This window comes from Thalassobacillus sp. CUG 92003, assembly GCF_013618635.1.
GTDB lineage: Bacteria > Bacillota > Bacilli > Bacillales > Halobacillaceae > CUG-92003.
Genome location: NZ_JABLSJ010000001.1, coordinates 288,358 through 346,028, shown reverse-complemented (window position 1 = coordinate 346,028; position 57,671 = coordinate 288,358). Strand labels below are relative to the sequence as shown.

The 57,671-nt window shown below is 46.6% G+C and carries 57 protein-coding genes (2 of these 57 only partly in view); 5 read left to right on the top strand and 52 right to left on the bottom strand.

All coding sequences use genetic code 11. From position 1 onward, the window contains the following. Together HOP45_RS01590 and HOP45_RS01585 are read left to right on the top strand one after the other, a co-directional pair. On the top strand, positions 1-437 hold the 3' portion of the coding sequence (locus tag HOP45_RS01590; protein WP_181347136.1) for a ZIP family metal transporter. The gene continues 370 nt to the left of window position 1, outside the view; the window shows 437 of its 807 coding nt (coding positions 371-807); the start codon falls outside the window, past its left edge; its stop codon occupies positions 435-437. A 230-nt stretch (positions 438-667) separates the two neighbouring features. Continuing rightward, entirely contained in the window at positions 668-1,756 is a 1,089-nt protein-coding gene (locus tag HOP45_RS01585; RefSeq protein WP_181347134.1) for a diguanylate cyclase, read from the top strand. Between the two features lie 24 nt (positions 1,757-1,780). Here HOP45_RS01585 and HOP45_RS01580 read toward each other — a convergent pair whose 3' ends face one another. The 16 genes from HOP45_RS01580 to HOP45_RS01505 all read right to left on the bottom strand — a co-directional run bounded on the left by HOP45_RS01580 (position 1,781) and on the right by HOP45_RS01505 (position 18,780). Continuing rightward, positions 1,781-3,430, bottom strand: a complete 1,650-nt coding sequence (locus HOP45_RS01580; RefSeq protein WP_181347133.1) for an amidohydrolase — start codon at positions 3,428-3,430, stop codon at positions 1,781-1,783. Positions 3,431-3,444: 14 nt separating this feature from the next. Then, positions 3,445-4,881, bottom strand: coding sequence for a sodium:solute symporter family protein (locus HOP45_RS01575; protein ID WP_181347131.1), 1,437 nt, complete (start codon positions 4,879-4,881; stop codon positions 3,445-3,447). A 405-nt stretch (positions 4,882-5,286) separates the two neighbouring features. Further along, positions 5,287-6,015, bottom strand: a complete 729-nt coding sequence (locus HOP45_RS01570) for an SIS domain-containing protein (RefSeq protein WP_181347130.1) — start codon at positions 6,013-6,015, stop codon at positions 5,287-5,289. A 15-nt stretch (positions 6,016-6,030) separates the two neighbouring features. After that, the gene (locus HOP45_RS01565) at positions 6,031-6,774 is read right to left on the bottom strand and encodes a creatininase family protein (RefSeq protein ID WP_181347128.1); all 744 of its coding nucleotides are present in this window, start codon (positions 6,772-6,774) and stop codon (positions 6,031-6,033) included. Between the two features lie 5 nt (positions 6,775-6,779). After that, entirely contained in the window at positions 6,780-7,775 is a 996-nt protein-coding gene (locus tag HOP45_RS01560; protein ID WP_181347126.1) for a phosphotriesterase family protein, read from the bottom strand. 49 nt (positions 7,776-7,824) lie between these two features. After that, positions 7,825-9,120, bottom strand: a complete 1,296-nt coding sequence (locus HOP45_RS01555; protein WP_181347125.1) for a PTS ascorbate transporter subunit IIC — start codon at positions 9,118-9,120, stop codon at positions 7,825-7,827. A 31-nt stretch (positions 9,121-9,151) separates the two neighbouring features. Beyond that, positions 9,152-9,424, bottom strand: coding sequence for a PTS sugar transporter subunit IIB (locus HOP45_RS01550; protein WP_181347346.1), 273 nt, complete (start codon positions 9,422-9,424; stop codon positions 9,152-9,154). Beyond that, positions 9,424-9,870, bottom strand: coding sequence for a PTS sugar transporter subunit IIA (locus tag HOP45_RS01545; RefSeq protein ID WP_181347123.1), 447 nt, complete (start codon positions 9,868-9,870; stop codon positions 9,424-9,426). The genes HOP45_RS01550 and HOP45_RS01545 overlap by 1 nt, the downstream gene beginning before the upstream one ends. Positions 9,871-9,881: 11 nt before the next feature. Beyond that, positions 9,882-11,978 (bottom strand): BglG family transcription antiterminator, encoded by a 2,097-nt coding sequence (locus HOP45_RS01540; RefSeq protein WP_181347121.1) that lies wholly within the window; start codon positions 11,976-11,978, stop codon positions 9,882-9,884. Between the two features lie 231 nt (positions 11,979-12,209). Further along, positions 12,210-13,055, bottom strand: a complete 846-nt coding sequence (locus HOP45_RS01535) for a Cof-type HAD-IIB family hydrolase (protein WP_181347120.1) — start codon at positions 13,053-13,055, stop codon at positions 12,210-12,212. Further along, complete coding sequence (locus HOP45_RS01530; protein ID WP_181347118.1) at positions 13,052-14,008, bottom strand: transketolase family protein; 957 nt, start codon at positions 14,006-14,008, stop codon at positions 13,052-13,054. Before HOP45_RS01530 ends, HOP45_RS01535 begins: the two co-directional genes overlap by 4 nt. Positions 14,009-14,011: 3 nt before the next feature. Further along, positions 14,012-14,839: a transketolase gene (locus HOP45_RS01525; RefSeq protein WP_181347116.1), complete on the bottom strand. Its 828-nt coding sequence runs from the start codon at positions 14,837-14,839 to the stop codon at positions 14,012-14,014. A 19-nt stretch (positions 14,840-14,858) separates the two neighbouring features. Beyond that, positions 14,859-16,124 carry a PTS ascorbate transporter subunit IIC gene (locus tag HOP45_RS01520; RefSeq protein WP_181347115.1) on the bottom strand — a complete coding sequence of 422 codons (1,266 nt, stop codon included), beginning with the start codon at positions 16,122-16,124 and terminating at the stop codon, positions 14,859-14,861. Between the two features lie 27 nt (positions 16,125-16,151). Further along, the gene (locus HOP45_RS01515) at positions 16,152-16,424 is read right to left on the bottom strand and encodes a PTS sugar transporter subunit IIB (protein ID WP_181347113.1); all 273 of its coding nucleotides are present in this window, start codon (positions 16,422-16,424) and stop codon (positions 16,152-16,154) included. Beyond that, positions 16,424-16,879, bottom strand: coding sequence for a PTS sugar transporter subunit IIA (locus HOP45_RS01510; RefSeq protein ID WP_181347111.1), 456 nt, complete (start codon positions 16,877-16,879; stop codon positions 16,424-16,426). The genes HOP45_RS01515 and HOP45_RS01510 overlap by 1 nt, the downstream gene beginning before the upstream one ends. Continuing rightward, positions 16,876-18,780, bottom strand: a complete 1,905-nt coding sequence (locus tag HOP45_RS01505) for a BglG family transcription antiterminator (protein WP_181347109.1) — start codon at positions 18,778-18,780, stop codon at positions 16,876-16,878. The genes HOP45_RS01510 and HOP45_RS01505 overlap by 4 nt, the downstream gene beginning before the upstream one ends. Before the next feature lie 243 nt (positions 18,781-19,023). On the opposite strand from HOP45_RS01505, the gene HOP45_RS01500 reads away from it, so the two are divergent. Beyond that, entirely contained in the window at positions 19,024-19,377 is a 354-nt protein-coding gene (locus HOP45_RS01500) for a hypothetical protein (protein ID WP_181347107.1), read from the top strand. Here HOP45_RS01500 and HOP45_RS01495 read toward each other — a convergent pair. From HOP45_RS01495 to HOP45_RS01345, 31 genes are all read right to left on the bottom strand, one after another. Further along, positions 19,363-20,055 (bottom strand): LutC/YkgG family protein, encoded by a 693-nt coding sequence (locus HOP45_RS01495; RefSeq protein ID WP_181347105.1) that lies wholly within the window; start codon positions 20,053-20,055, stop codon positions 19,363-19,365. The genes HOP45_RS01500 and HOP45_RS01495 overlap by 15 nt on opposite strands. Then, on the bottom strand, positions 20,052-21,482 hold the full coding sequence (locus tag HOP45_RS01490) for a LutB/LldF family L-lactate oxidation iron-sulfur protein (RefSeq protein ID WP_181347104.1): 1,431 nt from the start codon (positions 21,480-21,482) through the stop codon (positions 20,052-20,054). Before HOP45_RS01490 ends, HOP45_RS01495 begins: the two co-directional genes overlap by 4 nt. 15 nt (positions 21,483-21,497) lie before the next feature. Further along, positions 21,498-22,220: a (Fe-S)-binding protein gene (locus HOP45_RS01485; RefSeq protein WP_181347102.1), complete on the bottom strand. Its 723-nt coding sequence runs from the start codon at positions 22,218-22,220 to the stop codon at positions 21,498-21,500. A gap of 73 nt (positions 22,221-22,293) precedes the next feature. Further along, positions 22,294-23,769: a rhamnulokinase gene (locus HOP45_RS01480; protein WP_181347100.1), complete on the bottom strand. Its 1,476-nt coding sequence runs from the start codon at positions 23,767-23,769 to the stop codon at positions 22,294-22,296. Next, positions 23,766-24,977, bottom strand: a complete 1,212-nt coding sequence (gene rhaI, locus HOP45_RS01475) for an L-rhamnose isomerase (RefSeq protein ID WP_255437436.1) — start codon at positions 24,975-24,977, stop codon at positions 23,766-23,768. Before rhaI ends, HOP45_RS01480 begins: the two co-directional genes overlap by 4 nt. Positions 24,978-24,989: 12 nt before the next feature. Then, positions 24,990-27,059, bottom strand: coding sequence for a bifunctional aldolase/short-chain dehydrogenase (locus HOP45_RS01470; protein WP_181347098.1), 2,070 nt, complete (start codon positions 27,057-27,059; stop codon positions 24,990-24,992). Positions 27,060-27,149: 90 nt separating this feature from the next. Beyond that, positions 27,150-28,190, bottom strand: a complete 1,041-nt coding sequence (locus HOP45_RS01465; RefSeq protein ID WP_181347096.1) for an autoinducer 2 ABC transporter substrate-binding protein — start codon at positions 28,188-28,190, stop codon at positions 27,150-27,152. A 42-nt stretch (positions 28,191-28,232) separates the two neighbouring features. Beyond that, positions 28,233-29,189, bottom strand: coding sequence for an ABC transporter permease (locus HOP45_RS01460; RefSeq protein WP_181347094.1), 957 nt, complete (start codon positions 29,187-29,189; stop codon positions 28,233-28,235). After that, positions 29,189-30,184 carry an ABC transporter permease gene (locus HOP45_RS01455; RefSeq protein WP_181347092.1) on the bottom strand — a complete coding sequence of 332 codons (996 nt, stop codon included), beginning with the start codon at positions 30,182-30,184 and terminating at the stop codon, positions 29,189-29,191. The genes HOP45_RS01460 and HOP45_RS01455 overlap by 1 nt, the downstream gene beginning before the upstream one ends. A gap of 13 nt (positions 30,185-30,197) precedes the next feature. After that, entirely contained in the window at positions 30,198-31,718 is a 1,521-nt protein-coding gene (locus HOP45_RS01450; protein WP_181347090.1) for a sugar ABC transporter ATP-binding protein, read from the bottom strand. Positions 31,719-31,748: 30 nt separating this feature from the next. After that, a complete protein-coding gene (gene rbsK, locus HOP45_RS01445) occupies positions 31,749-32,684 on the bottom strand; it encodes a ribokinase (RefSeq protein WP_181347089.1) in 936 nt (311 codons plus the stop codon). 21 nt (positions 32,685-32,705) lie between these two features. Then, positions 32,706-33,389, bottom strand: a complete 684-nt coding sequence (gene rpe, locus HOP45_RS01440; protein WP_181347087.1) for a ribulose-phosphate 3-epimerase — start codon at positions 33,387-33,389, stop codon at positions 32,706-32,708. Beyond that, the gene (locus tag HOP45_RS01435; protein WP_181347086.1) at positions 33,386-35,065 is read right to left on the bottom strand and encodes a ribulokinase; all 1,680 of its coding nucleotides are present in this window, start codon (positions 35,063-35,065) and stop codon (positions 33,386-33,388) included. Before HOP45_RS01435 ends, rpe begins: the two co-directional genes overlap by 4 nt. Before the next feature lie 127 nt (positions 35,066-35,192). Further along, positions 35,193-35,975 carry a DeoR/GlpR family DNA-binding transcription regulator gene (locus tag HOP45_RS01430; RefSeq protein WP_181347084.1) on the bottom strand — a complete coding sequence of 261 codons (783 nt, stop codon included), beginning with the start codon at positions 35,973-35,975 and terminating at the stop codon, positions 35,193-35,195. Between the two features lie 491 nt (positions 35,976-36,466). Continuing rightward, positions 36,467-36,736, bottom strand: coding sequence for a hypothetical protein (locus HOP45_RS01425; protein ID WP_181347083.1), 270 nt, complete (start codon positions 36,734-36,736; stop codon positions 36,467-36,469). 91 nt (positions 36,737-36,827) lie between these two features. Beyond that, positions 36,828-38,045 (bottom strand): acyl-CoA dehydrogenase family protein, encoded by a 1,218-nt coding sequence (locus HOP45_RS01420; protein WP_181347344.1) that lies wholly within the window; start codon positions 38,043-38,045, stop codon positions 36,828-36,830. Between the two features lie 92 nt (positions 38,046-38,137). Further along, positions 38,138-39,361: an ABC transporter substrate-binding protein gene (locus HOP45_RS01415; protein WP_181347081.1), complete on the bottom strand. Its 1,224-nt coding sequence runs from the start codon at positions 39,359-39,361 to the stop codon at positions 38,138-38,140. 54 nt (positions 39,362-39,415) lie between these two features. Beyond that, on the bottom strand, positions 39,416-40,129 hold the full coding sequence (locus tag HOP45_RS01410; protein ID WP_219914434.1) for an ABC transporter ATP-binding protein: 714 nt from the start codon (positions 40,127-40,129) through the stop codon (positions 39,416-39,418). Continuing rightward, complete coding sequence (locus tag HOP45_RS01405) at positions 40,116-40,880, bottom strand: ABC transporter ATP-binding protein (RefSeq protein ID WP_181347078.1); 765 nt, start codon at positions 40,878-40,880, stop codon at positions 40,116-40,118. Before HOP45_RS01405 ends, HOP45_RS01410 begins: the two co-directional genes overlap by 14 nt. A gap of 1 nt (position 40,881) precedes the next feature. Beyond that, a complete protein-coding gene (locus tag HOP45_RS01400) occupies positions 40,882-41,922 on the bottom strand; it encodes a branched-chain amino acid ABC transporter permease (RefSeq protein WP_181347076.1) in 1,041 nt (346 codons plus the stop codon). Further along, complete coding sequence (locus HOP45_RS01395; protein WP_181347074.1) at positions 41,922-42,785, bottom strand: branched-chain amino acid ABC transporter permease; 864 nt, start codon at positions 42,783-42,785, stop codon at positions 41,922-41,924. Before HOP45_RS01395 ends, HOP45_RS01400 begins: the two co-directional genes overlap by 1 nt. Positions 42,786-42,841: 56 nt before the next feature. Then, positions 42,842-44,515: a long-chain fatty acid--CoA ligase gene (locus HOP45_RS01390; protein WP_181347073.1), complete on the bottom strand. Its 1,674-nt coding sequence runs from the start codon at positions 44,513-44,515 to the stop codon at positions 42,842-42,844. A 77-nt stretch (positions 44,516-44,592) separates the two neighbouring features. Continuing rightward, positions 44,593-45,378 (bottom strand): SDR family NAD(P)-dependent oxidoreductase, encoded by a 786-nt coding sequence (locus tag HOP45_RS01385; RefSeq protein WP_181347071.1) that lies wholly within the window; start codon positions 45,376-45,378, stop codon positions 44,593-44,595. Between the two features lie 29 nt (positions 45,379-45,407). Beyond that, positions 45,408-45,809, bottom strand: a complete 402-nt coding sequence (locus HOP45_RS01380; protein ID WP_181347069.1) for an acyl-CoA thioesterase — start codon at positions 45,807-45,809, stop codon at positions 45,408-45,410. Between the two features lie 36 nt (positions 45,810-45,845). Then, entirely contained in the window at positions 45,846-46,409 is a 564-nt protein-coding gene (locus HOP45_RS01375; RefSeq protein WP_181347068.1) for a TetR/AcrR family transcriptional regulator, read from the bottom strand. 96 nt (positions 46,410-46,505) lie between these two features. Further along, positions 46,506-47,675 carry a thiolase family protein gene (locus tag HOP45_RS01370; RefSeq protein ID WP_181347066.1) on the bottom strand — a complete coding sequence of 390 codons (1,170 nt, stop codon included), beginning with the start codon at positions 47,673-47,675 and terminating at the stop codon, positions 46,506-46,508. Positions 47,676-47,711: 36 nt separating this feature from the next. Then, entirely contained in the window at positions 47,712-48,485 is a 774-nt protein-coding gene (locus tag HOP45_RS01365) for an SDR family oxidoreductase (protein ID WP_181347064.1), read from the bottom strand. Between the two features lie 12 nt (positions 48,486-48,497). Beyond that, on the bottom strand, positions 48,498-48,896 hold the full coding sequence (locus tag HOP45_RS01360; RefSeq protein WP_181347062.1) for a MaoC/PaaZ C-terminal domain-containing protein: 399 nt from the start codon (positions 48,894-48,896) through the stop codon (positions 48,498-48,500). Further along, entirely contained in the window at positions 48,893-49,342 is a 450-nt protein-coding gene (locus HOP45_RS01355) for a MaoC family dehydratase N-terminal domain-containing protein (RefSeq protein ID WP_181347061.1), read from the bottom strand. Before HOP45_RS01355 ends, HOP45_RS01360 begins: the two co-directional genes overlap by 4 nt. A gap of 15 nt (positions 49,343-49,357) precedes the next feature. Beyond that, entirely contained in the window at positions 49,358-50,122 is a 765-nt protein-coding gene (fabG, locus tag HOP45_RS01350; RefSeq protein WP_181347060.1) for a 3-oxoacyl-ACP reductase FabG, read from the bottom strand. Between the two features lie 32 nt (positions 50,123-50,154). Beyond that, positions 50,155-51,324 (bottom strand): acyl-CoA dehydrogenase family protein, encoded by a 1,170-nt coding sequence (locus HOP45_RS01345; protein WP_181347059.1) that lies wholly within the window; start codon positions 51,322-51,324, stop codon positions 50,155-50,157. Positions 51,325-51,485: 161 nt separating this feature from the next. Between HOP45_RS01345 and HOP45_RS01340 the strand changes: the two genes are divergently transcribed. Then, complete coding sequence (locus HOP45_RS01340; protein ID WP_181347058.1) at positions 51,486-51,926, top strand: hypothetical protein; 441 nt, start codon at positions 51,486-51,488, stop codon at positions 51,924-51,926. 447 nt (positions 51,927-52,373) lie between these two features. Here HOP45_RS01340 and HOP45_RS01335 read toward each other — a convergent pair whose 3' ends face one another. Beyond that, positions 52,374-52,829: a TcaA NTF2-like domain-containing protein gene (locus HOP45_RS01335; RefSeq protein WP_483316420.1), complete on the bottom strand. Its 456-nt coding sequence runs from the start codon at positions 52,827-52,829 to the stop codon at positions 52,374-52,376. A gap of 192 nt (positions 52,830-53,021) precedes the next feature. On the opposite strand from HOP45_RS01335, the gene HOP45_RS01330 reads away from it, so the two are divergent. After that, positions 53,022-54,245 (top strand): MFS transporter, encoded by a 1,224-nt coding sequence (locus HOP45_RS01330; protein ID WP_181347056.1) that lies wholly within the window; start codon positions 53,022-53,024, stop codon positions 54,243-54,245. A gap of 170 nt (positions 54,246-54,415) precedes the next feature. Here HOP45_RS01330 and HOP45_RS01325 read toward each other — a convergent pair whose 3' ends face one another. The 4 genes in view from HOP45_RS01325 to iolD are tightly spaced (at most 59 nt apart) and all read right to left on the bottom strand, a layout consistent with a single transcriptional unit that may run on beyond the window. Then, positions 54,416-55,402 (bottom strand): LacI family DNA-binding transcriptional regulator, encoded by a 987-nt coding sequence (locus HOP45_RS01325; RefSeq protein WP_181347054.1) that lies wholly within the window; start codon positions 55,400-55,402, stop codon positions 54,416-54,418. A 59-nt stretch (positions 55,403-55,461) separates the two neighbouring features. Beyond that, a complete protein-coding gene (locus HOP45_RS01320) occupies positions 55,462-56,502 on the bottom strand; it encodes a Gfo/Idh/MocA family oxidoreductase (RefSeq protein WP_181347052.1) in 1,041 nt (346 codons plus the stop codon). A gap of 3 nt (positions 56,503-56,505) precedes the next feature. Beyond that, positions 56,506-57,399: a myo-inosose-2 dehydratase gene (gene iolE / locus HOP45_RS01315; protein ID WP_181347051.1), complete on the bottom strand. Its 894-nt coding sequence runs from the start codon at positions 57,397-57,399 to the stop codon at positions 56,506-56,508. An 18-nt stretch (positions 57,400-57,417) separates the two neighbouring features. Further along, positions 57,418-57,671 carry the end of a 3D-(3,5/4)-trihydroxycyclohexane-1,2-dione acylhydrolase (decyclizing) gene (gene iolD, locus HOP45_RS01310; RefSeq protein ID WP_181347050.1) on the bottom strand. 1,672 nt of this gene lie beyond the right edge of the window, so 254 of the gene's 1,926 nt are visible here — the last part of the coding sequence; the start codon falls outside the window, past its right edge; it ends in the stop codon at positions 57,418-57,420.

The window sequence follows — 57,671 nt, the reverse complement described above, 5'->3', positions numbered from 1 at the left end:
TTTCGATCACCCTCCACAATATACCGGAAGGCTTAGCAATCGGGGTCGCGTTCGGAGCCTTGGCTGCCGAATTTTCTAATGCATCCTTAGGCGGTGCAGTAGCTCTGGCCCTGGGAATCGGGATTCAGAACTTCCCTGAAGGGATGGCCGTGTCGATGCCCCTCCGACGAGACGGCATGTCAAAAATGAAAAGTTTCATGTACGGCCAGTTTTCTGGGATGGTCGAACCGATTTCAGCCGTTATCGGCGCCCTGGCCATTATCATTATCGATCCAATTCTGCCATACGCGCTTAGTTTTGCTGCCGGCGCCATGATCTTTGTCGTGGTTAAAGAAATCATCCCCGGCTCTCAAGAAAAAGGCCACGTCCAGCTATCCTCGATCTTTTTAATGATCGGATTTGCAGTAATGATGGTCCTTGACGTAGCGCTCGGCTAAAATAAATACTCTCATAAATACCAAAGACGAGTTCGGCGATTACGCCAAACTCGTCTTTTTAATTTCACCCCCGCAGACTTCGACACACCCGGCTCTTTTCAAAAACCCACTTTTGTACCAGGTACGCAACAACTTTAAAAATATTACGATTTATTGCACACAGGGAATAAAATCATGGTATAATGTGCCTATAAAAATGAGTGGCATTGCTGGCCATAGGAGGAGACGTCATGGGGATGATCAGTGATCTAGTCGTCAATATTTCCTTGTTAATTTCGTTTACGTTCGTTTGGCACCAACTGTTCCGCCATAACCGGCTAACGTTTTCGTCTTCTTTAACCATTAAGACATTGGACGGGCTGCTTGCCGGGATTCTGGGTATCATTTTAATGCACTACAGCCTTATCGTAAACGACATCACGATTTTGGACTTAAGACATATCCCCGTCGTCATGGTCGCTTTTTATGGCGGATTTATCCCACCCTTGATCGCAGCTGCCGTCATCACGGTTGGACGCTTTTTAATCGATGTCAATTTTTCCTCATTTGTATCCTTGTTCATGATGCTTGCTATTGCGTTAGGCGCGGGAGTTATTGCCCGCGTCATCAAAAGCGGGAAATGGAAGAAATGGACGTGGCTGCTCATTTACAGCCAGGCCGTCTTTTCTCTTGCCTTATTCATCGTGGTCGATGAGTTCAACCAAGTTTTGGATTTTGCCTTCATTCATATCATCAGTACCATGGTTGGCGGCTATATGATTTTTTATTTTGTGGACTACATCAGAACCAATAGTGAACGTTACTTTCAATATAAAGAAAACGCCGAACTTGATGCTCTAACTGGCCTCTATAATGTCCGGTCGTTTGACCATTTTTACAACACCATGATCGTAGAGAGCATCGAAGCTCATGAATGCTGCGCGGTATGTTTACTGGACGTAGATCATTTCAAACAAATCAATGATACATACGGTCATCCTGCAGGTGATGAAATATTGCAGCAGTTAGCCAGCTTGTTGGCGGGACTCATCCGATATGAAGATAAACTTTCCCGGAATGGCGGTGAGGAATTCTCGATTTTATTACCGGACTGCCAACAGGAGCAGGCCAACCTCATTGCTGAACGCATCCGCGGAGCTGTTGAAACCTATCCGTTTACATTACCAGACGGACAAATTATTCGACTCACTGTTTCCATGGGCGTTTCCGCTTTCAACGGAGAACCAGGCGGGGATCAAGAAAACCTCTACCAGGATGCCGACGCAGCCCTCTATCAAGCCAAACAAAACGGCCGAAACAGCGTTTGCACCCCAAGATGACACACCCGGCTCTTTTCATTTTCCTCATTTTGTACCAGGTACGCTTCCCCGTTCGTAGGTGATTTCGCCGTCGATGATGGTGAGGTCGACGTTGATATCATTGACGGATCGCGGATCTACCTTTAGCGGATTCTGGTCAAGCACGGCAAAATCTGCTCGTTTTCCTTGTTCGATGGTGCCATTGTCATGTTCCGTTCCATTTAAGCGGGCGCCGTATATGGTCATTGATTTCAGCGCTTCGAGCACGGAGACGCGTTCACCTTCACCTAGCACGTGGCCATCCCGCGTGATGCGGTTAGCAGCAGCCCAAATCGAGAACAACGGCGAAATTGGCGTAATCGGACAATCGGAATGGAGCGTGTACAGGATGCCGTTCTCGACCACACTCGCGGTCGGATTGATGCGAGCTGCTCGCTCTGGTCCGAGAAAAATGTCACGATGACGGTCGCCCCAGTAATACACATGATTGATGAACAGCGATGTCGCAATATCATAGGTGCGGAGTTTCTCCACATCCTCTTCCCGAGCCGTTTGCAAATGTTCGATGCGATGACGATGATGTTTCTTCGGCTTAGCGTCCAACGCCTTCGTGTAGGCCTCAATGATCGAGGCGATCGCTAAATCCCCGTTTCCGTGAATAGCTACCCGGTACCCTTGATCGTGAAATTTTTGCACATAATTATTCAAAACATGTTGAGGTAAAACGAGGTCGCCATTAAACGTTTCATCTTCATGGTAGCCGCCGCGCAATGCCGCGGTGTACCCTTGAATAGAACCATCTTGAAACAGTTTCACACTGTCTAACGCACCGCGCCCGGCTGTATCTTCATGAATGCGCCCGTTCAGCTCCTCTGCATCAAGATCCGTGAGTTCCCCATTTTCAATCAAGTGATACATCACCATATAACGCATATGGATCGGGTTTTTCCCGCGCTTAACGGCTTCCATATGAGCCCGATATTCCTCAAAACCTAGATCCAGACCAACCGCCGCATCGGTACTCGTCGTAATCCCTTCCTTTAAATAATCATAGGTGGCGATTTCAATCTGTTCCACGAGCTCATCCAAAGAAGGTGCAGGCATGCGCTGCATTATGCGCTCCAACACGGGGAGCTCATACAAAACGCCGTCCAAATGCCCTTCTTTATCACGGCCAAAATGCCCGCCGGAAGGATCTGAAATATCGGCAGGTACCTCGCAATAGGAAAATGCTTGCGAATTGACGACGGCCAGGTGTCCTGAAATATGACGAATAAACACAGGGTGATGAGGAGCTGCGTCATCAAGCTCCTGTCTAAGAATGTGGCGCTTTTCCTTCAGCATCGTGTCATCATACCCCGATCCCACAATCCACTCTCCGGACGGTACGTAATCGGCTTCTTGTTTGACTGCGGCCAGCAAATCGCTGATCGACTCATTGGGCGGGGATGCGCAGTTAAGCTGCTGTTTTTGTCTGGCATACATCAACAGGTGATTGTGCGTATCAATAAATCCCGGGATCAGTGTGCGGCCGCTAAGATCCAGCCAGCGGTCAGCATCAGCATCAGGCCGGCCTTCTTCTGTCCAAATTTTCGCTATGCTGCCTCCGGATATGCCAACTGCTGAAGCAACGTGATCCCCTTCATCCAGCGTCAGGACGGTCCCATTATATAGAATGTGATCATATTTCACCATGCTTCTCTTCCTTTCTATGCATTGCTATTGTTTTGATTCGCGCGTTCAAAATCCTCAAAGTAGACAGCTTTTACTTTCTCATTCCCGGAATGGGAGGTGATGAGACTAATGATGATAATTGCAACCAGCGAGACTGAAAAGCCGATGATCGTCTCATCAATAGGTGTATTCAAATATGGCCAGATGATGGTGACGATCCCGGAAAGCATCATGGACCATAACCCAGCCATAGCTGTAACCCGCTTCCAAAACATCACGGCTAAAAACGGGATAACCAATGTCACAGCTGATACACGCAAGGCCCACTGATACATATCAATAATATTCGTAATATTGTAGGCGACAATCAAGCCTAATACCGAAATCAATACAACGCTCAGGCGCGACACGGTCATTTTTTCCCGTTCACTTGCATGAGGTTTCATTAACCGTGCATACAAATCCTGCGTTAAATTGGAGCTGCCTTGTAATATGAATGAATCAGCGCCAGTCATTAGCGCAGACAACAGGCCAACCAGGATAATGCCTCCGAGCGCCGGGGGAAGTAAATCCACTGTTACATATGAAAATATCAAATCCGGGTTTATATCGGAAGGCACGTATTGCCGTGCAATCACACCGATGGCATAAGGCAAAATGGAAATGACCGTACCAATCACCACAGCTGTGATGCCTGCCTTTTGAGCAACATCGGCAGACTTGGAAGCAAAAATTCGCTGCCACGTCGACTGCCAAATGAGATAAAATGGGCCAACCGATAAAGCGTAAATCAGGACTGCCCCGACGCCTTCCTTGCCAAATGGGGTCAAGTAATCCTGTGGTGTCGCAGCGAGGATTTCCTGCACACCGCCTCCGTACATGACACTGGCTACAAACAACGCCACAATCCCGACAACAAGGATGATAGATTGGACGGCATCGGTAATGATCGTAGCCGGAAGTCCCCCTAAAATCGTAAATCCAATGATCAGTAAAAAGGCAAGAATGACGCCAGCGTTAAAAGACAGATCGAAGGCAAGTGTAAACACCGTGGACATGCCGACAATTTGCAGGGCAAGCGTAGGAACAGAATAAATGAACGCAGATAAAATCGATGGAAAAATCCCGATTTTGCTTCCGAACCGTTCACTAAATAAATCTGCTAAAGTATACAACCGTTGCCGCCGTAATGGTTTGGCGAATAATACAATCAAAAGTAACGTAAATAAGTACGCCGGTAATGCAAATTTAAAAAAGCCGGACATCCCAACGGTAAAACCCATGCCGACCCAACCTATAAATACCGCCGCGCCACAAAACGTACTGATAATCGTACCGACAATCGGCCAGAACCCCATACTCCAACCAGCAATTAAATAATCATCTGAATGCTTGACTCTAAAAAAGTACCAAAGCCCCATTCCAAATAAAAATCCAAAATAAACAATAAAATACCCTAAATACCAACTCATGTAAGTCCCTCCACACATCTATTAGACCCTATGGTATATCAAAATAGTAAAAATGCATAATTCTAACCTGAACCCCCTGCACGAGCACAAAACACTGTGTCGAGGCATTTGAAAGCTATACCCCTCCCCACCGTGGATATAAACAAAATTTGCCGCAATATGTCAAAAGACCTCATGAAAATATGAAATGAAACACCCGGCCCTTTCGAAAAACCCGATTTTGTACCAGGTACGAAACAGGTACGAAACAATGGTACGGAACCGTCTGCACCCCAAAATGACACACCCGGCTCTTTTCATTTTCCCCATTTTGTACCAGGTACGAAATGGGGTACGAATGGGGACGAAAATACAAAGGCCAATCGCTGAGCGATTGGCCTTTGTTTGTGTAAACAGACGTTCATTCTATAGTTGGATCCGGTCCTGGTATTGTTTCAGCAGCCTTTGGTTATGCTCATCAGCCCCATCAATATTTCCGCTTAATAATACCGGCGGATCGATACCTTGATCAGCCAATTCTGCTATGCCCTGGCTGAACATACTGTGAATGATCGCGGCTCCGACAATAGTCGATCCCGGTGCAAACTTCACGTCCATCCGCTCATGTTCAAGCAGCGCATCGCCCGGCGGCACATGATTGTCTATTACGAGGTCTGCCGCATCAAGCAAACGCAAGCCATCTTTGTGCCGCGAAGGCTGGCTTTCTGAATACGCTTTCGATGTGAGTGCGATTGTATACGCCCCTTTTGCTTGCGCTAGCAAGGCCACATCAACAGGGACAGGATTCCGACCTGATGTCGATATGACCAGCATGATGTCGCCCGGCCGAATGTCTTCGTCCTTCATGAATGTTTCGGCATAATCATTTTTCCGTTCAAATTCGGAGGACCTAACAGCTCCCTCATGAAGCATAAGGGGTTCGTGGAAAATAGGATGGATGGGAACGAGCCCCCCTGCCCGGTAATAGACTTCTTCTGTCAATTCATGAGAGTGGCCGCAGCCGAACAAATGAATGATATTTCCGTTGGCTAAAGCTCCCGCTAGTTTGGTTGCGCCTGTTTCTAACACGGGTGTTTCTTTTCTTTCGACTTCTTCTAACAGGTCCTTGACCCGACTAAAATAGCTGGTGATCATGGGAAGTCCTCCTCTCTACTCCTCTTGTTCCTCTACTTTATCCAAGCCGTCGCGAATCATGTGTACCATTCGCTCAATCGAATAATCGAGTACATGCTGACCTTTTTCAGCAGTGGCTAATGTCGCATCTCCGAGAACGGCGCTTTCAGTAAAACCTTCCCAAGGAAAAGGAGTGTAATCCGCTTCTTCAGGAATATCGGGGATATCAGTCAGGGCACGTGTCATATCAACGGAATCCCCTGCTAAATAGAGCATAAATGACGTTTCGATTTCACACGCATGAAAATAAGCATGATGAGAACGAGGGGTTTCCTGAATCTCTTTTACCTTTTCACCCATACCAGGGTAAAACAAATAATACACGCGCAGCTCAGGACATACGTCAAACAGCTCCCGTGCTGCCATTTTTAAAGCGGTTTGATTCCCCAGGTGGCCATTGATCATTACAAACAATTTAAAGCCTTGCCTGTGAAGACTCTTCCCAATATCCACAATCATGGCAACCAATGTTTCATTTTCCACATGGATGCTTCCAGGGAAATTCTTCAAGCTCCATACTTGTCCAAAAGGAAGAACAGGAAGCTGAAACCCTTTGACCCTTTCCGCGACTTTTTCGGTTACTTTTTCAGCTAATTGATTGTCGGTCCCTAAGGGAAGATGCGGTCCGTGTGCTTCAACGGCGCCAACCGGCAGAAGTGCTACCGGGTGATCGGCTATGTTTCGCTCCACATCAAATGAATTTTCCTCTTGAAATTTCATCGGTATCACCTTTCCTTGAACGTCATGCAACGGGCTGGATTGTCGACAAAAAACTTCTGAATCAATTTTCCCCCGTCAAACCCGGCTTGATTTGCCTCATTCACAAACCGGGGCACCCAATTTGCGATGATGTTTTCAAAACCTAGACCGTAGTCATAATGCTTAAAATATGATTTTCGCGCCGTATCCCCACTAACTAGAATATGATTCTCGTACCCTTTAGCAACGAGATGCAAAATGGCTTCACTTCGCGCGCTGTCTGGCGCATACTTCACCTTAGATATCCCATCGAACGATAGATAGGCACCGGTTTTGGCGATTTGTTCATGATAGTAGGGATCAAGGTTACGGTCCATATGTCCGAAACTGACATTCTCCATAGGAACACCTTCACTTGTTAAAATCTCAATTTGTTGTAAGGCCATCGTTCCTGCTTCAGTATGGGAGTGAACAGGCGCTTTCGTGGCATGATGGGCTCTTGCGACAGCACGAATCGTCTTTTCTTCTAACGGTGTGATCCGGTTGTAACCTGTGCCGAATTTTACTTGCCCCGCACGATAGGACGTCCCTTCCAGCCCTGATTCCACTTCTTCAATGACAAAGTCAGCCAAACCTTCAATCGAGGTATTCTCAATCCATTGGCCATACGTCTCGTAATCCCCGACCAATGCTTGTAAATGGGCCGGCAGCCTGGCCGTCCAGAGAAAACTTTTATTAAATCCTGCGGTGCCGATAATGGACACACCGGTTTCTCTTGCTATATCAGCCACAGCCGGTACGTCACGGCCATAATCCACCGCGGTCGCATCAACGATGGAGTGGCCGCCATGCTTTTTAAAATCCATGACCTCTCGTTTCGATTTTTCCTTATCGTCTAGCAATAAGTCGTCCATTTGTTTTTCCTGCCAAAAAGGTGGTTCACATTTAATATGTTCGTGGCCGTACGTGAATCCTAGCTCATTGGGCGTAATATCTCCATGAAGCGTACGCACGATGCTCATCCCATCGTCCTCCTTGTAAAAAAGGAGAAAAAGGAACAGCCTTTTCCTCCTAAAAGATTAAGCGTGACAACATATCAACGAGTGGACCTAACAAGAACATATCCGAGTCTGCTGCCCACATCGCCGTGTCTGGAATGGTGTCAGATATAAGCATTTCTACCATGATAAACTGCCCCCACGCGACCACAGTAGCGGTGATGACCCCACCAAGGAAAGCGCCTCTCGCTCCGCCTGTAGCGTTGCCAAACACGCCTGCTGTAGCACCGTGGAAAAACAGCACAATCATCGTTGGAACAAACACATAGCTTACCGTGTTTCCGAGCACAGCCAACCAGACAAGTGCTGCTACGAAAGCACCGAGGAACCCTAGAATCACCGCATTAGGTGCATAAGGGAAAACGACCGGAGCGTCCAATGCAGGTTTTGCCCCTGGTACAATCTTGGAGCCAATCCCTTTAAAGGCCGGTACGATTTCACCGATGAACATGCGTACACCGACAAGTACAACTGCAATACCAGCAGCAAAGGTGAACGACTGAATCAAAGCATAAATATAAAAGCTTTGATCACCGGCTTGTGCAATGAGCTCTTGAGCGCCCGTCGTATCTTTAAATGAAATGATGACAGCTCCTGTGAAGAACAACAAGGCCATGGTCAACGCCGTGATCACATTGGAATCACGCAGAAATTCTAAGCCATTCGGCAATTTGATTTTTTCCGAGTCATTCTCTTTATTACCGGCATATTTGCCGCCCAACGCAGCTAATAATGCTACTGAAGCTGAGGTGTGACCAAGAGCAATTTGATCGTTGCCGGTGATTTTCCGCATGAACGGCTGCACAATGGCTGGCTGGACGGTCCAATAAATTCCCATGATCACAGATAAGAAGATGACGAGCTTCGTTGTGTTAACATCGCCATTTGCATGAACCACGATTCCAGCGAATATGGTTGTCGTCCAGAACATCATGTGCCCCGTCAAATAAATATATTTCAATGGTGTAATCCTTGCCAGTAAAACGTTAATAATAAATCCTAAAGTCATCGCCAAGGCTACAGCACTGCCATATTCAGAATTGAAGCTCTCCTGCCCCATAAACTCACCGAGAGGTTCCTGAGACAGCCCGAATACTTCCTTCCATAATGGCTCGAACACTTCAAGCGCACCGACGATAACATCCGAACCAGCTCCAATAATCAAAAACCCAATGATCGCTTTAAAGGTTCCGCTAATCGTTTGGCTGGCGTCTTTCTTCTGTAACAACAACCCCAGGAGGACGATTAATCCTAATAGGATGGCGGGTGTTCCAAAGAAGTTATTCGCTAACCAAAATACCACATCCATTACATTTACCCCCTTTATAATGCGCGATTATTTATGACGACGTAAAGTTCTCTTCAACAGCCTGATTAATTTCTTCCATGTCAAAGTAATTTTTTACGATCACGACTTTGCCGCTGTGATCCTTCAAACTGTCCGCCAACTCACTGCTAGTCACGACATAATCAGCAGGGGTGCTGGAGGCAGCGGAAACGTCCATATGCTCGACATCCGCTTTAATGTTCTTCTCATTAAGCGCCGTTTCAACATTCATTTTTAAAATCAAGCTTGTCCCCTGGCCTAATCCACATACCGTTAATACCTTGATCATGTTATGTCACTCTCCCTAAATATTTTTGAGAACTCTTCAAACGAGCTAGCTTGTTCCATTCGTTTGACGTATTCCTGATTATTTAACACCCTTGTCAGCTTGCGCAGTAGTTCCACATGCTCTTGGCTAGAGGCTGCTCCGAGTCCAAATATGAGCTTCACGGGATCATTGGACTGATGGCCAAAGCTCACGGGTTCTTTTAAATGGATACAAGAAACCGATGCTTCATGGACCCCATCTTCGGGCCGAGCATGTGGTATCGCAATCGCGGGTGCTAATACGAAATACGGCCCATTTTCATGATAAGCCTGGATCATCGCCTCAATATATTGCCTGTCAATAGTCCCTTCTTCTAATAAAACGCCTCCTGCAAGACGGATAGCATCTTCTGGTGTAGCTACTTCTTGATCAAATTTCAGGAGGGAATCATCTAAGAACTTCATAACCTAACCACCTATTCTTCTGAAAAATATGTCTCGATAAAGTGATGCAGTCGCTCTCTGTCATCCTGCTGGAGGATTTCTGTTTTGGCCGCCTGATCCGACATCATTTCTGTCAATTGGGTTAAGGGCTTCAAATGACTTTGTTCATCGGGCGTTGCTAAAACAATGAACAATTTAACATTTTTTCCTTTTAAATTGACTGAATGACGAAGGAGCAACAGACTAATCCCTAGCCCGAGCACCCCATCTTCACTTTTCGCATGAGGGATGGCAACTTCGGGCGAAATAACGACATACGGCCCTTTTTCTTCAATTAACTGAATCATGGATTGTACATAGTGGCTCGTTACAATGCCATCGCGAATTAACCCCTGCGAAGCATGTTCTACAGCCGATTGCCAATCAGGAACACGTTCTATAATGTCTGTTCGGGAAAGCGGTAAAATATCCGATAACGACGATGATCCACCCGAGCTGAGTTCTTTTGGCTCGGGAATGGCCATTTGTTTTAAATCACGTTTCAAGGCGGCTTCATCATGAACCGTTGCATGTCGCTTGATGACGTCTAGCATCTCGGGGAAAACATGCTGCTCGTGAATCGTCGACTGAAATAACTGATTCACTTCTTTAATAATCCGAACTTTTTCTTGATCACTTAAAATGGGAGGAGCCACAATAACCGGAACGCCCCGCTCTGGCAATGGAATGGTCGAAACAATGACATCCGCATTGATCTTAGAACGTTTGTACTCACGCAAGGAATAAACACCTTCGATATCAACTCCGGTTAGTAAGCCTTGCAACTGATTCTCCATTAACCTTGACGTTCCTATTCCACTCGGACACACGATGGCTAAAGAGCGCCGCTGATCGGGATCAATTCCCTCTTTTCGGAGCCAGCCGCCAAAATGCATGGCGATATAAGCCACTTCATCAAGCGAAATTTTTTTCCCGACCAAGCGTTCAAAATGAAAAACGACTTGCCGCGTCAAATTGAAAATTTCCGGATAATTTTCGCGAATTTTTGTCACAAGCTGGTTATCCACTTCAATGTTATAAACCATTCTGAAATAGGCAGGTTTTAAATGAATCAACATATTATTCGCTAGATTTTCATAGTCTTTAATTTCAATTAGAGCCAACTGCTCAAATTCTTCTATCATCTTATAAATAACGTGCTTTAATTGCTGGGATTCTTTTTCTCCCCAAGACGGGATGTCAAGATGGTTCACCCTGGCGCTTAATAAATGAGCAGCAAAGAAAACGGTCTCGTCTTCCTGAGCATGTTCAAACGCAAAGTATGCCTTTACCGCTTCGAAAAAATCAGCAATGCCTTCGTATTCCGCTGTCCCTTTCATCACTTCGTGTTCGACAGGTTCCATTTTCACAGTACATCCTAATTGCAAACGACGTATAAAAAATGAAAAACGTGTGATCAGACTATACAGAAGCTCATCGGTAAATTCGATCCCAATATTCGTCTCCAAATCGATTAATTGTTGAGTCAGCCAATCCCACTCCTCCTCACGAATAGGTGAAAACGTGTGGTGGAAATGCGATTGATCATTCCAATGCACATGAGCCGTTTCCTGATTGAATTTATTGATAAAGGAAACCATGGCCCGTCTTTTTTCTTTTTCTGCACCTTTAATTAAATAGCCGTCTGCTTGATTAAAATGCAAACTTAACTGATAGTCACTCAACAACGCTTTTAAAGCTTTAATATCATCCAATGTTGTATTCCGGCTTACATTGAACCCATCACAAAATCGATTGACCGTGAATCTTTCATAGGGATGAGCGCTTAAAAACAGGAAAATAATCAAGACACGCTCTTCATGCGCATACACATAATCACTTTCATAAGTGTCGCGCAACTCACGTTTCAACGTTTCGCGATCATCGTTATGAACCTTTACTCCTCGACCTGTAGATTGTTGCAGCTGTTGGAAACCTTGTTCGCTCAACCAATCGTTAATCGCTGACAAATCGTTGTACAAGGTCCTGTTGCTCACGTTCAAGTGTTCAGCTAATTGCGTTACCGTTGAATAAGAAGTATTTTGCAGTAAATACTGAAGCACGGCCGTGCTACGTTGCCCTAATGGCATGCTAACTCCTCCATTTTCGAACCATTCCTCTAAAGCAATTGCTTAATTACAGCATAAAAGATGACTTTTGTCTTAAGAAGACCAAATCTTTTCACTTAAGTTGTGCAAAAATTGGGTATTTTAACGTATTTTCTTTATGTATGTAGGAAGTACGTACGAAAAAAGACAGTAAACACATCTCTGAAAAACCACACCACAAAACGAAATAAATCCCTCCGTGGAGGGATTTATCTACTCAAATCGAGCCTGCAAATATTTATAAAGACCGTCTTCCGCATGAGAATAAGGCGTCACGACATCATAAGCTTCCTTCACCGTATCCGAACTGTTTTTCATAACGACAGCTTCAGCAGCCATATCCAATAATGGCATATCATTTTCCCCATCACCTACAGCCAGAAGCTCGTCCCGATCCACGTCAAAATAGTCAAGCAAGTGCTGGATGCCTGTCGCTTTATTTACGCCGGGTGCCATGACTTCAACATTGTGGTCTGACGAGGAGGAGATGGTAAAATCGACCTCTTGTTGCCACGCTTGCAGCGTCTCAATCCAATGCGTGATACGATCCTGGTCTTTGCTGAAAAAATAAAGCTTGATAATCGATTGCTGCTCATCGACACCATCTTTCCAGGCGATTTTCGAACGGAACGCTTCAATGCGTGATTTCCACTCGTGATCCATAACGGTGGCAGCGCGCGGCTCTTCCACCTCATACTTCAGCCGTTCCAAGTCCTCCGCCAGGGCGTACCTGCTTTCGGTCAGGGGATGGATTTCATAGTACAAGCCCACATCCCGTGCTTGCTGAACGAGCTTTTTCACGAGCGTACCTGGTACGGATTGGACGACAATTTCATTTCGTTCAGCGTGCACGATCATGCCGTTTGCGCCGACCATGCCATCGATTGGGAGTCCATGAGGGAGTACGCTGTCGATTTCATTCAAGGAACGACCCGTCGCCAGGAAAATCTTCATGCCTCGTTGGTGAAGCGTATGCAGATAGGTTTCCAGCTTTGGGGTGACGTCATGATGCTCGTTAAGCAGGGTGCCGTCCATATCCAGTGCAATGGCTTTGATCATGAGGAACTCACCTGTTCATAAATGGTACGTAGGCGTTCGGTCAAGGCGTCAGAACTCAAGCCATGCTCGTCCAGCAATTCGGGGTCTTTGCCACACTGACTGTACGCATCCTCGATTCCGATTCGCGTCATGCGGACGGGCTCATCACGGCTGGTGACACGACTGACCATCCCGCCAAATCCATGGGCTACAAAGTGCTCTTCGATCGTAATCAGGTGGTCGTGTTGCCGGGCAGCTGCCACAATGGCCTGTTCATCCAACGGTTTAATCGTTGGAAAATGAAGATGCGTGACATGAACCCCTTCCTCTTGTAAATTCTGAACGGCCTCATATACCCTCGGCGTCATCGCACCTGTCGAGAGGCAGGCGACATTCTGCCCGCTCGCAAGCTGATAACTTTTTCCGATTGCAAATTTGCGGTCTGAGCCTGGTAAAATGTCAAGCGTTTCATCCCGTGATAGACGCAAATAGACGGGCCCGTCATAACGCTGCATTGCTTCCATCGCCTGACGCGCTTCCAACGCATCCCCTGGCGACAGCACCACCATGTTCGGGAGCAGTGTCATCATGGCGATATCTTCGAACGAATGATGGGTTTTGCCGGTGTTGCTTGTCAATAAGCCGCTATAGGACCCGACCAGTTTCACATTCAGGGACGGCTGATCGACACTAACGACGATTTGATCATAAGCCCGCCGGGAAATGAACGCGCCAAAGCTACACACCCAGGGAATTTGGCCGCAGGAAGCTAAACCAGCAGCGACCCCCACCATATTCTGCTCAGCAATACCCATTTGCAGAAATGCGGATGGGTTCTCTTTTTCTACAAACGCGAGACGCGTCGAGTTGCCCAGGTCCCCATCTAAAGCGACTGTCCGTGCATCCTGTTGTGTCAATTCTGTCAGCGTTTCGCCAAAGACATTGCGCATGCTTTTAGATGCAGTTGTTCCCATGGTTCACACCTCCTCCAATTCTGACATGGCATGTTCGAATTCCTCATCTGTCGGCACGTTTGAATGCCATTTGAAATTACCTTCCATAAAACTGACCCCTTTCCCTTTAACCGTATGAGCAATCACCGCTTTCGGTTTTCCATCAGGGGCAGAGGTGATATGCTGCAGCGTTTCCTTAAGCGCCGAAATATCGTGGCCGTCGACTTCGCTCACATTCCAGCCGAATGCTTTCCATTTGGCCCCGTGATTTGAATCCGGTGTGTCCCGGCCGTTTTTATCGTCCGACTGCCATCCGTATTGTTGGAGATTGTTAGCATCAACGATGACAACTAGATTACCAAGCTGGTAGCGCTCGGCAACGCGGGCAGCTTCCCACACTTGACCTTCCTGGCTTTCACCATCTCCCAACAATACATACGTCTTATACGCTTTGTTTTGCCGTTTGGCCGCTAATGCCATACCAACGCCGGACGAAATCCCTTGACCGAGCGACCCGGTGGACATATCCAGACCGGGAAGCTTCGTCATATCAGGGTGGGCTTGGAGCCTTGAATGCAGCGCATCGAATGTCGCCAGTTCGGCGTAAGGAAAATAACCGCGCAAAGCAAGCGTGACATACAGTCCAATGGCAGAGTGGCCTTTCGATAAAACAAACCGATCGCGTTCCGGCCAGTCAGGGTCCTCAGGTTTAATCGTCATAATGTCAAAATAAAGCACGGAAAGAATGTCTGCCGCTGACAAGGGGCCCCCGACATGTCCTTGTTTTTGCTGGTAAACGGTTTCAATAACGCCTTTTCTGATACCTGCTGCGTGCATGATGAGTTGGTCCATGTCAGTCAGCTCCTTTTATTTATGAAAATAAATCAGCAAGAAGGCCGAGCAATATACCGATGATGCCAAAGTCAGAATCACCAAATGTCGTATTTTCAAAGCCTAGGTTGCCAAGTACAGGCAGCAAAAAGGCCGGCACGAAACTGATGATGACCCCGTTGGTAAAGCCGCCGACTGCCGCACCGATTCTACCGCCTGTCGCATTACCGAAAACACCTGCGCCTGCGCCCGTGAAAAAGTGAGGCACAAGACCGGGGATAATCAACGCGAGTGAGAAAATTCCAAGGAAGAACATACTGATCAACCCGCCGACAAAGCTGGCAAGGAACCCGATCAATACCGCAGTTGGCGCATAAGGGTAGATAATGGGTACGTCCAAAGCTGGCTTAGCGCCCGGCACTAACTTTTCGGCAATGCCACGGAAAGCGGGTACGATTTCAGTCAAGATCATACGAACACCGGCCATGATGATGCTGAAGCCTGCGGCGAATGTGATACCCTGCATGATCCCGAACATGATGTAGTTCTGATCACCAGCGTATTCGGAAACCACACTAGGTCCGGCTACGAGGACAAGGAACACAAACATAACAATCATCGTTAATGCTGTGGAGATCAATGAATCGCGTAAGAATGACCATTGTTGTGGAATTTTGATAGATTCTGTCGATTTTTCTTTATTTCCAATCGCCTTACCGACAAGACCTGATGATACATAACCGAATGTACCGAAGTGACCGATCGCAATGTCATCTCCTTCGGTAATTTGCCGCATGAATGGCTGTCCAATCGCTGGCATCAGCACCATGACAAAGCCAAGGATAACTGAGCCTAAAATAACGAGCGGGGCACCGCCCATGCCTGCTGCACTCAATACAGCTGATAGCAAAGCCGCCATGAAAAAAGTATGATGACCTGTTAAAAAGATATACTTCATCGGGGTGAAACGCGCAAATAAAATATTAGCGACAAAACCAAAGCCCATAATCAAGGCCGTTTCCGACCCCAGCGTCTGCTGGGCCAACGCGACAATCGCTTCGTTGTTCGGAATGACCCCCTGGATGTCAAAACGATCCTGGATAATGCCGCCTAATGAATCCAGGGACCCGACGACAACACTGGCACCTGCCCCGAGAATCACAAAGCCGATGATGCTTTTCAATGTGCCAGAAAACACTTTTTCAACGCGCGCCCGTTGCAGGAGCAATCCAATCAACACCATCAAACCAACGAGCACTTCTGGCAAACTCAAAATCTCATTCATTAAGAATTCAAAAAATCCCATCGTTCCCTCACTCCTCTCTCAATTTATTTATTGTTCGTCTAAAAATGCTTGAATCGCTTCGGCCACTTCATCCTCGCTGGCCACATTCTTCACTGCTTTTACAACTGATTTCCCGCCTTCAAGCTGGGATACAAATTCATTGTTGGTCAAAATGAGATCAGCTCCCATTCCTTCAGCTGTGCCAAGGTCGGCTGATTCCACGTCCGCGGTAATCCCCTGCTTGTTAATCACACGTTCTATCGTCATTTTCAACATTAAGCTGGACCCAAAGCCCATTCCGCATACGGCAAGTATTTTCATTATATTTCCTCTCCTTCAATAAAGTAGTTTTTTAACAGATGGATCAATTCATCCCGTGATTCTGTAGCGATCATGCTTTGACTCAAACCATCTTCTCCAATCCATGAAGAGATGATTTGCAATAAGTTTAGATGCGTTTCCTTATCGGAAGCAGCTAAACAAATCAGAATACGCACGCTCTGCTCGCCGAACTGAACAGGCTGTTGAAAGACCGTGATGGCAATGCCCTTTTCATTCACGCCTTGCTCAGGTCGAGCATGAGGCAGGGCTACATCCGGCGCGATAATAATATAAGGACCTAATTCAATAATATTGGTGATCATGGCTTGAACGTAATCATCTGTGATTTTCCCTTGTTGCAACAAAGGGCCGGCACTCACTCGAACGGCTTCTTGCCAATCCTCTGCCGATCTCTTCCATTGCACTGACGCTTCATTAAATATGGCGTTACTCATGTTGACCTCCTCGTTCCCGACTCGTGCAGCAATGACCAGTCTCGAATTTTTTCTGCTTGCTGTGGCTCCATTAATAGTTGATGCAAATATTGCAGCTGGGGAAGATGAGCCTTGTCATCAGGCGTCACCATGAAAAGTACAGCCTGCGAATAACGATCATGATGATGAAGCGGTTCTTTTAATTGCACCAGACTAAATCCCGGTTTTTTCACATGCGGCGAACGTGTGTGGGGAAACAAGACACCCGGGATGACTTCAAATAAATGCTCATCATTGATTATCGAGTCAACTAAGGACGTTTTGTACGCCGTCGAGATGAGCCCGCCTTGTTCCAGTAAATCGACCCCTGCTTCAATGATGTCTGACAACGTATGCGTCTCGCCCCCTTCATAAACCGCAATCCTTTCGGGAAGGATCAAGGAATGCACCGAGGAAGGCAAAGTCGCCCGATTCCGATGCTTGGGCAAGTGATCGGAGTTGGTTAAGAAATTTTGTAATTTCTGCAATTCTTCCTGTGTCAAAATTGGCTTGACGGTTACAGAAGGATAAGGGCTCTCCGGAAGCGTGACCGTGGAAATGATAAAATCCGGCGTCTCCCACTCCTCGACTTTCGATAATTCCGTCATGGCCAGCGTCCGCTTCACCTGAATTTGCGGCAAATGTTTCCGCAGTGTCGCTGTCAACAACCGACTTGTCGCTACCCCGCGCGGACACACGACCCACACTTGATACCGTTCATTTTCATGAGAAGACGTTTCGTAAATGGAAGCCAAGCGGATCACCATCGGAATAATTTGCTGAACACTCAGTTTATGCCCCTCCGGCATTTGGTCCATCACGGCTTCCCACGCATGATAAAGTAAAAATGAATATTGCGATTCCATGGTTTCCGCTAATGGATGGGTAAAATAGATATCCGCTTGAATAATCCACTTCAGCTTTTCCCACTCCTCAAGCAATTCAAGCCGCTCCTGCTCAGGCACCGCCTGAAAGCCAATCCGGTTGTCCATCTCCACAAGAAATGCCTGAAAATCTGCAGGTAACGTGTCAGGCTGTAACGATGTCAGCCCCTCAATGGCACGAAGATAAGCCCAGGCAAATGCTTGTTCACCGTCATCCGCTGCAAGTTCAGCCAATAAATCGTGTTGCCCGATATGCGACCAAAGTTCATTGAATCCCGCATGATCGACAGGTTCCATCGATTCAAGAGGCTCAAGCAAACACCCTGCTCGAAACCGTTCCAGCTGCAAGGCCAAAAGCCGAAATAGCGATGGAAGCGCTAACGTCTCCGCATGATTCCACCTCGCCGTCCATTCAGATAAAACGTCAAGATCCCGGATAGACAGATGCCCCCAATTCAAAAACGGCATCGGATTCGTCGTCTCCCACACACTTTCAAGCGCATCCATCACCGAGAGCAACGCCAGACGTTTATTACGCTCCGAACCATGAATACCAAATCCCCGGTTCCCCCGTTCGAGCGTCAATTTGAACATCCCAAGCCACTGTTCCACATCATCCATATGCTGAAGAACCGTCGCCTTGCTGACCTCAATCTCATCCGCAATATCACGGAGCGTCAACCACTTTTCATGCATCACGAGCTCATGAATGATCAACAAATAACGCTCTTTACCAGATACCGCACGCCCATCAGCATTCAACGCCTGGAAAATCCGCTTCATCACCGGCGCCTCCGGGACCTCCGCCAATTTCCAAACCCCCTGCCCCGTCTGATGCACTAACTCCAGTCCATAATCCTCAAGCCAAGACGCCACATGCTCCAAATCATAACGAAGCGTCCGTTCACTCACCAAAAATAAATCCTGAAACTCCTTCAACCGCAATTCCTCTCGACCATCTAAAATCGTATGAATCATCTGCCGCCTTCGCTCGTTCATTCCATCACCTCCTTTGGTAATAGTATAAAGTAGTTCGAACGATTTATGAATCCGCTTACATTCTGAATTTTTTCATAACTGATTGCAAAAAAGTAAACGCCTCTGGAAAAATTTACGCATACGCCTGTGTATTCAGTAAGAGGGGGATTGATTGGTGTGACGGTAATGGTGTGCGGAGCGATGATATTGGTGGGCAGAGCGACGATAAATCCTGGCGGGACGACGATAATTCGGATCTAAACGATGATAAATGCGCCAGCGACGATAAGGGTGCGCCGAGCGACGATAAATCCTGGTGGACCGACGACATTTCGGCTCGGAACGATGATAAATGATCGAGCGACGATATTCGCGCGCGGTGCGACGATAAATTCAGGCGAAACGACGATAGTTCGGCTCGGAACGATGATAAATGCGCCAGCGACGATATTCGCGCGCGGTGCGACGATAAATTCAGGCGAAACGACGATATTTTGGCTCGAAGCGATGATAAATGCGCCAGCGACGATATCATCGCGCACGCACCCACAAAAAGATCTTCCTAAAATGAAAAAATCCCTCGGCCGAGGGATTTTACCTTATTTAATCGACTATTAGATACGTTACCGCAACCGGACCATGAACACCAACAATCAGATTCATTTCGATATCGGCACTATTGCTTGGCCCAGTGATAAAGCTGACGCATGAGGGTACTTGCTCGCCCTCCTGTAAATGATGCAGATGCTGAGCAGCTTGCGTCATGCGCGGAACGATGGTTGATTTCGGAATGATGGCGATGTAGTGTCTGGGTAGCAAGCTGATGGAGCGGCCGTTTCCCTCGTCATTGAGCAAGACCACGGTGCCGGATTCGGCCAGGGTGATATCACTGAAGGTCACGCCGACATCAGCTTGTTCGGCAAATTGCTTGCTGGCTTCCGGCGCATGAGGGTCCCATGTCATCGCGTCCAGGTCGTCGTGCTCGTGTAAGGAGGCGAGCCCGTATTGCTCGAAGCGTTCATCGCGCTGGGTGAGCACTTGCTTCCCACCATATTCCTGAATCGTTTCAAGTAACACATAACGCAATTTTTCCTGCGAAGTTCGTTTAAACGTTGTATGGATCACGCCGCACTGTTGTTCGAGCACATGGACCAACTCCTCTAAGGAATGGTCAGCAAGAACACGCGATTGCGGGTTGTGCTGCCAAACAGGTCGTTCGACATCGGTAACATGGACGTCGCGTCCTAAATTCGAAGCGAGGTTGGCTAAAAACGATTCGCGATTCTGGATGCTCATATGTTCCTCCTTTCCGCCTTATCCCGATGTTTGTACCAATTACGGAAAGACTGGCTGCTTGGTACCGGAAAGTCACGTTGACGGGTCCATGCTTTTAAAGGACCTGGACCATGTGAGAGCTTTCCGTTATCGCTCCACGGTTTCAGCACTTTTTTCGCCATACTGGTTGTGAAATTATACAGTTTCGGGGATGCAGACCATTTCCCGAATCCTTTCATCAACAACCGTTCGGAAGCGGGCGTTTGTTTTTCTCGTTCGACGATGATTTCACGGTGCCTGATCAAATGTTCATGCAGCGGGATTTTGACTGGACAGGCTTCCGTACATGCTGCGCATAGCGAGGAGGCATACGGTAAGTCTTTGTGATCCTCGTAGCCATCCAATAAGGGTGTAAGAACAGCGCCGATCGGGCCGGGGTAAATGGAATTATAGGAATGGCCCCCGACATGCCGGTAAACGGGACAGGCATTGATGCACGCTGCACAGCGAATACAATGCAAGGCAGATTGAAATTCCGTGCCGAGAATGTTGGATCGGCCGTTGTCGACAATCACGAGATGGAATTCTTCGGGTCCGTCAATTTCATCAGCAAGCTTGCTGCCGATGACAGACGTAACATAGCTGGTCATTTTTTGCCCGACTGCGGCGCGGGTTAGCAGACTGACCATCACATCGAGTTCTTCCCATGTTGGGACGAGACGCTCCATTCCCATCACAGTAATTTGTGTTTTAGGGAGCGACGTGACTAAACGGGCGTTTCCTTCATTCGTCACGAGCGTCACTGCTCCCGATTCAGCGACGGCAAAATTACAGCCTGTGATGCCGATATCCGCAGACAAGAACTCTTTCCGCAGCTGTTCCCGGGCAAATTGCGCCATTTCTTGCGGGTCATCTGTCTCGTCGTAGCCTTTTCTCGTATGGAGGGTTTCTCGTATTTGTTCTTTATTTTTATGAAGGGCGGGAGTGACAATATGGGAGGGCGGGTCTTCGTCAACTTGCAGGATCCACTCCCCTAAGTCCGTTTCCACGACATCACATCCGCTCTGTTCTAATGCCTCATTCAAGCCGATTTCTTCCGTGACCATCGATTTAGATTTGACCACTTTTTTACTGTCCTGTTTCTGCACGACGTCCTGGACATATTGATTGGCATCGTCGGCGTCCGTGGCAAAATAAACGTGGCCGCCCCGCTTGGACACTTGCTCACTAAGTTGATGGAGGTAGTAATCCAAATGTTCGATGGTATGGGTCCGGATTTCTTCACCAAGATTCCGCCACGCTTCCCAATCCCCTAAGTCTTCCTCCGCCTTGGCCTTGCCGGATCGGAACCTGCCTTGAGCTGACGAGACTGCTCCTCGCATGAAATCATTGTCAATGCCTTCTTGAACACGTTTGTGATAAGGAGAGTCGCCTAGTTTGATACTCATGATTTTATCCTCCTTTTACGTCGTGCGTTGATTCAAAACAGAAGCAATATGCAGCACTTCAACCGGCGAATCGCTGCGGCTTAATTGACCGTCGATATTCATCAGACACCCCATGTCGGCGCCAATCAAATAATCGGCTGAAGTTTCATGGACATGGGCGCACTTTTCCTGGACCATTTGTTCAGAAATGGCAGCATTTTTCACAGCAAACGTTCCGCCGAACCCACAACAATCTTCAGCGTCTGGAAGCGGCGCCATCGTCAACCCTTTGACATGCTGTAGTAATGTAAACGGTGCTTCCTTGATACCAAGCAGGCGGGTCATGTGACAGGAAGAATGATAGGTCGCAGTGCCAGGAAATACGGCCGCCACATCCTCAACGCCAAGGACATCGACGATAAATTCACTCAACTCATACGTTTTCTCTGCAAGTTCAGTGGCCTTGCATTTCCATTCCGGATCGTCTTTAAAAATATGGGCATACTCACGCAGCATCGCGACACACGACCCTGAGGGTCCGACCACGTAGTTCGATTGAGCGAACGCGTCCATCATGTGTTTCATGCCTTGCTTCGCATCCGACACGTAACCGCTGTTATAAGCGGGCTGGCCGCAGCATGTCTGCTGTTCAGGAAAATCGACCTCACACCCCAAATCCTCGAGCACTTCGACGGTATCTTTTCCGACGTTTGGATAAAATGTATCGCACACACACGTAATAAATAATGATACGTGCAAAATTGTCACCTCCCTGCCTCAGCAAAAGAACTCCAACTCCCTTATTCATGTGAAAGTTGGAGTCCCCTCCTTCTCATAAATGCAATCGTTCCAGAAACTGGTGATAGGTCGCTTCCCATTCTTCATTCTTGTTTGGTACGTATTCCTGGAGCGTTATACTTTCGCTCAGCATCCGTCTTCCCTCACGGAGGTTTTCAATTTTTCCATTCGTTATTAATTGGACGATGATATTGCCGAATGCACTCGCCTCCTGTGGGCCGGTTACCACTGGTCGGCGAATCGCATTCGCCGTAAATTGACAGAGCAAATGATTCTGAATACCGCCCCCGACCATATGCAGCTTATCATAGTGCTTACCGGTCAAACGCTCCATTTTATTGAGATAATACGCATATTTAAGTGCGAGACTCTCTAACACAACGAACAAAATGTCGCCGTGTGTGTTTGGCACAGTTTGTTCAGTATCTCGGCAGTACTGCTTAATTTTTTCGGGCATATCATCTGGTTGTAAAAAGACAGGGGCATCCGGATCAATCCATACATTACGGATTGAAGCCTGTTCCACCCATTGATTCAATTCGTCATAAGCAATCGAATTCCTGTCTTTTTCCCAAAATGCTTTGCATTGCTGAATAATCCAAAGGCCCATGATATTTTTTATAAACCGATACGTATCCTTGTAGCCTCCCTCGTTCGTAAAGTTAATGGCCATGGATTCATCATTTACAATAGGTACCTTTATTTCCGTTCCAAGCAACGACCATGTGCCTGACGAAATATAGGCAAAGTCCTCTTCCTTTGTCGGAACAGCAACGACTGCGGAGGCCGTGTCATGCTCAGCCACCGTCGTCACACTAAAAGCGGGCACATTCAGCTCTTTAGCTACCTCTGCTTGTAAAGTGCCTACATGAGTTCCAGGCGGGATGACAGGCTGAAATATTTGCCGAGGCACCCCGATGCTGGATAAGATCTCCTCATCCCACGTTTTCGTCGTCACATTTATGAGCTGGGTGGTAGTAGCATTGGTGAACTCTGTCTGCTTCTCACCTGTTAAAAAGTAACGCAATAAATCAGGGATCATCAACACATCACGAAGTTGGTCGAATTCAACGCGTCTCTCCTTAACCAGAGCATGCAATTGTACCGACGTATTAATAGGCATGCATTGAATACCGGTTTTCATATAGATCTCCTGACGAGTTAAGACCTCAAACAGCGTCGAAAATCCTTCTGCAAAAATTGCGTTTCGATAATGATAGGGGTTACGGACAAGCTCGCCCTTCTTATCCAGCAGGCCAAAATCAACCGCCCAACTATCGATGCCGATACTGATAACATCGTATCCATGGGTATGATAGATTGCTTGGATTCCTGCTTTCACATTCTCGTAAAGGGAAAGAATATTCCAATAGAGCTGCCCATTGATCCGCACAGGCAGATTGGGAAACCGCAGAACCTCTTCAGATTTTAGGCGACCATTCTCAATACACCCTGCAAATGCTTTACCTCCGCTGGCCCCTAAGTCATACGCCAATACTGCCTGTTTCACCGTTTCGATCCACCTTTACTTTCAGTCACAGCTTCATGTCTGTGCATATAAGCCTCGAATGGGTCAACGGGGAGTCCTTGTTCTTCCCGCATCGCATGCAAGAGAGGTGTGACATCCAGTTCAAAAGCCCCCCGCACCGCACGCTCCGCCTGAAGGACATTTCCCCGGTTTTGGTGGTAAGCCACTTCTTCCCGATTAATCAGCAGGGATTTTGCAAAGAGGCGTTGCACGTTCAGGATCGATTGAATAATAGCCGGGGTTTTCGCTTCAATATTATGGGCTTGGTCGAGCATATAAATAATGTCTTCTGCTTTTGAACGTTTCCCCAAATCATTTTCGTAAAGGACATCGCTGATTTGATAGAATGTGAGAAAGATTTCATATGGATTGATCGCACCAACCATTAAATCATCATCGGCGTATTTTCGATTATTAAAATGAAAACCGCCTAGCTTTTTTTCATCTAATAGATAACTTACGATATGTTCAATGTTCGTTCCTTGCGGATGGTGGCCTGTGTCCACCAGTACATCCGCTTGATTCCCCAACTTGTTAGCATAATCATAGGCCATGCCCCAATCCGGCAAGTCGGTATGGTAAAAGGCAGGTTCAAAAAACTTATATTCAATTAATAAACGCATATCGGAGTCTAGTTCCCCGTACACTTTTTCCAACGATGATTGCAGCCATTGCTTACGTTTGCGGAAATCACCCTGCCCGGGGTAGTTCGTTCCATCTGCCAGCCATAAACTGATTGCTTTGGAATCTACTTCTCTTGCAATATCAATACATGAGAGCATATGCGTTACTGCATTATTCCGCACCTTTTCATCGTGATGCGTTAAACTGCCAAGCTTATAATCATCGTCTTGAAACAAGTTAGGATTAATCGCCCCGATCGTAACTCCTTGATCCTGAGCATAGTGTTTCAATGCTGTAAAATTATCCACCTGGTCCCATGGGATGTGGAGCGCAACTGCAGGAGCTGCCCCCGTCAGTTGATGAACACGCGAAGCTTCGGCTATTTTTCCGTAGGCATCCGTGGGGACACCTTCCTCATGGAAAACATTGAAACGAGTACCAGAATCACCGTACCCCCAGGACGGGGTTTCAATTTTCAAGTTTTTCAGCTTTTCCTTAACATCTTCCATATTAATGCCACGATTCTTTTGCTGCTGATCAAATAATTGATACGCTTGTTCGTCCAATGATCTCCCCTCCTACCTGGTAAATGCTGCCGGTACACCACCGTCTACTGTAATCATACATCCTGTTGTTTTAGAAGATTTAGAGGAAGCGAAAAATGCAATACTATTCGCAATATCGCTCGGTAGTATATTCACTTTTAACGCGGTTCGGTTTTTATAAAATTCTTCAATCTCGTCGGGTGCTATGCCGTAACCGGCAGCCCGTTCTTCCCGCCATTTGGAATCCCAAATTTTTGACCCCTGAATAACTGCATCTGGTAAGACGGAGTTGACTCGGATACCATCCTCACCACCTTCAGCTGCCAAACATCTGGCCAGATGAACTTCGGAGGCTTTTGCAGTACTATATGCGGCTGCTCCTTTTCCGGCGTACACGGAGTTTTTAGATCCGACGAATACCATATTCCCGCCAATCCCCTGATGCTTCCAAATCTTAAATGCCTCACGCGATACGAGGAAATAGCCTGTAGACAGAACATTCATATTCAGATTCCATTCTTCTAAACTCGTATTCTCAATTTTATTGGATGTTGCAAGCCCTGCGTTGTTAACGACAAAATCCACGCCGCCATACGTGAGAATCGTATTTTTCAAAGCCTCCGAGACCTGACTTTCTTCGGTAACATCCATTTTTACAGGGTGCGTAAGGCCAGATCCATATTGTTCATTAAAGGCATTTGAAGCTTCTTCAGCTCCCTCCCCGTTTACATCAGCAATGACGACATGCATCCCTTCATTCAATAAAGCTTGCACGGTTTCTTTTCCAATACCGCCAGCGCCGCCTGTAACAAAACCAATTTGACGAGAAAGTTCTTTTTCCGGCGGTGCCAAGCTTAATTTATATTGCTCTAGCGGCCAATACTCGACATTAAAGGATTCTTCTTCACTTAATGAGACAAACTCACCTAATGCCGTGCTCCCTTTCATAACTTGGATGGCACGATAATACAAATCACGGCTGACATGCGCCATTTTTAAATTCTTCCCTGAGTTGATCATGCCAATGCCAGGTATCAATAATACACGCGGCGTTGCTTCCATCATTTGATCATGCTCAGTTGCATGACGCTCGAAATAATGTTCATATTCCGAGATATAGTCGGTAATGCCCTGTTTGATTTTAGCTATCAACGTTTCTTCATTTTGTCGGGCAGGGTCCCAGTCAATATATAATGGAACACGTTTGGTATGCACTAAGTGGTCAGGACAGGCTGCTCCGACTTGTGACAGTTCTGCTGCATCATGGCTATTCACAAAATTCATCACCTCATCATCGGCATAGTGGCTGAGCAGCACTTTGTTCTGTTCATTCATTGTGCCGCGAATGGCCGGCAAGATGCTGGTGAGCACCTCTTCACGTTGATAATCATTCAGTGTATCGTACCGTTTCCCGCCGAAATCCTCGCGTCCTTCCCGTTGTTGATGAAGGTAGGCTTCGGCCTGCTGAATCACCTTCAAGGTTTGCTCGTATGATTCTGTAGAAGTATCTCCCCACGTGACCAGTCCGTGTTTTTCCATTAATACAAGCTCAGCTTGCGGATGAGTTTCCACAGCTTCCGCTATCATTTTTGAAAGCTGGAACCCTGGTCGAACATAAGGCACCCAGACGAATGTATCACCGAATATTTCAGAGGCAATTTCTTTTCCATTATAAGCACAACACAAACTGATAATGGCATCTGGGTGTGTATGATCCACGTGCTTGAATGGTAAAAACGCGTGCAGCAACGTTTCAATTGACGAACGAGGGTGCTTACTGTCAATCATACAATGGGAAAGGTACTCAACCATTTCTTCATCTGACATCTCTTCGAGTTCTAACAAAGGATGGATGTCATCCAGGTTTAAACCAGTGAAGTTTTTCCTTCCCATCGTGGCTAAGTCAGACCCGCTCCCCTTCACCCACATCACGTTGACATCGCGTCCGCGGAAATCCTGTTCCACTGTTTTCATGCTCGTATTTCCTCCGCCAAAGTTTGCAATGGCGCGATCGCTACCTAATAAGTTTGAACGATAAACGAGTTCATCCAACCCTGTTTGCACGGTTGCTGCTTGTTCCTGTGCCCATCGATTTACAACCATTTCTATCCTTCTCCTTTGTACTTAAAATTAATTGAATGAAAAAAGGAAGCGTCATCACTCCCTTTTTCCTAGTCTCTGATTCTGACGCGTTTAGAAATCATAATCCCCAGCGTTTTCTTTCGTAAAGTCAGTTGGAGGTCCCATGATAACCGTCTTGTTATCATCCCAAACCTCTACTTCGCCTATATTCGGTACTTCCATACCATCCTCAATCTCATTGCCTTCCGCCAACTGTTTCGCTAAATAAACGGTTAGAAAGCCTAACTTATCCGGCTCCCATAGCGTCGCTACATCGAGGGATCCATCATCAAGGAATGGTTTAGAGTCCGTCGGCAGTGCTGTACCTACTACTGAGATATCATCCTGCATTCCTTGTTCTTGAACGGCTTGGGCCGCACCAAGTGGAGCTGGAGTTGAGAACGCCATAATCCCTTCAAGTTCAGGATAGGATTTAATCAAATTCAACGTTTTTTGGTAAGCGACTTGCTGTTTTTCATCCGTGGCAATTTTGTCTATTACGAATTCTAGACCTGGATATTCTTCTTTAGCTTGCATTTTGGCTCCTTCTATCCAGGCATTCAAGTTAGCTGCTGAAAGCCCACCGGTCAGTAAGCCGATTTTGCCTTCTTCCTTGCCCATATTCTCAACTAATAAATCGGTTACGTGACGACCATACTGCTCATCGTCAATTTGGTGGACGGACAGCTCGACTACTTCCTTATCTGCGGGCGTGTCCCAGTCCATCACATGGATACCTTCTTCTTTTGCTTTTTTCAATACAGGCGTCAATGACGCTGGGTCGTTCGGTGCTACAGCGATCACGTCAACATCCTGACTGATCAAGTCTTCAATGACTTTTACCTGCTGAGCCGCATCAGCCTCCGTTGGCCCCTTATAAATAACCTCTACGCCCAGTTCTTCTCCTGCATCGATTGCCCCTTGTTCGGAAGCATTAAAGTAAGGAATTCCCACAAGCTTAGGCACAACAGCGATGGTCAGTTTCTCATCTTCACCCGACTCATTATTTTCCCCTTCTGAATCACTTGAGGACACATTCTGATCAGACACACAACCGGCCAACACCAGGATGGCAACTAACGAAGCAACAAATAAATAAAATGGTTTCTTCATGCTTTTCCTCCCCTTAATTTTGAATAACGTTCTCAAAACGAACTAAGCTTGACCTGCAACCTGCTTTTTGTTGCGAAATGTGTGAGTAGCGAAGTTGAGTGTCAACACAAAGATGAGAATCGCTCCCATAATCACAGTGACAAGTGAACTATCAACCCCTAACAAGTTCAAGCCGTTAGACAGTACCTGGAAAATGATCACAGCGTAAATGGTGCCAATTACTTTACCATACCCCCCTTGAATTTCTGTCCCGCCCAGGACTGCCGCTGCAACACTTTGCAGCAGATAGGACGATCCTAAGTCCACTTTGGCCGAATTGTAGCGCGAGGTCATGATGATTGCCGCTACAGCAGCCAACAAAGCACCATATAAGTAAACTTTCATTAACACGCGGCTGTTATTGACACCACTGAACAAAGTAGCCACAGGGTTGCTGCCTAGCATGTAAACCTGCCTGCCCCACTCTGTTTTGTTCAATAAAACAGCGGTTAGGATGGCAAACGCTGCAAAGATAATGATGGACAGCGGTACCACACCTCCGATATAACCATTGCCGATCAGATTATAAGCGGCAGGAAATCCGGAGATCGAAGTTCCTTTCGTAATACTCAAGATGACACCCTCAAATAAAACCATGGTACCCAGTGTCACCAAAATCGGTGAGACCCCGATTTTTGAGACGATAAAGCCATTCAACGAGCCACAAGCCAAGGCAACGAGCACACCTACTAAAATAGCAAAAGGCAGAAAAACTCCACTGGATATCATGATAGCCATAATTACTCCAGAAAGCGCGGCGACATAAGTGATACTTAAGTCGATCCCGCCAGTGATGATGATCACCATCATCCCGAGAGTGAGTAGTCCGAACTCAGGCAATTGGAACATCATGTTATAAATATTGCCTAAGTCAAGAAATCCGGGAGCAATCATGCTCATCAGGATAATAACGCCCAATGTGACTAATCCAAGAATAGACTCCTTTGAAAGCGATTTCATTATGAAGCCTCCTGTTCATCTTCTACTTCAATCGTAGAACGTTTACGCTCAGCACGTTTGTTTTGGATGGCGTCATAGGAGACGGCAATTAAAATAATCAAGCCGACCACAACCCGCTGCCAAAACGTATCAATTCGAGCCAAAATCAAGCCATTCTCTGTTATCGCCAGTAGCAGCACCCCGAGCAGCGTCCCTTTAATCGATCCTCTTCCTCCCATCAAGTTCGCTCCGCCGAGTACGACAGCTGCAATGACGGTCAATTCTAAGCCGGCTAGTCCATTAGGATCTATCGCTTTTGTGTAAGCAATCTGCACGATCGCGGCAATCCCGGCTAAAAACCCCATAAATGCAAAGACAAACAGTTGCACACGATCCTGATTAATGCCCACCCTGACAGCAGATTGTTGATTACCTCCAATGGCAAACACGGAACGGCCGATCGTTGTGTATTTCAAAATGTAGCCGGTACACAGCGCAACAGCAAACAAAATGTAGACAAGAATCGATATTCCGAAAATATCCAGGTTACTGAAGTCCATGAACACCTGGGGAAAATTCGTACTGTTCGTGTACTGGCCGCTAGTGAGGTAGATGATCCCACCATTAAAAATGCTCAGCGTTCCTAGCGTCACAACAATCGCAGGTATTTTGATTTTAGCTACAAAGAAACCGTTGATTGATCCGAGTAACATCCCAAATAAAGGAGCAGCAATAAAAATAATAACGACTGACAAGAAATTGTCCGGTAAATTCATCATGAGAAAGCCAACGAATACTGTGACGGCTGTCGTAACAGCTGCCACCGAAACGTCAATGCCGCCCGTTATAATGACCAGCGTCATCCCAATGGCCAAGATTCCCAAGACAGCATTACCTTTAATTACATCGAGTAAGTTATCGATTGACAAAAAGACTGGATTAATGATTGTCAATATGATACAAAGCAGAATAATAATCGAGGCAATGCCGATTTCCTTTGCTTTTAATACATTCACTTTATCCCTCCCCCTAGCTGATTTCTTTATCGCTTGAGCCTAAGAAGGCGAAATTCATGATTTTTTCCTGCGAGGCATCATGACCGCTCATTTCACTCACGACCCTTCCCTGACGCATGACCAGTATCCGGTCACTCACAGCCAACACTTCTGGGAGTTCAGAAGAAATCACAATGACGGCAATGCCTTTATCAGCCAATTCTTGCAATAATTTATGAATTTCTGTTTTGGCCCCAATATCAATTCCGTTAGTGGGCTCATCAATAATAAGTATGTCTGGCTCAGTAGCGAGCCACTTACTGATGACTACCTTCTGTTGATTCCCACCTGAGAGTTGCATCGCTTTCAAATCAGGAAGCGCAGGACGCACATCAAGTCTTTCCACATAGTCATCTGCCATCTTTCTTTCATCCTTCTTCTTCAACAATCGAAGTGGATTTTTCATGTTACGCAGTACCGGAAGTGAAATATTGTTGGTCACCGGCTGATTGAGCACAAGCCCTTGTTTCTTTCTGTCTTCAGGAATATAGGCGATACCATGTTTCATCGCTTCATTTGAAGAACGTACTTTGGCTTTTTTTCCGTGTAGATGGAGGGTTCCGCTATCTGGTTTATTCAATCCGAATATCGCCTGGGCAAGCTCGGATCGGCCTGAACCCACCAAGCCGGTGATTCCTAAAATTTCCCCCTTTTTTAACTGTAAGCTGATATTTTTGAAATTCCCTTTTTTAGTAAACTGCTTCAATTCTAAAACCACCTCATCAGCAATCTGATTAAATCGTGATTTACGTTCGTAGGAAACGTCCCGCCCCACCATTAAGGTGATGAGTTTTTCTTCTGTCGTTTCATCCATGTGATAACTTCCGATGTATTTACCATCCCGCAGCACTGAGATACGGTCAGATACTTTGAATAACTCTTTCAGTTTATGACTAATAAAGATGATGGAAATACCTTTTGCTTTCAGCTTATCGATGACGTTATACAGCTTTTCAACCTCGCTATGCGATAAAGAAGAGGTCGGCTCGTCCATAACGATCAGCTTAGCATCAAAAGCAATGGCACGGGCGATCTCGACCATTTGCTGTTGGGCAATACTGAGATCATCTACATTTTTATTCACGTCAATCGGTACATCCATTTCATCAAGCGCTTCCTCCGCCATCCGTTTCATTTTCTTCCAGTTCATAAAGCTCCAGGCAGGTAATCTGCCATCTTTTCCGATGCAAATGTTTTCAGCTACTGACAAATTGGGAAACAAACTAAGATCCTGATAAATAACCGAGACACCCATGGTCGTGGCATCAATTGGTTTGTCAATTTTAGCTGGTTCCCCTTCAAAGAATATCTCTGCCCCCTCATCCGGAGCATGAACACCAGCCAGCACCTTAATCAATGTTGATTTCCCGGCGCCATTCTCCCCGACCAATGCATGAACTTCACCTTGTTCAATGCCGAGGTAAACATCATCCAATGCTTTCACTCCGGGGAACGTCTTGCTGACATGCATCATTTCCAAAATATAGTCTGCCATTTTACTCACCTTCTTTCTAAAATGTAAGCGCTATACTTTTTCTTCTAACAAAAACCCATGTTCATTGCAGAAGTCTTTCAGTTCTGAAAGCGTCGGAGCCGATTGTGCCCCCAATTTAGTCACAACCAGCGCCCCTGCGATGGAGGAAAATTGAGCAGCTGAGAACAAATCTTTACCGTCGGCAAGCGCACAGGCGAGTGCTCCTGCGAAGGCATCACCAGCCCCGACCGTATCGACTGGATCCACATCAACCGTTGAGATATGCTTATATTTTCCTTTCGAATAGGCAAGGGATCCTTGGTCGGCCATTTTGATAATCGATTCTTCCACTCCAATGGCTTCCAGCGCCTGCGCCGCCTGTAAAGCGGAATGTACATCGTTCACTTCTTCGCCAATCATTTGTTTAATTTCTTGATAATTCGGAATGATAAGATCGGCATGTTTCAAGGCGCGCATGGTAATGCCTTCAGCTGGGGCAGGGTCGAGAATGACATACATCCCCTGCTTTTTCGCTTCCACCATCGCTTCAATAACGGTATCTTCCGGGACTTCCATTTGGACCAGTAAAATATGTCCGGGGTCTTTTCGGGCAAAAGCTTGTCTAATATCAGCAGGATGTAGGGCGTTATTCGCCCCCTTCAATACGAGCATAGTATTTTCTGCTGCCCCATCGATCGTGATTAGAGCTGTGCCGGTTGCGGCATCATCAGTCTGTTTAACAAAATGCGTCTCCACATAATTAGTGTGCAGGTTATGAATCAGGTTTGTACCGAATTCGTCCCTTCCAACAGCACCAATCATTTGGACCTCTTTTTCAAGACGGGCACAGGCAATCGCCTGATTAGCTCCTTTGCCTCCCGATAGATACTTAATATCATTGCCAAAAATGGTTTCGCCTCGTTTCGGGTACTCGTTCGTTAAGGCAACGATGTCTATGTTAATACTTCCTACTATTGTGATATCCATATGTGCACCAACTCCATATTTTTAGGCTTTGTTTATAACATTTTGATTGTGAAGGAAGGAACGAAATGTCATCACCGCCTCCGCGTAGGAGACATTTTGCTTAAACAAGCTCGATGTCCCGCACACGAGCATGTCGGCGCCTTCTGCAACAGCTTGCGGAGCCGTTTCGAACCCAATATTGCCATCCACTTGAATAGCGATATCAAGGTTGGAAGCTTGAATCAGCTTGTTAAGGTCAGAAATTTTGCGATACATCGAAGGGATGAACGATTGACCGGCAAACCCCGGATTCACTGTCATCACCGTAATGTAATCCAGATCTTCAATTATATAATCGAGGGCCTGTAAGGGCGTCGATGGATTCAGCGCAATCCCTGCCTTCAACCCTTGCTGCTTAATGGATTGTAAGACACGTTGGACATGGCCGCTTATTTCGGCATGGATGGTGATCATATCAGCCCCGGCATCTGCAAAAAACGGAATAAATGAATCAGGCTGCGCAACCATTAAGTGAATATCAAACGGTTTATCCGTGTGGGGGCGCAAATCTTTCACCATATCGATCCCCATTGAAAAATTAGGTACAAAGTTGCCGTCCATAATGTCAAAATGAAAATAGTCGATACCTGCTTGATCGAACTCTTCAACTGTACTGCGCAACAACCCCATATCGGCACACATTAACGATGGACCCAGTTTTGTCATGTTATCCTCTCCCCTGTATGTGTTTGTTGAAGAGAGCGTAATCTACCCATCATATCTGCCCCTTTACCAAAGCTTTCATAAAGATCGTCATAGAAAGCATACAACTCCTCATAAATACGATGGTTCGCCTCACGAGGCTCAAACACTTTATAATCAACTGTTCCAAGTGAATCGAGTCCAGACGTAAAACCTTCCCAGCCGCCATTTTCAGGCCCTGCAGCTACAGCTCCTAATATGGCAGCCCCGCGAGCTGATGTATGAGGCGTTTTAATCACATTCATCGGCCGCCCAATTACATCAGCATAAATTTGCATGAGGACTTCATTCTTTTCAGCCAATCCACCTGAATTGTAAAACGTGGTAATGCTTATTCCGGATTCAGCCAGGACCTCTACGATTTTTCGCGTCCCAAAAGCAAGCGCTTCCATTAACGCCCGGAAAATTTCTTCCGGTTTCGTATCGACCGTTAAACCGACAATCGTCCCTGAGAGTTCCGGTTTCTTTAACGTAGAACGGTTACCATTCCACCAATCAAGCGCTACCAAGCCGGACTCTCCGGGTGACAGCTGACCCGCTTCTCGTGTCAGCAGCTGATAAATCGAGATTCCTTCACTTTCCGCTTCTGCCATCAAACTTTCTGGCACCATATTATCGATGAACCATTCAAACACATCACCGCCGGACGCTTGGCCGGTTTCGTAAGCGAATCGGCCTGGTAGAATACCGTCTTTAACAACACCGCCAATACCCGGAGCCGGTTTTTTTACATCGGATAAAATCATTTGACAAAGTGATGTGCCCATCACGGATAACATAGCCTGTTCATCCTTGATGCCGGATCCGATGACCGAAGCGTGCGCATCAATAATTGCTGTCGAGACCACTACATATTCACTCAAACCTAGACGTTCAGCCAACGCTTTATGTAACGTGCCGGCCCGATCCCCCGGAGCTTGAATCGTCCCGGCCATTTTGTCACGGAAGAAATGTTTGAGGTCAGGGTGAACCTGCTCTAGAAAAGCTGGATCAGGAAATCCTTCCTCATAATCCCAAAGCCCCTTATAACCTGCCATGCAAGTTGACCTAATTAGATTGCCGGTTAACTGAAAGACAACCCAATCTCCGGCTTCAATAAAAGCGTCTGCTGCCTCATACACTTCAGGTGCTTCCTTCAAAATTTGTAACACTTTAGGAAGCATCCACTCTTCAGAAATCTCACCGCCATAATTGCTCAAAAAAGACTGATTGGTTTGGTGAGCAACCTGGTTAATCTCCTCTTTTTCCTGGTAAGCTGCATGATGTTTCCATAACTTCACCCAGCTATGCTTGTTTTCGGCCCACTCCGTTCGCAAACATAACGGCATACCTGAGGAATCGATAGGCAGAATAGTCGATGCCGTGAAATCAATTCCCATTCCAACTACTTCACTCCGATCCACCTCTGCCTCTTCAAGACATTCGGTTACGGCCTCCACCAGACAGTCCACGTAATCCTGAGGGTGTTGAAGCGCCCACCCTTTTTCTAACGGGACTGCGCTATTCGGAAGCTTCGACGTGATAACCCCATGGGGATACGCCACATCTGAAATCGCTTTCAAATTTCCATTTAAACTATTCAGTAATATTGCTCGAACCGATTTAGTGCCAAAATCAATTCCAAGTGTGTATGTGTCCATTTCGAAAACTCCCAATTTTCTGATAGTTAAAATTATAAAAGCGACTCCACATAAAGTCAACATTAAAACCAAAAAAAAAGTGGGATTTATAAAAAACCCACTCAACAAATTTATTATTTACGGTGTTTTATTTGGCTATGACAACATTCGTGCCTTTCGCCTTGATCGATTGTATGTCTTTAACGCCTATGCCGCTATCCGTAATAAGGTAGTCCAGCTCTTCAAACCCTAGCAACTTTACCAATGATTTAGACTGAAACTTACTATGATCCGCTAATAAAAAAAGCTGATCTGAAATATCGATAAACTTCTCTTTAACCTTTGCTTGCTCCTCACTCAACTCACTTACTCCTCGTTTCAAATCAAACCCTGTACAAGAAAAGAAGAATTTATCCACGTGATAGTCCGCTATGACTTTCTCTGCGGAAGAACCCACCAGGGACATCGACTCATTGCGAACATATCCCCCTGCAAGTAACACTGTAATTCCCGGTTTCGTTGATAAATCCAACGTAATCGGAATTGAATTCGTTACAACAGTTACTTGCTTACCTTGAATCAACTTGGTCATTTGGTGAACCGTCGTACTGGCATCAAACCCTACAATATCACCATCTTCAATAAAAGCAGCCGCTTCTTCGGCTATTTTGACTTTCTCTTCAATGTTCGTCTGACTTCTTTTTTGTAAAGGGATTTCTGTACTCGAATCGAGTTGAGTGGAGATTGCGCCCCCATGTATCTTTTTCAACAAACTCAACGATTCCAATTTTTCAAGATCCCTTCTGATCGTTTCAAGCGAGACACGATAAACGGCACTTAATTGAGACACTTTCACAGAGCCTTCTTCGTTAATCTTATCCACGATTTCAGTCTGCCGTTCATTTAAAAATTTCATATAGCCGTTATCCATCAAAATCTATTCACCTACTTTATATAAAATATGCTGTGTTGTTAATGTTTCATAATGTGAGAAGATCAGATTAGCGAGACTTTAACAGGAAACCTCTTGTCCAAGGCAAGCGGGTTTCTCCCTCCATAACAAGGTAATGCTCCTAAAACCTTACATGTGTGAAATTTTATATAAACATCAACTTTGGCCTTTCAAAAAATGTTGCATAAATAAATAATACAATATAAAACAAGCAAAAACAAAAATAAAAACAACTTAAATAATTTGTTTCATTTGTTTTTAAATGTTGTTATTGTAAATAATTCCCTTTAATACCTTCTCTATGTAACCCTCTATACCATATCATAAATCGCAGTAACTTGCGTAATATACGACTTTTAAATTCATTTCAAAGCAATTTTCAGTAACCTCTAGCTCGAAACACAAACTTCCGAACAAATTCAACGAAATTGTCCGGAAGTTTTGTGTTTTATTCAGTTTTATCCAAAGCCTTATTCATCAGACACATAACCTTTACTTTCCTTCACAACCTGATGGGCGTTAGCATAATCATCTTCTTCAACTTCAAACGTCAACACCTGCGGACGATGTTCTTCATCTTCCTCTGGCACAAGCAAATCTTTAAGCATGTCCACCAATTCATTGTTCTCGTCAGGAATCTTTTCCACGGAGGCCCCATGCACACCTTCCAGAGACTGAAGCTTGATACGAGCACCTTCCGCGTGATCTTCATTGTTAAAGTAGGCTTGGATCCTTTTCATGTTACAAACACCTCTCAACTAAAGTTTGTTAGTATCATCATTCCCGATTTCACGATAATCTAACAAACGGCTGTTCTGTTCATAACGGCGTTTAATCGTTTCTCATGCTGGCTGCCGTTTCTTCAAAGGGCCAACTCGGCAATGGTTGGGACACGTGTTTATCGGAGCGGTAACCGAGAAGGTATTCGGCTTGCATGATGGTATGGATTTCCCGGGTACCTTCATAAATGACAGGTGCTTTTGAGTTTCGTAAAAAACGCTCGACGGGATAATCGCTGGAATAGCCGTATGCGCCGTGGATTTGGACGGCGTCATTCGCGGCTTCGTTGGCGAAGTCGCAGGCTTGCCATTTGGCGAGCGAGGTTTCGCGGGTGTTGCGTTTGCCCTGATTTTTTAATGTGCCTGAGCGAAAGACGAGGAGGCGTGACATCTGATAGCCGGCTTCCATTTTGGCCAGCATTTGCTGGACCAATTGATGTTTTCCTATTTCATGGCCGAATGTTTTTCGTTCATGGCAGTATTTGATGCTCTCTTCCATACACGCGAGGATTTGACCGCACGCGCCTGCAGCGACGGTGAATCGTCCATTATCAAGGGCTGCCATGGCGATTTTGAAACCTTCCCCTACTTGCCCAAGCAGGTTAGCGGCCGGGACTTTGACGTCATCGAAAAAGAGTTCGCCGGTATTTCCGGCACGGATGCCGTGTTTGTTTTTGATGGCCTGAGAACTGAAGCCGGGCATGGTCCGCTCCACGATGAACGCAGAGATGCCTTGGTGATTTTGGTTTTTATCTGTATAAGCAAACACGAGGAAGTGATCGGCATGGTCACAAAGTGATATCCACGTTTTTTGACCGTTCAAGATATAGTGGTTCCCCTCTTTAACGGCGGTGGACTCGATGGAAGCGACGTCCGAGCCTGCGTTCGGTTCCGTTAAGGCGAATGCCCCGATTTTCTCCCCTTTCGCCTGAGGAATCAGATAGTTTTCTTTTTGAGCTTCGGTTCCCCATTGTAGCAAGGTTAAGCTGTTCAAGCCGGTGTGCACGGAAACGGACGTCCTAAACGCGGTGTCCCCGCGCTCTAATTCTTCGCAGACGATGGCCAGCGTATTGTAATCCATGCCGCTCCCACCGTATTGTTCCGGAATGCATACCCCCATCAAGTCCAGCTCAGCCAGGCGCTTCATCATACTAGGTTCGAAATGGCCTTGTTCATCCCACTCCTGGATATAAGGGTTGATTTCCTTATCGACAAAATCCCGGACGACTTTCTGCACCATTTCCTGTTCGTCCGTTAAATCAAAGCTCATCATCATACGACCTCCTCTTGATATCGTTCAACAAGAAAAGCCAGCTCCATTTCATAATTTAGCTGGCTTTTGTCTTATTTCCTGGGTAATCGTTACTGATCCACCTCGATCGATTTGATTTCGCCATTTTCAACAGCGGCAACACTTAAACCGGTCACAAACCCGCCATCTTCTTCAATTTTCGACACTGTATAGACTTGTTTGTCTTCCGGCAGTGCCTCAATACCGGCCTGCATATGCTCTCGGATCGCCTCTGCATCGTCTACGGTGCCCGCAGCAATCATGGCTTCCTTAAAAATATGGGTGGCAATATAGTTGAACCCGGCTTCAGATCCAGGGTCTTCATCGAACTTCTGTCGGTACTTTTCCACAAATTGATCGGTGCCCGGGTATTCGGCATCCACTAAAGGCAGCACGCCGACGGCTCCTTCGAAGGTTTCATACGTTCCGGTCACACTCTTCATTTCATCAAGCTTCGCCTGGTCCATGATGATGAATCCACCTTCAAATCCCAACTTTCTAGCTTGTTCTGCTAATTTGGCAGTCGGCTCAGACGGACCTCCGATAAACATGACGTCAGGATCGTTCTCGAGTGCATTCGTAACCATGGTAAAGAAATCGGTATCCTTGGAAAAGTCGACTGACGAATTATACACGACCTCGCCACCTGCCTCTTCCCAATGCGGCATCAACATGTCGGTCCAATCCTTGCCGTACTGGGACGCTGTAGGTATCGCGGCAATTTTCTTCCCGAAATTCTCCATGGCATAAGTGGTGAATGGGTCCATGTAGCCGTCATAACGCGGAGGGATTCTCACGGTCAATTCATTGCCTTCAGCTGTAACACCCGGCTCACTCGTATAAGCCCCAATGATGAATTTTTCCTTTTCATTAAACACTTGCATGGCTTTAACGCCGCCGCTGTGAGGCGTGAAAATAATCGGCGTGTCATTTTCTTGCAGCAAGCGTTTCGCATTGGCGGCTGTTTCATTCGGCAAATATTTATCATCCAGCGAATTGAGCTCGATTTTATACGTTTGGCCGTCAACTTCGAAACCGCCGTTGGTGTTGATTTCTTCCACGGCCATTTTGACCCCGTTCAACGTCCGTTCACCATAATAGGCGGCTGCCCCGCTTAATGGACCACTATAGCCAATGTTGACGACTTTCTCGCCCTCTTCTGTATCAGCTTCTTGTGTTTCAGCTTCTGCTTCACCTTCACCTGCATCAGGGTTGGACGTATTTTCAATACACCCGGCCAATACGAACACAAACGAGACCATCATCACGAACAGTACTAAACGTAACTTACTCATCTCATTTCCTCCTCTTTAATGGTTTTTTCAGGTGACCCTATGAGTTGTGTGATTTCAAGCCCCGATGTAAGCTTTGCGTACAGCATCGTTGGTGAACAGCTCTTCTGACGTGCCTTGAACAACAATAGAACCGCTTTCAAATACATATCCACGATCGGCGATTTTCAAAGCCGCATTGGCATTCTGTTCGGCGAGCAGAACAGTCGTGCCTTCTTGATTGATCTGGTGGATGACCTCGAACATTTGCTCAACGATTAAGGGAGCTAATCCGATTGACGGCTCATCTAGCAGCAGTAATTTCGGCCGGGACATTAGCGCACGGCCAATCGCGAGCATTTGCTGCTGGCCGCCGCTTAACGATCCCGCAGCATGGTCTTTTTTCTCCTGCAGCATCGGAAATAACGCGTGCACATTCTCAAGCGCCTGTCTGATTTCCTTTTTCTTTTTTCGGTGCACATAGGCTCCCATAATCAAATTTTCATGGACGGTCATTTGCGGAAATAGCTTGCGGTCTTCAGCACACTGGACGACGCCTGACTTCACGATGCGTTCCGGTGATTGGCCAGCTATGTTTTTCCCGTCAAACGTAATCCCGCCGGCGCTCGGCTTTTCCAGACCGCTGATCGCGCGGAACGTTGAGCTTTTACCGGCACCGTTCGACCCTAATAATACGACCAACTCCCCTTCTGCCACGTCGATCGTTACGTCTTCAATCGCAGCAAAACTTCCGTATGTGACGGTTAAACCAGATAGCTTAAGCACTCGCATCCCCTCCTAAATAGGCAGCGATGACGGCCTCATTGTTCATGATCTCTTCCGCGGTGCCTTCCGCAATTTTTTCTCCATAATTCAGGACCATGATTTTATCAGCAAGCTTCATGATCATTTGCATCTTGTGTTCAATCAAACAGACCGTGATGCCCCGCTTTATCATGTTGTTGATTAAATCGATCAGGCCTTCGGTTTCATCCGGATTAATACCGGCAGCGGGCTCATCAAGAAAGACGACTTCAGGTTCCGTCGCTAAGGCAAGTGCGAAGGCGACGCGCTTCTTTTCTTCCTGGGTAATACTGGCAGCTGATTGATGCATCACATGGGTGAGACCGACGAACTCCAGCACATCCGCTGCTTTCTCACGGCATTGTTGTTCGTCTGCTTTATACGTTTTAGTCCGAAAAATCGCATCGAACAAATGAGATGAAGTCCGCAGCCGATGCCCGACAATGACGTTATCAAGGACAGTGGACTGCTCGAACAGATGAGTCGTTTGAAACGTTCTTGCCACGCCGAGTTTCGCTATTTTATTGGACGGCAAGCGCGTAATATCCTCTCCTTTGTAAAAGACCTTCCCTGAACTAGGCGCGTGCGTGCCGCTGACCAGGTTAAAAAACGTAGATTTACCCGCTCCATTCGGCCCGATAATCGCGTTGATTTTACCTTTCTCGATGGTGAAATCGACGTCATTCACAGCCACTAGTCCGCCGAACTGCTTCGTTAAATTTCGCGTTTCAATGAGCATGTCACCCCTCCTTCACCTTTTTCTCAGAACTTGTTTGCGTCGCGGCATACGTGGGTTCGGGTTTTCGCCGGTCAGGTCGAGCTTGCCGCCGCTTTTTCCCCGTGCGCTTCATTTTCCATTCATAAAAAGCGCCGACAATCCCCCGCGGGTAGAAAATGATCAGCAAGGTTAACAGGGGACCGAAAATAAGCATCCGGTAATCCTGCAAAAATTGCAGCGACTGGGAGACCCACACGACGAGAAACGTGCCGACGACTGGTCCTGCCAGCGTGCCGATTCCTCCCACAAGCAAATAAGTGAGCAAGTCAAAAATGATGGTGATGTAACCGATATCCGGACCGATAAAACGAATGAACGAGGCGTATAAAGCCCCGGCTAGACCAGCAAAAAAGGTCGATAGGACAAACACGAGCAGTTTGTTTTTCATGGTAGAAATGCCGAGGGTCTGCGCTAATTCTTCACTATTCCGTATCGCCATAAAAGTCCGTCCGGTAAGCGAATGGACAATGCGGTACATGACAAGAATGGTGAGCAATAGAAAGGCTAAGATGAAATAATATTGAGAGAGTGGATTCTCGAAGGATACCGGTCCGATATTGGCTGGGGCCGGAATGCCGATCAACCCCCGAACTCCGCCGGTCAGACTATCCCATTTGTCGATAACGAGATAAATAATATAACCGACACATAGCGTGTAAATAGCAAAAAAGTGTTCCCGCGTTCTCAATGCGACCAGCCCTACCAAAAAGCCGATGCCGCTGGTAATGAGACAAGCCAGCACTAAAGCGATCCAATAATTCATGCCTGCTTTGACCGTCAACAAACCTAACGCATAAGCGCCGATGGCAAAAAAACCAGCATGCGCAAGCGACAGGTAACCTGTGTAACCCGCAAGCAGATTCAACCCATAAACCGCAATCATCCAAATGAAGGCCAGCGTCAACACGTGGAGGAAATACTCATTTTGAATAATCAAGGGGAAAAGCACCGCCAGACCAATTAAGCCGATGATGAACACCCTTTTTCTGAGCAGTGCTGCCATTAGAATCCCTCCCTGGAAAACAGACCTTTTGGCTTGAAGGATAAAATGATGACGAGCAGTAAGAACGCGATGATATCTTTATAATCATTGGACAGATAAGTGGCGCCGAGACTTTCGCTGAAACCAAGAATATAGCCGCCTACGATAGCGCCGGGGATGCTCCCCATGCCACCGAGAATGATGATGACAAACGCTTTTAATATGACCAGGTGCCCCATTCCAGGGAACACGAGATTGATCGGAGCTGATAGCGAAGCCGCAAACGCTGCTAATCCACCGGAGAGCATAAAGGTGAGCATGGCGACTTTGTTCGTGTTGATCCCGACCAGATGAGCGCCTTCACGATTCTGAGCCATCGCAATGATCGTCGCGCCGATATAGGTCTTTTTCAAAAACACAAACAGCAGAATCATGACCGCAATGGCACCGACATTAATGAGCACCCGCTGCATCGTCACCGTTAACCCGAACATGTTGATGACTTCTCCGTAAGGCGTTGACATGGAGCGGTAATCGGCTCCCCAAATCAATTGAGCCAATGCTTCAAGAAATAATAAGATGCCAATGGCTGCAATTTTGTCGTGGATCGGCGGCGCGTTGCGGAGTTGATGGAACACAAGCCGATCCATCAAAACGCCCAGCAGCCCCACGACAAGTACCGATATGGCAATCGCTACCCAATAGTTGAACCCCCATAAAAGCATCGTTGTTAATGTGATATAAGCCCCTAACATGTACAACGCCCCGTGCGCGAAGTTAGGAATGTGCAAGATGCCATAGACGAGTGTTAAGCCCAGGGCGACAAGACTGTACACACTTCCGATCGTCAACCCATTAAAAAGTTGTTGCGTGAGAATATCCATTGAACTTCCCCTTTAGCTTTGATAATCAAGCGCGATAGCCTGAAGCTACTGTTTGCTTACAACTCGTTTTCAGCCTTTTGCTTTTCCTCTTCTTGCAGTTGGCGCCAAAGAATTTTGCCGCTGCTCGTGATCGGAAACGTTTTTCTGAACTCGACAATCCTCGGGTATTTATAAGCGGCCATATTTTCTTTCGCCCATGCAATAATCTCCGCCTCGGTGACCGTTCCTTCAAACGCTTCTTTCAAAATGACGAAAGCCTTAATGTTTTCTCCTTTACGCGGATCAGGTACGCCGACGACACAAGCCTGTTCGACAGCTTCATGATGATATAAGAATGATTCTACTTCTGCCGGCCAGACATTATATCCTGAGGCATTGATCATCCGCTTGACACGATCGACCATGAAGAAATACCCTTCCTCATCGCGATAAGCCATGTCACCTGTCCGGAAAAAGGACTGGCCGTCTCGATCGATGAATGCTTGCTGGTTTTCTTCCTCCCGGTTGTAGTACCCCACCATGACTTGCGGCCCGTTCACAACAATTTCACCTATGTCACCGACCGCGACCTCTTCCTGGGTAGCCGGGTCAATAATACGAGCATCCACATCAAAAGCAGGGACGCCCAGGCATTGCAATTTCGGCCGATCAGGCGGATTTTGATGCGTTTGCGCGATCGTTTCACTTAGCCCGTAGCCTTCCACAAACTCTAAGCCAGTTAAGTTGTACAATTTTTCGCCGACCGCTTTCGGAAAAGCAGCGCCCCCACCGGAAATAGCCATGAGCGACGTAAGATCTTCCGCTTTCACTTCAGGTTTCGCAAGGAAATCAATCAGCATCGTACTGATCGTCACCCAATGGGTACACTGTTGTTCTTTAATGAGCTGCCGGGCTGTTTCCCGGTCCCAACGCGTCATGATCACCATGGTACTGCCGCTGAAAATGGGCGTATGCATGCTGTGCACCATGCCGGTGACATGGAATAACGGCAATGTTCCCAGACTTCTGGCATCTGCTGTAGCCCGTCCCCAATGATAAGCACCGACCGTATTCGCCTGGACCGTCCGGTTCGTGTGCATACATCCTTTGGGCAGCCCTGTCGTTCCTGACGTATAAGGCAGCACTGCCAAATCATCGGCTGAACGCGGCACATCACGCACCTCAGCTCCTGTGTGCATGGCTTCTTCCCATAAAATAAGAGAGGACGGGTTATAGGGTTCACGCGGAGCCCCCACTTCTTTTGGCAGTCGATCGCTCATGGCATTTCCTTTGTAATCCGAGTAAGCCGCAATGACCAGCTGCTGCAACGTGGTGGTGTCCATTAACGGTTCTACGACCTCCACGTACTCCTGACCGATGATGCCATAGCGCATCGCACAGTCTTTCACGTAGAACTCCAATTCATTGGTCGTCAGCATCGGGTTGATGGGCACAACGACAGCTCCGGCCCGCAATATCGCATAATAACTGATGACAAACTGTGGTGAATTCTGCATAAACAGCAGGATTTTTTCGCCCTTACTGACGCCGAGCTGCTGCTGGAGAAAACCAGCGAGGGTGTCCACTTCGTCACGCAGCTGCCGGTAAGTCAGCGTATTTCCATAAAAATAGATCGCTTCATGCTCCGGATAACGCTCCGCCGACACTCGTAAATTGTCGTAGAGCGAGGTTTCCGGCACAGTTAAAGACGTAGTCAACTTTGGCCAAAATTCAAAGTGACGCGTTTGCATGCCGATCTCTCCTTTCACTATTAAAATGCCTCCAACGAATGTAAGCGTTATCATTTTTGAATAAAAAGACAGCCAGATTACGTAATCATCCACCCGCCATCGACCAGTAAATCCGAACCCGTCATATATGAGGCTTCCTGTGAAGCTGCGAACGAGATGACATCTGCGACCTCACTCGGCTGCCCGACCCGATTCAAGGCGGTGTGACGTTGAATCGCTTCCTCAAACCGTTTGTTTTTTAACCCCGCTTCGGTCAACGGCGTTTCAGCAAACCCAGGAGACACCGAATTAACACGAATGTTATGTTGTGCAAACTCCAATGCCAGCGACTTGGTCAAATTGATGACGGCCGCTTTAGACGAACTGTAATGCGGAATTTGCGCGCCCGCCTTATGACCCGACAATGATGCCACATTTACAATGGCGCGGTTTTGGGCCGCCTCGCTCTCTTGTTCACGGCCCGCGATGATCAGCTTCCCGATTACCTTGGATACTAAGAAGACACTTTTTAGATTCGTATCCTGGACCCTGTCCCATTCACTTACCTCCATATCCAGGAGTGATGCCTGCCCAGAAGCCCCGGCATTGTTGATGAGCACATGCACATCGCCGTAGGTTTCCTCAATAAATGCGCCCAGTTCGCTTACATCCGCCTCCTTCGTCACATCCGCTGTAAAGCACGTAGCCACAGGTTCATCCAATGGCTCATTGATGCTTGCTGCTACGCGTTCCAGCTTGGACAATGTCCGGCCCACCAGGATCACGCGTGCCCCTTCTCGTGCCAACTGCTGGGTGGTCGCTTCTCCGATTCCGCTGCCCGAGCCGGTTATGACGGCAATCGTTTCTTTAAATCGTTTACTCATCTTTTCACACCACCTTTTTTCCGATTCCGTTACGGCGTCACCAGGTGTTCCTCTAACATCATTCTCAGATCGGCCGGAATCGGTTCACTTTGCTGCGCTTCATAACTGAAACAGACAATGGTCGCTTCACCTTTGGCAATACGTTCACCTGCTTCAGACGTTATCTCATGACTGAAACGCATGCTTGTATGGCCGATTTTCGAGACCCATGTCGCCACTTTCAACCGCTGTTTAAAGTAAGCCTGGTTAAGGAAATCGCATTGAGCTGACGCAATGATAAACCGGCCTACCGTATCGGTCTGATCCGGCAGTATATCCTCAAAGAACCTCCCACGCGCCTCCTCTAAATAAATGAAATAGCTCGTATTATTAACATGGCCCGCGCAGTCCGTTTCACAAAACCTGACCCTTACCTCACATTCATGATTCATGCTGTGTCACCTCCAGACCGCCGCCCGTCATGATCTTCACGTATTGATGCCGTTTAGGATCATCTCCAAATACATGCTCGTCAGTTCTTTGTCTGATACCTCACCTTCCGGGTTGAACCAGTAATAACTCCAGTTCGTCACACCGAGAATGCCGCGGGTAATCATATCAGGATTCAAATCCGCCTTGAATTGCCCATTGCGCATGCCCTCTTCGACAATCGACTGAACATTTCTGCGAAACAGATCCCGTTGTGCCATACTCTGCTCCAAGTACTGCGCGCCCAGATTGCGCATTTCCCGGAAAAAAATCCGGGCGCTTTTTCGCCGTTGATGAATGCTGTGAATTAACAGATACATCACATCGTGCAGTTTGGCTTTGCTATCTTTCGTTTCATCGTTCATAATCGCTTCCTGTTCCTGTAGCAAATAGCCGATGTACTCAAGATGAATGTCCCGCAGCAAAACTTCCTTATTGGTAAAATAATAATAAAATGTGCCTTTGGTCACACCGAGGGCATCAACAATTTCCTGGACGGATGTTTCAGTAAAGCCTTTTTTATCAAATAAATGGATGCTTGTATTAATAATTTGCTGTTTCATATGGCATAGCCTCCTAGAGATAATCAAAAAGTATCATCCCTCATTACACACTATTGATAACCCTCAAGCAAGCCAAACTCTCGCAATCTTCCGACTTCAACCTCGCTCCAGAACCATGGCGATGCCTTGGCCGCCCCCGATGCACGCCGTGATGAGAGCGTATCGGCCGCCCGAACGCTGCAGTTCATAGATGGCTTTTGTCGCCAGAATCGCACCCGTTGCACCAAGAGGGTGACCATGGGCAATAGCTCCGCCGTTTACATTCACTTTGTTCAAATCCATCTTCAACTCCCGGTTGCATGCCAGAACTTGCCCGGCAAACGCCTCGTTGATTTCGATAAGATCAATGTCCTCCAGTTGTAAGCCTGTTTTCTCGAGAACGCGTCTTGTCGCAGGCACGGGTCCAATGCCCATGATATTCGGATCAACCCCAGCCACGCTGCATGCTCTGACAGTCGCCATCGGGGAGAGCCCCGCTTCCTGCGCTTTGTCCCGCGACATCAACGTGAGAGCTGAGGCGGCATCATTCAATCCGGAGCTGCTTCCAGCTGTCACCGTGCCACCCTCGCGAAAGGCAGGAGGTAATTGGGATAACGCCTCTAGCGATGTTCCCGGCCGCGGATGCTCGTCCGTGTCAAATTCAATCGGTTCCTTTTTTCTGACCGATATTTGTAAGGGGACGATTTGATCCTTGAATCGGCCTTCTTCCATCGCCCGGCCCATTCGCTTCTGGCTTTGAAGCGCGAATTCATCTTGTTCCTCGCGACTGATTCCGTATTGTTCAACAAGATTCTCCGCCGTGATACCCATTGGTGGGTTACCGATGTCAGTCGGGGACAATTGCGACCTTCTTAACGTCGGCGGCGTTGAACTGTAAGCTTTCTCCGGGCGATCCATCAAATAAGGCGCTCGGCTCATACTCTCCGTGCCGCCTGCCACATATACATCCCCATCGCCAGCCTGAATCGCCTGCGCAGCTAGATGCACAGCGTTTAAACCGGACCCGCATTGGCGATCGACCGTGAGCCCGGGTATATGAAGGGAAAGCCCCGTTTGTAAAGCGGAAAACCGGGCAATATTTCCACCGCCGCTTAACACATTGCCAAAAATGACATCCTCAATATCATCAGCTGCCAGGCGCGACCGCTTCACCGTTTCTTTAATCACCTCAGCCCCTAAAATATGAGCAGGTATCGTAGCCAACGTGCCACCCTGCTTGCCGATTGGCGTCCTGACGGCTGATACAATAACAGCTTCCTGCGTCATCACGTGTTCACTCCTTTATTTCTTTTGTTGCACCCTTTACATCGCATGCGTGCCGCCATCGACCACCAGTACGTCGCCGGTCATGTAATCGGACGCAGCTGAACTCAGGAAAACGGCTGCCCCTTTCAAATCATCTTCCGAACCGAACTTCCTTAACGGCGTACCCTCAAGAATGGCGTCGCTGCCTTGCTCCAGCAGCCCTTTGGACATTTTCGTCGGAAAGAAACCCGGCGCGATGGCGTTGACGTGAATCCCTTTTGGCCCCCATTTAACAGCCAAATCTTTCGTAAAGGTGATCACCGCTCCTTTACTCGAGTTGTAGCCAATCGTATTCATATACTTGGGATTAGAACCTTTAAGGCCCGCCACTGACGCGATGTTAATGATTTTGCCAGACCCTTGCTCCAGCATCACTTTTCCGGCTGCCTGAGACATCAGAAAGGTTCCAGTCACATTGACATTGAAGACCTTTTGCCAGGCCTCAAGCGGCATCTCCTCGACAGGCGCTCCCCACGTGGCCCCGCTGTTATTGACAAGAATATCGATACGGCCGAAACGTTCCACCGTCGCATCGACCACGTGCTGGATATCATCTGCGTGCTGAACATCGCATTTCAAACCCATCGCCTCAGTGCCCTGCCTCTTCAGCTGTTCACTTACGTCCCGGCATGCTTCTTCTTTTCTCGAACACACCACCACATTAGCTCCGGATTCCGCCAATGCTTCGGCAATCTGTTTGCCTAAGCCGCGACCCCCACCGGTCACTATGGCGGTTTTCCCCGACAGATCGAATAAGTCTTTAACATGCATGTTTACCCCTCCTCACCCGTGATACTGCATCACGACCTGGCCTTTAATGACCGCTTTTCCATCCTGATTCGACGCATCAACATTGAACGTCAGCGTGTCTTTATCCTGTAGCACAGCTTTCAAGATCAGTTCATCATGCAAACGAACCATCCCTTTGAATCGCACCGCGTAATCCTGAATGAACCCTTCTTCATAATGGGGCGTAAACAGTTTGGCCAAATTGCCCATCGTCCACATGCCATGGGCAATGACCCCGGGAAGCCCCGCCTTTTCTGCTTCTTCATCAATCGTATGAATCGGATTATAGTCCCCTGATGCGCCAGCATATTTGATTAAATCAAGCCGTGATACCGGGGGCAAGGACACCTCCTGCAAGGACTCGCCAACTTGTAAATCACGTAGACGCTTCAAGCCTGCATCCTCTCCCTTACCGCTTCTGTAATGATAACCACCTGTTCTTCCGTAAAAATAAGCTCGCCGGCAGGATCGTTGCCATACCGTTTAATCTGTAAAAAGGCCATCCTGCCGCTTTGCCCGTCCCGCTCGTAATAGTTTTTTACCTCGGCATGACAATAGACGTCCTCCCCCACGCGGAGGGGGCGTTCATAATGATAGATTTGCTCCCCGTGAATCAGCCCTTTCTCCGGTAGATTCAAATCCGGGATGGTGCCGTAATCAAACACCCGCGGAAACGTCGGCGGCGCAATATTGACGCCAAAGCGCGACTCCCTCCCCGTTTCTTCGTCTGTAAAAATGGGATGATCATCACCGATCGCTTCTGCAAACTTTTTAACCGCCCCGCGTTCAACGGCATTCTTAACCGGCGTTGACCGTTTCCCGATGCAATCCTCTAACATAAGGCCACCTCCTCATTAATCTTTCGGTCCTCCAGCCACATACAACACTTGTCCGCTCACGAACGAAGCCTGGTCATCCGCATAAAACGCGACGGCATTGGCAATATCTTCAGGCTTACCGCTCCGTCCCACAGGAATCTTCTCAACACTCGCCTGGACCAGCTCATCAAATGAAATTCCGAGGCGCGCCGCTGTTTCTTTCGTCATATCCGTTTCAATAAAACCCGGCGCAATCGCATTGACAGTAATATTGAAGCGTCCCAGCTCAATAGCCAGCGTTTTTGTAAACCCCTGCAAGCCCGCTTTAGCCGTCGAGTAATTGGCCTGACCACGATTGCCAAGGGCCGACGTGGATGATAGATTGATAATCCGCCCATATTTGTTAGCCACCATATACTGCTGCGCGGCCCGCGAGGCGTTAAAGGCCCCCTTCAAATGGACATCCATCACCGTCTCCCAATCGGAATCCGACATTTTGAATAACATGTTATCGCGAATGACGCCTGCGTTATTCACCAGGATATCGAGTGACCCGAACGTGTCATAAGCGGCCTTCATCGCCGCTTCCACCTGCGTTACATCCGTGACATCCGCCACCTGCTGAAACACATCATATCCGCTTTCCGTCAACTCACGCTCCGTCGCCTGTAACGAGGCTTCGTCCACATCAATGATCGCCACTTTCGCTCCTTCTTCAGCCAGACGCTGCGCGATTCCCTTACCAATCCCGCGGCTCCCGCCGGTGACAAAAGCCACCCTTCCTGCACATCTCCCTGCCATTTCGTTTGCCTCCTATGTCATGTATCGTTGTTTTAGCCTACTTTCACATGGCCTTTCAATAGATTACGAGATATGATCAAACGCTGAATCTCGTCCGTTCCGTCATAAATGCGCCACAGCCGCGCTTCCCGGTACCAGCGCTCAATCGGCAGCTCGCGTGTGTACCCCATGCCGCCGTGAATTTGCAGCACACGATCCACCACACGATTACCCATGTTCGAGCCGTACAACTTAGCGATCGAAGCAGCATGTCGGTTGTCTTCACCTTGATCCAGCGTGAAAGCTGCGTTCAACACAAGCCACCGTGCCGCCTCAATTTCCACCGCTGAATCCGCAATCTGCCATTGAATAGCCTGACGCGTCGAAATCGGCTTGCCGAACGTTTCCCGCTCATTCGCATAATCGATCGCCATATTAAGTAGCCGCTCGCTCATCCCGACCGCCCGCGCACCCACAACCCAACGCGCAAATCCGATCCATTCCAAGCCAAGATCATAGCCGCCATTCACTTCACCTAACACATTCTCATCCGGAACCCGCACATTTTCAAAAACCAGCCCAGCAGGCCCCCACTCTCCCATCGTGTGAATATACTCCGACTTCCACCCCATCGACCGATCCACGATAAAGCACGTCACCCCACTGCGCCCCTCCGATTCCTGGTGCAGCTCCTTATCCGTGATCGCAATCACCATCACAAAATCCGCCTCGTTACCCCCAGTGATGAACGTCTTCTCCCCGTTCAACACCCACTCAACGCCATCCTTCACAGCCGTCATCTTAATATTCCGCGTATCCGAACCCGCACCCGGCTCCGTCATCGCAAAACATGACTTCTTATCCCCATTGATCGTCGGCAGCAAATACTTCTCCTTCTGCTCCTCATTCGCATAATACAAAATATTATCCGCCGAACCCCCAAACTGGAACGGCACAAACGTCCGCGACACTTCCATCAACACAATCGCCATCATCATCTGACCCAAATCAGCACCGCCATATTCCTCCGGCGTATTAATCCCCCAGAACCCCGACTCCTTCGCCTTCAACTGCAACTCCTTCAACTTCTCTGACGAAAGACTCGGCCGCCCTTCCCGCTCATTACGCAGCACCTCATTCTCCAAAGGAATCAATTCCTTCTCCACAAACTTTCGTATCGTTTTCTGCACCATTTGTTGTTCATCCGTTAACCGTAAATGCATGTCCACCCTCCATATTTAATGAATATTTTGATGAAATGTCGAACATACCAACTAGTCAGTATGTTACTTAACATACTATTTTAAAATTTCTGAAAATACAACACATAATTTAAAATTCCACTCGATAAATTGGTAGTTTGATGGAAATGGTGTGTGGAGTGATGATATTTGGCGTGGGTGCGATGATAAACCGGAGCGATGCGACGATATGGGGCGGAGGAACGATGATAAATGGTGGAATGACGATATTTGGCGCGGGTGCGATGTTAAACCGGGTGCGTGTGACGATATTGGGCGGAGGAACGATGATAAATAGTGGAGTGACGATATTGGGTGCAGGTGCGACGATAAACCGGGGCGGTGCGACGATATTGGGTCCCGGAACGATGATAAATCGCGGAGTGACGATATTGGGTGCGGGTGCGATGATAAACCGGGTGCGTGCTACGATATTGGGTGCGGGAACGATGATAAATGGTGGAGTGACGATATTTGGTGCAGGTGCGATGATAAACCGGGGCGGTGCGACGATAAACCGGGTGCGTGCGACGATATTGGGCGGAGGAACGATGATAAATACAGCAGGAGCGACGGTAATCTGAGAGCAGCTCCTCCGAATTGGTTAGATGCTATGTTGGCACGAATTTCGCAGCAGATGGCTTGTAAAATGACCGAGGATTATAAATTTCTGTAGTGGGAGCATACATAGCTGATTTCGGCGCGGTGAACTCATGATCTAGCCTGGTCGAAGCTTCATTCGGATCGTTTATATCCAAAAGTGACACGTAAACCATTCCTCCGCTGACAGCTGGATTATATTTTGTGAAACTTGCTTATTCTAACAGCTATCCGGCTTAAATAAATCGAACTCGGCTTGTAACCACCGCCACATGGATTGAAAATTTTTCTCTCTTGTGTAACCGGATCAATTATGTGGAGAAACAGCTTACATTCATCGGAAAGCGAATCATTTCAGGCATAAGATGGCTTGTATGTCTAACTAAATAAAAAAATCCCTCAGCAGAGGGATTTTACATTTAGTACAGAATTTACTGTTGCTCAATATTCAGATATTCATTCACTTTGAAATCACCATTGGAACGGGTCACCTTATATACGGCGCGGTTTTGCACGTCTTTCACTTCGCCATCCGTATATTCAATTCCATAATTTTCGAGCATGGTAACTTCTAAATAATCTCCGTGGTCTTCTAGGTCAAGAAGTTCGCCTCCGAAGAAATCTTCGTGTTCAACGCGGTCTTTAATGTTTTCAAGATAACTGGAATATTCGTTTTTTGCGCCGCCATTAGAGCCGAAATGGTCTAATACGATTGAGAAATCATCTTGGTTAAGGGCGTCGACACTATCCTGAATAAACTGCAGCATAAAGAGCCGTAGATTTTCTTCACTTAGGGAGTCCGATTCTTCTTGAGAATCCGTATCTGGCTCCGAATCCTTTTCTGCATAGCAGGTGCATGCTTCAGCGATTTTGACGTAATGCCTCAACTCAAGAGGATGAGCTTTGTGATAAACTAAAGTTAAAATAAGTAAGCAGCGAAAATTTAAGGAAGGTTATAATATGTCTGTTTTATTTTTAGATAGTAATAAATCATTACTAAGAGGAAGCGCAACCTTGGGAAGCGGGATGTTACATGAAGTTGAGGGATGGGATAATAAACGTGTCCTGACCAATGTTTAATGAGAACAGATGCTGAAAAGCAAGTCGTTGCAATCGCCCTGATTACTGCTGTTTGTTTGCTTGGTGATTCCATGCTTTATATTGTTTTACCAATCTACTGGAAAAGTTTCGGGCTATCTTCTCTCTGGCAAGTTGGCATCTTGTTATCGATCAATCGGTTTGTCAGACTGCCGCTCAATCCACTCGTCGGCTGGCTTTATCAACGTATCAGCAAACGAACGGGCATCCTGATCGCCGTTGGTCTGGCGGGAATCACAACCTGTTCTTACGGGGTTGCCAATGGGTTTTGGCTCTTGTTTTTTATGAGGTGCTTATGGGGTGTAGCATGGTCGTTCCTGCGTCTTGGTGGGTTTCTTACTGTATTGGAAGCTGCCGATCAACATAATCGTGGATTTCTCATTGGAAAGTACAACGGATTGTGGGGTGTTGGGGGACTGACCGGAATGCTTGCAGGGGGACTCCTGGCTGATTCAATCGGAATTGAAGCCATGACACTTATGTTTGGGGCTGCTGCTCTTTTTAGCATCCCTTTTGTGATTCGTCACATTCCTGATCATTTCAGCACAAATGCTCAGAGGGTGGACGCCAGTATTAGCGCTTATAAGCACGTTTGGTTACAGAAAAATGTGCTCCCCGTAATGGTTTCCGGTCTCATGATGTCAATGGCGTTTTTTGGCATATATATGTCGACACTGAGTCGTCTAATTGAAGTGAATTATTCTGATTCCATTAGTCTATTCGGCATCGTCTTTGGCTCTGCAACGCTTGCGGGTATGATCCAGGCTATCCGTTGGAGTTGGGATCCTTTTCTTGCCCCACGGTTTGGTCAACTATCGGATCAAACCACTGGAAGAACGCCCATGCTAATCACGGCACTTTTCCTTGGATCAGTATGGTTTGCCATCCTCCCCTTTCAGTTGCCGTTGTTGGTATGGTTTTTGGTGTTACTCCTCCTTCAGCTGACTTGGACGATGCTTGTAACGGTTACCGACTCTCTTGCTACTGATGTTGCGTCGACATCCTACAAAGTTGTTGTCATGACTACTTACACTGTAGTAGTAGATGTGGGCGCTGCCATTGGCCCTACATTTGGCTATATAGTAAATGAAGTCTTCAACATATCGGTCTTGTATTGGGTAACAGGGGGTTTGCTATTTAGTCTTGGTGTGTATTTGAGCTGCAATTATATCTACAAAACAGGAAAGGAAAACAGTCCAACATAAGCATATACATATAAAGTTAGGTCCCATCATCTCTGTTTAACTCTGTTAGCAGCATCATTCTATCTCAAGTATTGTGCCTTATAAAATAGGACTTCATGATATTCCCTATAAAAAAAGTTTTCCAAAAGTTAGTAACTAATGGAAAACTTTCTTAATTAACAAGGGCCGTCTTAGACAGTATCACGAATTATTAGTTTCGGATTATACAAAATCCTTTCCTCTATTCGTATCCCTTCTTTAATTTCTTCATTAATCACATCAACGACCCTCTTTCCCATCTCTTGAATCGGCTGGGCAATGGTCGTTAATGCTGGCACCGTCGTTTTTGCCAGGATAGTGTCATCAAAACCGACTAGCGCCAACTCATCAGGGATGGACACACCTTTTTCTCGAGCAGCCTGAATAACCCCCATCGAAATAAGATCATTACATGCAAATACAGCTTCAGGTATTCTATTACTTTCGATTAATTGTTTCATTAACTCATAACCATTCTCGATTATTCCGGTCATTCGGTAAATACTCGTTTTACTGGCTTCTATTCCATGCGTTTCTAATGCTTCCTTATAGCCTACTATACGCATCTTGCTACTGTGGGCGTGTTCAGCAAAAATAACGATATCCTTGAAACCTTTTGACGCTAAAAAGGAAGTGGCCTCGTAACCCCCTTTAAAATCATCAACTGACACAGACGGGCACCCTAATTCTGGATCGTCTTGCGTCAGCAATACAATGGGGATTTTTTCTTCATGGAGAAACTTTAGACTTTCTTTAGTCCTCAAAGGTGACGCAATGATAAATCCATCCACTTGTTTACGACGTAAAAGCTCCAAGTATTTTTGTTCTTTTTCTACAGAATCATCTGTACTACAAATAATCAGACTCATCCCAAGGTCATTGGCTCGATCTTCAATTATCCTCGCCATTTCGGAAAAGAACGGATTAGAAATATCAGGTACTAACAAGCCTAAGATTTCTGTTTTCTTTCCTGTTAAAGCTGAAGCCATCATACTAGGCATATAATTAAGAGCTTCCATTGTCTCTAAAACTTTTTCTCTGGTGGATTGACGCAATTTTCCATTGTTGTTGATGACTTTTGACACTGTAGCGATAGAAACCCCTGCTTTATTGGCAACGTCATAAATCGTTGTTTTCATAAACTAACCCTTTCAACTTCATTTCTTTATTACATTATACAGTAAAGATTAATACGATTTCAGCAGCTTTGCCTGTATGAGGTCACACTAATTAGCCGCTCTAACTCAAATGATTCTTTGCAAGCATAACCAAGTCGAGTCGCTTCCACTCCATCCCCTACAGTAACTTCAGGATGTTGGTTCATCAAAATACAATTGATAAATTCTTCAGCTTCAGTTAAATAGGCATGTTCAAACCTTTCCAGAAATCCAGTGACGCATTCATGAATAACTCCACTTTCCTGCATGATAGCAACCTGATTTTTTTCCGGTATGGTGCCTATTCGTAAGGACCCCTTTGTACCTATTATTTCCGTTTCGATATGATAGCCATGTGCGCAGTTACGGCTTGCAACAAACATGCCCATTTTATTTTGTTCAAACTTAACCATTGCTGCTCCTGTTTCAGCATCGTTTAATTCTTCAAATTCTGGACGAGCATACCCTCCACCTATCGCCCACGTTTCCTTAGGTTCCGCATTTAAAAACCATCGTGCTAAATCAAAATCGTGCACCGCCATATCAAGGAAAATTCCACCGCTATAATTTCTTTTCGCAAAGGATAAAAAGTTATCCATTTGTGAGGCAGGGTCGAGTCCATGACAACGAATAAAAATGGGATCTCCAATAGCCCCTTGTTCAATCTTCTTTTTAGCAGTTTGATAGGAATGATCGTAACGCCTCATAAAACCAAGCATAAATACTTGATCAGGATGTCTTTGTACAATCTGTTGTACGCGTTCTGCTTCGGACAAGTACAAAGAAAGAGGTTTTTCACAAAATACATGCAATCCTTTTTCTAATGCCTTGATAATCTGTTCTCCATGGTAACTTGAAGGAGAAGCTATAAACACAGCATCTAACTCTTCATTGGCAAGCATGTCATCATAATTAGTATATCCATATGGAACATTCCAGGGTTTAATAAATTCATTCACTTCTTGTTCAGAAATACTGCACACAGCAATTAAATTACAGAATGGAATACGATGCACCAAATTTTCTGCATGCTGTTTACCTAGTCTTCCTAGACCTACAATTCCAACATTAACATATCTCAATTTTCATACCCCTGCCGTTTCTTTTATATAACGGCGTGCAAATAGTGCATATTCTAAAGGGTTTGCCCTTTGGGGGTCTTGTTCTGCCTCTACCAAAAGCCAACCTCGGTAATCAACCTTTCCTAACTTTTCAAAAATAGGTTGAAAGTCAATCGTGCCATCCCCCGGCACTGTGAATGCCCCTAGCCTAACTGCATCCTTGAACGTTAACTTGTTTTCTTTTATCTTAGTAGCGATATCGTCTCTTACGTCTTTTAAGTGTACATGAGCAATTCGATCTATATATTTATCTAATAGAGAAACAGCTTCTTTATCAGAGAAGTATAAATGACCAGAATCGTAAAGAAGATGTACAAGAGCCGAAGCTGTTAAACTCATCAATTTGTCTACTTCCTCCGATGTTTGAACACCCGTGCCCATATGATGATGAAAGGCTATTTTCATGTCTTTTTCTTGAGCTAGCTTTCCTAAATGATTTAGTCCATTTGAAAGCCTTTTCCACTCTTCTTCAGAAAATACTGGTTTGCTTTCGAATAAGGGGGTGTTGGCTTTTTGGATACTGCGTCCCTGCTCAGAAACGACGATTACATCCGCCCCCATTTCACTTAGGAAGTCGCGATGCTCGATGAATTTTTTTTCGGTAGTTTTATATGGTTCTGTAGTCAGGAAAGAACTAAACCAGGCACTTGCCACTTCTAAGTTGCGCATCTTCAACGCTTTTTTCAGTACCCCAGTATCTTTAGGGTATTTATTGCCTACCTCTGTTCCGGTAAAACCTGCTAATGCCATTTCACTGACACATTGCTCAAAGGTATTTTCCCCGCCTAAATCTGGCATGTCATCATTAGTCCATGCAATAGGAGCAATTCCCAATTTCACATTATTCTTATTGATCATTTGATTACTCCTCTTTAATTAATATTTCCGGGCTGATTCCAATTGTTTTTCTTTATCAAGATAAGCCTCTTGAACCGCTGAGTTCCCAGAAGTTTCTGCGACACCTACATGCCACCAAGATGCATAATCTCCTGTCATTGTTTTAGGCAGCACCTTCATATCAATCAAGGTTGAAACTGCTTGTTTTTTTGCATCTATGAGTGCTTCCTCTAACTGCTCCATTGTGTAAACTTTGTAAGTTTTCGCCCCATATGCTTCTGCACTTTTAGCAA

Excerpts from the sequence above, each read along its gene's own strand:
- HOP45_RS01585 (WP_181347134.1), top strand. The coding sequence starts at position 668 with ATGGGGATGATCAGTGATCTAGTCGTCAATATTTCCTTGTTAATTTCG.
- HOP45_RS01580 (WP_181347133.1), bottom strand. The coding sequence starts at position 3,430 with ATGGTGAAATATGATCACATTCTATATAATGGGACCGTCCTGACGCTG.
- HOP45_RS01575 (WP_181347131.1), bottom strand. The coding sequence starts at position 4,881 with ATGAGTTGGTATTTAGGGTATTTTATTGTTTATTTTGGATTTTTATTT.
- HOP45_RS01570 (WP_181347130.1), bottom strand. The coding sequence starts at position 6,015 with ATGATCACCAGCTATTTTAGTCGGGTCAAGGACCTGTTAGAAGAAGTC.
- HOP45_RS01565 (WP_181347128.1), bottom strand. The coding sequence starts at position 6,774 with ATGAAATTTCAAGAGGAAAATTCATTTGATGTGGAGCGAAACATAGCC.
- HOP45_RS01560 (WP_181347126.1), bottom strand. The coding sequence starts at position 7,775 with ATGAGCATCGTGCGTACGCTTCATGGAGATATTACGCCCAATGAGCTA.
- HOP45_RS01555 (WP_181347125.1), bottom strand. The coding sequence starts at position 9,120 with ATGGATGTGGTATTTTGGTTAGCGAATAACTTCTTTGGAACACCCGCC.
- HOP45_RS01545 (WP_181347123.1), bottom strand. The coding sequence starts at position 9,870 with ATGAAGTTCTTAGATGATTCCCTCCTGAAATTTGATCAAGAAGTAGCT.
- HOP45_RS01540 (WP_181347121.1), bottom strand. The coding sequence starts at position 11,978 with ATGCCATTAGGGCAACGTAGCACGGCCGTGCTTCAGTATTTACTGCAA.
- HOP45_RS01535 (WP_181347120.1), bottom strand. The coding sequence starts at position 13,055 with ATGATCAAAGCCATTGCACTGGATATGGACGGCACCCTGCTTAACGAG.
- HOP45_RS01530 (WP_181347118.1), bottom strand. The coding sequence starts at position 14,008 with ATGGGAACAACTGCATCTAAAAGCATGCGCAATGTCTTTGGCGAAACG.
- HOP45_RS01525 (WP_181347116.1), bottom strand. The coding sequence starts at position 14,839 with ATGGACCAACTCATCATGCACGCAGCAGGTATCAGAAAAGGCGTTATT.
- HOP45_RS01520 (WP_181347115.1), bottom strand. The coding sequence starts at position 16,124 with ATGGGATTTTTTGAATTCTTAATGAATGAGATTTTGAGTTTGCCAGAA.
- HOP45_RS01515 (WP_181347113.1), bottom strand. The coding sequence starts at position 16,424 with ATGAAAATACTTGCCGTATGCGGAATGGGCTTTGGGTCCAGCTTAATG.
- HOP45_RS01510 (WP_181347111.1), bottom strand. The coding sequence starts at position 16,879 with ATGAGTAACGCCATATTTAATGAAGCGTCAGTGCAATGGAAGAGATCG.
- HOP45_RS01505 (WP_181347109.1), bottom strand. The coding sequence starts at position 18,780 with ATGAACGAGCGAAGGCGGCAGATGATTCATACGATTTTAGATGGTCGA.
- HOP45_RS01500 (WP_181347107.1), top strand. The coding sequence starts at position 19,024 with ATGATAAATGCGCCAGCGACGATAAGGGTGCGCCGAGCGACGATAAAT.
- HOP45_RS01495 (WP_181347105.1), bottom strand. The coding sequence starts at position 20,055 with ATGAGCATCCAGAATCGCGAATCGTTTTTAGCCAACCTCGCTTCGAAT.
- HOP45_RS01490 (WP_181347104.1), bottom strand. The coding sequence starts at position 21,482 with ATGAGTATCAAACTAGGCGACTCTCCTTATCACAAACGTGTTCAAGAA.
- HOP45_RS01470 (WP_181347098.1), bottom strand. The coding sequence starts at position 27,059 with ATGGTTGTAAATCGATGGGCACAGGAACAAGCAGCAACCGTGCAAACA.
- HOP45_RS01465 (WP_181347096.1), bottom strand. The coding sequence starts at position 28,190 with ATGAAGAAACCATTTTATTTATTTGTTGCTTCGTTAGTTGCCATCCTG.
- HOP45_RS01460 (WP_181347094.1), bottom strand. The coding sequence starts at position 29,189 with ATGAAATCGCTTTCAAAGGAGTCTATTCTTGGATTAGTCACATTGGGC.
- HOP45_RS01450 (WP_181347090.1), bottom strand. The coding sequence starts at position 31,718 with ATGGCAGACTATATTTTGGAAATGATGCATGTCAGCAAGACGTTCCCC.
- rbsK (WP_181347089.1), bottom strand. The coding sequence starts at position 32,684 with ATGGATATCACAATAGTAGGAAGTATTAACATAGACATCGTTGCCTTA.
- rpe (WP_181347087.1), bottom strand. The coding sequence starts at position 33,389 with ATGACAAAACTGGGTCCATCGTTAATGTGTGCCGATATGGGGTTGTTG.
- HOP45_RS01435 (WP_181347086.1), bottom strand. The coding sequence starts at position 35,065 with ATGGACACATACACACTTGGAATTGATTTTGGCACTAAATCGGTTCGA.
- HOP45_RS01430 (WP_181347084.1), bottom strand. The coding sequence starts at position 35,975 with ATGGATAACGGCTATATGAAATTTTTAAATGAACGGCAGACTGAAATC.
- HOP45_RS01425 (WP_181347083.1), bottom strand. The coding sequence starts at position 36,736 with ATGAAAAGGATCCAAGCCTACTTTAACAATGAAGATCACGCGGAAGGT.
- HOP45_RS01420 (WP_181347344.1), bottom strand. The coding sequence starts at position 38,045 with ATGAGCTTTGATTTAACGGACGAACAGGAAATGGTGCAGAAAGTCGTC.
- HOP45_RS01415 (WP_181347081.1), bottom strand. The coding sequence starts at position 39,361 with ATGAGTAAGTTACGTTTAGTACTGTTCGTGATGATGGTCTCGTTTGTG.
- HOP45_RS01410 (WP_219914434.1), bottom strand. The coding sequence starts at position 40,129 with ATGCGAGTGCTTAAGCTATCTGGTTTAACCGTCACATACGGAAGTTTT.
- HOP45_RS01405 (WP_181347078.1), bottom strand. The coding sequence starts at position 40,880 with ATGCTCATTGAAACGCGAAATTTAACGAAGCAGTTCGGCGGACTAGTG.
- HOP45_RS01400 (WP_181347076.1), bottom strand. The coding sequence starts at position 41,922 with ATGGCAGCACTGCTCAGAAAAAGGGTGTTCATCATCGGCTTAATTGGT.
- HOP45_RS01395 (WP_181347074.1), bottom strand. The coding sequence starts at position 42,785 with ATGGATATTCTCACGCAACAACTTTTTAATGGGTTGACGATCGGAAGT.
- HOP45_RS01390 (WP_181347073.1), bottom strand. The coding sequence starts at position 44,515 with ATGCAAACGCGTCACTTTGAATTTTGGCCAAAGTTGACTACGTCTTTA.
- HOP45_RS01385 (WP_181347071.1), bottom strand. The coding sequence starts at position 45,378 with ATGAGTAAACGATTTAAAGAAACGATTGCCGTCATAACCGGCTCGGGC.
- HOP45_RS01380 (WP_181347069.1), bottom strand. The coding sequence starts at position 45,809 with ATGAATCATGAATGTGAGGTAAGGGTCAGGTTTTGTGAAACGGACTGC.
- HOP45_RS01375 (WP_181347068.1), bottom strand. The coding sequence starts at position 46,409 with ATGAAACAGCAAATTATTAATACAAGCATCCATTTATTTGATAAAAAA.
- HOP45_RS01370 (WP_181347066.1), bottom strand. The coding sequence starts at position 47,675 with ATGACGCAGGAAGCTGTTATTGTATCAGCCGTCAGGACGCCAATCGGC.
- HOP45_RS01365 (WP_181347064.1), bottom strand. The coding sequence starts at position 48,485 with ATGCATGTTAAAGACTTATTCGATCTGTCGGGGAAAACCGCCATAGTG.
- HOP45_RS01355 (WP_181347061.1), bottom strand. The coding sequence starts at position 49,342 with ATGTTAGAGGATTGCATCGGGAAACGGTCAACGCCGGTTAAGAATGCC.
- fabG (WP_181347060.1), bottom strand. The coding sequence starts at position 50,122 with ATGGCAGGGAGATGTGCAGGAAGGGTGGCTTTTGTCACCGGCGGGAGC.
- HOP45_RS01345 (WP_181347059.1), bottom strand. The coding sequence starts at position 51,324 with ATGCATTTACGGTTAACGGATGAACAACAAATGGTGCAGAAAACGATA.
- HOP45_RS01340 (WP_181347058.1), top strand. The coding sequence starts at position 51,486 with ATGATATTTGGCGTGGGTGCGATGATAAACCGGAGCGATGCGACGATA.
- HOP45_RS01330 (WP_181347056.1), top strand. The coding sequence starts at position 53,022 with ATGAGAACAGATGCTGAAAAGCAAGTCGTTGCAATCGCCCTGATTACT.
- HOP45_RS01325 (WP_181347054.1), bottom strand. The coding sequence starts at position 55,402 with ATGAAAACAACGATTTATGACGTTGCCAATAAAGCAGGGGTTTCTATC.
- iolE (WP_181347051.1), bottom strand. The coding sequence starts at position 57,399 with ATGATCAATAAGAATAATGTGAAATTGGGAATTGCTCCTATTGCATGG.